The following is a 57,671-nucleotide window of genomic DNA, read 5'->3' on the forward strand; positions in this document are numbered from 1 at the left end:
AGCGGTCGCCCCTTATTTAATCGAACTAAGGTTAAGAGTAAATAGAGAAAAATATTTCCTAGTGCCACAAGTTCACGTATAGAAAGTTTTTGAATCTTCTATACGTGGTTTCACATATTAACTAATGTATATTGAAGCTACTTTTTTGCATTGTCTTTACTGGTGTTCGGGACATATACAACTTCTTCATTTACCCCCTCTTCTGCCTTAATGATCGCGGTGTAATATTGAGATGCTTGGCTATTTGTAAAGAATGTATTAGGTGACCAAACCATCATCCCATCGTACCCTTTATTAATGACCGATCTGGTAATCTTCTGCACTGCGGATACCGAATTTCTTTCAGGAGAAACACCCAGTAACAAGTTTTCTTTTTTCATCCCGAAATTGACGTACCGAGCCAGGCTATTAACATTGCCGGCATAAGTCATCTCGTAACCTGCATCCAATAAATTTGCTATGTTTGTTGGTTCCTTAAAGTAGATCGAATCTGACCACAAGGCCTTGGTTAATACTTTTTTTGCAAAATTTGGATGGCTTTTGATCGCATCCGCTACCCAATAGAAAGATTGAGGATTACCGGAACATCTTGAATATTCATCATCAATATTGACTCCATCCAACCCGTATTTAACGACATCGTCTACCATTTCGTTGGCAAGCGCCGTTGCTGTTTCCTTGCTCATATTACATGACCAACCTGCATTTTGATGATTGCCCAGATAAGACAGTTGAACTCTGATACCTTTTTTCTGCAAATTATGCACAAGGGAAATATTTTCTTTAAGTATCGAACTTATTTCATCGTTGTAAAACAGCACAGGATTCTTTGAAGCGTTGCTGTTAATGTTGGCTGCGAATAATATAACATCGGAAAAAAATGGTTTTTCAGTCCGTTTCACAACAAAATTACCGATGTCTTTGACATGTTGCGGTGAAGGATTGTTCAGAAATACAACATTACTTGCTGCAAAAGACTGATTTGTTACAAAGGCAACGATAAGTGCAACCTTCAACAGATTGATATTTTTTAATCTCATGAATAAACCTTTTATTTTATCTTCGGAACGAGTTCACCCTGCCCCTTCCTCCCGAAGAAGCTTTTTATGGTAATTATTTTATCGACAATATAAAAACCGTCTAAAATATATATAGTGCCAGTTATAGAACACAGGAACTAATGACAATAAAATAGCAGATTAAACTTAGTTTGTTTTCTTAAAAAATATTATTGATTTGCTATAAAAACCGATAAATAGAGATACTGATCCCCACCATAAATATAGAAGGGAAATATTTATGCATAATTAAGTTATGTCATTATTCCCCTCTTATCCAATCCAGGAGATGCCCGCTCGCGATAACTAATTATGCTATGGTGATCACACTCGAATTATTAGCAACAATTTCAAGTGTTAAAATTATTTCATAACACATTTATAATATTTCGTTAATAATTTAAATTTTAATAAAATAAATATCACATTATTTATTTTTCGTCTTTTAACGCCATGTATTTATAAATAAATGAAACACTAAAAAATTTAATATTTTCATTGCAATCAGATGCTAACCATATGAAAAAAATAAAATAAAAACATCAAAAAAATAATTAAATTAGATAACTTAAGGATTTAAATAATCATTTAATATCATTTAATAAACAATAATATAGATTCATTTTAAGAATATTTTTATTAATAAAGACAAATATTTCTTGCTCGTTTCCTATGTAAAGTATATTTTCACGTCAAATACTATAATACAAGTAATCGCTGTAAATGAATAATGTCAGGTAAATATATTACCATGACTTATCCAGAATCGTTCATATACTACAATGGGAGAAATACGATGCATGTTGGTATCATTGGTGCCGGGATCGGTGGTGCATGTCTGGCACACGGCTTACGCAAAAATAACATAAAAGTGACAGTCTATGAACGAAACCTTGCCGCGTCATCCGAACTTCCCGGTTATGGGATTCATCTTAATACATTCGGCCAACAGGCACTGCAAGAATGTCTTCCAGATATAAACTGGTTAACCTTTAAGAAGGTGTCAAGATATATTGGCGGGCAATCGCGGTTTTATAATGAACGTCTGCGTCTTCTTGCCGTTCAGGGCGGTATTTCTCCAATGAACGGGCTGATCATTTCCGAGCAGCGCCTGTCAATCAGTAGAACTGAACTTAGAGATATACTAATCAAGGGACTTTCAAATACAATTCAGTGGAACAAAGCATTCGTTCGTTATGAAAATATTGAAAACGGGGGAGTCAGGGTTTTTTTTGCTGATGGAAGTCACGACGATGTCGATGTTCTTATCGGTGCCGATGGCAGTAACTCAAAAGTACGTAAGCAGTACCTTCCCTCGATAGAAAGATTTAGTGTAGGTGTGAGTATGATTGTGGGTCGTTCGCGTCTTACTCCAGCTCTTGCAGCCATATTGCCACAAAATTTCCTGGATGGCTCACCCAACAGTATCATACCGAAAAGCCCAGACTGGCTGTTTATTACTATGTGGCGTGCTCCAGTTGATACTCATGTAGAAGCTACTTCGGCAGAAATCGATAATTTTATAGTATGGGTCTACGTAGCAGCAACAGATAGTTTTCCTAATAATGTGACTGATTTTTCTGCTGAATCGCTCTGCAATCTAGTCCGGTCCCGTATGACTTCATGGGATCCAAACCTGCATACTCTGGTTAAACACAGCGATATGGAAAACGTGTCTCTGATACCTTTACGCAGCATGCCCTATCTTCCACCGTGGCAATCCAGCCCTATCACATTACTTGGGGATGCTATTCATAATATGACGCCAATGGCAGGCGCAGGAGCAAACACAGCGCTGAGAGATGCACTTTTACTCACACAAACGCTTACCCGCGTAGCGTCCGGGCATGAAGAATTAGTCAAGGCAATTTCAGATTATGAGCAACAGATGCGCACATACGCTAATGAAATCGTTGGGATTTCGTTGCGCAGCGCACAAAACGCGGTAGAACATTTTGCCATTCCGCCGTTAAAACAACGGCATTTAAGCCGAAAGCACTAAGGAAGAAATAAGGGTAAATAATCCGCCACCAGTACATATATCATACTGGTGGCTTCATTTAACTAATTATGAAATTTTAATCCAGGGATAAGCATCAGATGTTTCAGCGCCATCTGGTGCAGTGCCCCTATTCCACCATTTAGCTTCCCAGTTTTGGTCCTTCCAACTGACTCTATCACCAGCCTGATATTCCTTGTTTGCATCCCATGTCGGGTAATCACCGCCCTTGCCATGATCACCCGGATCAACATTGATGCCTTTAAAATAGAATGGTGTCATATCTATTTTTTTCGTGACTAACTCACAGCCAAGACCTTCCCTGGCTGCATTGACTAATAAGCCTCGGTCTTGATCCGCAGTCCATGTAAATATTCCTCCCAGATTCTTTTCCAGTGCATATTGAGCTTTGGCTTTAACAGAACGAGGGGTATCAATAGAAATGAACAACTTGCTCTCCTTATTATAGAGATAATCAGCATCTGCTATATCATCAGTACAAAAATAAAAATTATTTCTCCCCTTTTTACCTTCCAAATCCAGATAATTATATATAGTGTCGTACCATTCTGTTGTTCCTGATTCAAATGAACCGGTTGTCGTAATTTTCGGTTCCTTTTTCGGAATATAGCCCGGATCATAACTGCCGGATAATGGCGAGTAACTATCAATAACCGCATTTCTGGCATTACGTGAGTATGCAGCATAACCAATATTAATTACAGATGCAGGAACACCGATACTCAGTAAATATTCAACCGCTTTTTCTACACTATTTTCACCTCCAGGATAATCACGAAGATTCGTGTGATGCATCAATTTTTCGGCCCACGGAGTACCAAAGAAATCATAGGTCATAACATTAATACCATATAGTCCAACCTCTAATAATTCTGGTATTTTTGATTTCTCCATTTTTTCTGGCACTGCGGAACAGGCTATACTTATTTTTACATCCGATCGCCCCGCTTCTTTAAAAGCAGCGGTTAAGTCTCGAATTAAACTAACATAATAATCGCCATCGTCTGGAGCATAAATATTACCGTCATTCCCGGCAACACCTGGGTATTCCCAGTCAATATCAATTTCGGTGAACATAGGGAAACGTCGGAATATATCAACCAGACTCGAACAGAAATAGGATTTCAGTGTTTCGTCTCTGACCATATTATAAAAGCCATTACTCATGGTCCAACCACCGACACTGAATGACATAATAAGGTCATGGCCCTGGGCTTTTGCAGCCTGTTGAATCTTAGCCAATCCACCTAATACGCCCATACTTTTAGATTGCTCGAAATCCCTTGGCATTTGGATATCCTGCCAACCAGAATAAGTGCAATTCTGATAAGACTGGCAATCACCCCAGGCATCTGTAAATGTGACTTCACCGTTATTGGTGCGGGCAAATAGTGGTGCTTGCTCTTTAATTTGCTGCTTCTTTTCACCCTCATCACCTAATATTCCACAGAAACCAATAACTAATTTATCATACGCAAAAGGATTATCTAAAAGGTGCTGTAAATCTATTCCTCTACCACGACTGACGGGATCTTGATTTCCTTGTAATCTGCCATCATATTGCGACCAATCTGTATAATAGCCAAAAACTTTAGGCTTATTTTGTGTATCATATTTATTATAAACCGGTAATAAAACTCTCCCCGATGTGTAACTGAAATTTATTGTTTCAGTTGATGGATTGAAATTGTCTATTTTATAAGATTGTTCACTAAGAGAATCTGTCTTGATTATTTTTGACATAAAATCACCTCGACTAGATATCAATTTATTTTTCGATGAACATTCAAATTATTTTACTTCGTGTGGTAACACAATTATATTCTAGCTTGTATTCTTAGGAAAACAAATAATTGCTATTTGTTTGATTGTCAATGATCAACCTAATTTTATGTCAACACATTGAACATTATCATCTCTTTATTATAATGTGGTAAAACCAAAAACAATAATATCAAATCGAAAATATATTACATCTTTATTGTTACAATCACCAATATTAATGAAGATTTGTAAATTAATTTTTACGATTAATTTATTTTGATTTTATTCTCAAGTGACTATTTTTTTATTTTATATCTATACTAACTTGTATCATTAAGGGTATTTGTTTCTTTAATTTATTATTATCACTCTTATATATGGAGATTAAAATGAAATCTAAAGATGTTCAGCCAACCATTATTATTAATAATAATAACGTTATTGCTCTGGAAGACATCTATAATATTGCTATAAAACAAAAAAAAGTAGAAATATCAAAGGATATCATTGAGCTTTTGAGCCGTGGTCGTGAAAAATTAGAGGAAAAATTAAATTCTGGCGAGGTTATATACGGGATTAATACAGGATTTGGCGGGAATGCTAACTTAGTTGTGCCATTTGATAAGATCTCAGAACATCAAAAAAATCTGCTGACTTTTCTCTCTGCCGGCACCGGGGACTTTATGTCCAAAACTTGTATTAAAGCGTCACAATTCACTATGTTACTTTCCGTTTGCAAAGGTTGGTCTGCAACCAGACCCATTGTTGCTCAAACGATAGCCGATCATATTAATCATGATATTGTTCCTCTGGTTCCTCGTTATGGTTCCGTCGGCGCAAGCGGTGATTTGATTCCATTATCTTATATTGCACGCGCATTATGTGGTATTGGTAAAGTGTATTATATGGGAGAAGAAATTAGTGCGGCTGAAGCAATTAAACATGCCGGGTTGACGCCATTATCATTACAAGCCAAAGAAGGCCTTGCCCTCATTAATGGCACCCGGGTAATGTCAGGCATCAGCGCAGTTGCTGTTATTAAACTGGAAAAACTATTTAAAGCATCAATTTCTGCTATTGCCCTGGCTGTTGAAGCATTACTTGCATCTCATGAACATTATGATGCCCGAATTCAGCAAGTAAAAAATCATCCCGGTCAGAAAGCCGTAGCGAGTACATTGCGTAATTTATTGGCAGGCTCGACTCAGGTTGATTTATTATCAGGGATTAAAGAACAAGCAAATAAAGTTTGTCGTCACCAGGAAGTCACCCAACTAAATGATACCTTACAGGAGGTTTATTCAATTCGTTGTGCACCACAAATATTAGGTGTAGTACCAGAATCTTTAGCCACAGCCCGAAAAATATTAGAGCGAGAAGTCATCTCTGCGAATGATAACCCACTGATCGATCCAGAAAATGGCGATGTTCTGCATGGCGGGAACTTTATGGGGCAATATGTCGCCCGGACAATGGATGCGTTAAAACTGGATATCGCTTTAGTCGCCAATCACCTCCATGCAATTGTGGCACTTATGATGGATAACCGTTTTTCCCGTGGGTTACCCAATTCACTTAGCCCAACTCCCGGCATGTATCAAGGTTTTAAAGGCGTCCAGCTTTCTCAAACTGCTTTAGTTGCTGCAATCCGTCATGATTGCGCTGCATCTGGTATTCATACTCTCGCTACAGAGCAATATAACCAGGATATTGTCAGTTTGGGATTACATGCGGCACAAGATGTTTTAGAAATGGAGCAGAAATTACGCAATATTGTATCAATGACAATTTTGATCGTTTGTCAGGCAATTTATCTCCGTGGCAATATTAGTCAAATTGCGCCTGAAACAGCGAAATTTTACCATGCGGTACGTGAAATCAGCCCTCCCCTGGTCACTGATCGTGCATTAGATGAGGATATAATCCGCATTGCAGATGCAATTATTAATGATCAACTCCCACTGCCAGAGATTATTCTGGAAGAGTAAAAAGAAAATGACTGAAAATTTTCAGTGATCTCTTGACTAAAAATGCAGAACCCCATTTACTGCAATAAAAATAGTATTAGTACACAAGGGGTTTTGTATGATTATCTTTGTAACAGGAGCAACATCAGGTTTTGGTGAAGCGATCACCCGAAAATTCATTCAAAATGGCGCTAAAGTTATTGGGGCTGGCCGCCGTAAGGCACGGTTAGAAAACTTAAAAGTTGAACTGGGTGATGATTTTTACGCGGTTCAACTTGATGTGACTGATCAGGCTGCTATCAGCCAGGTTATACAACAATTGCCAGAATCACTTCGTAATATTGATGTTTTAGTTAATAACGCAGGTTTGGCGCTTGGATTAGAACCCGCGTATCTGGCTAACCAAAGTGACTGGGAAATAATGATTGATACCAACGCTAAAGGCGTTGTGAATATGACCCGTGCCCTGCTGCCTGAAATGGTGGAAAAAAATCATGGGCATATTATTAATATCGGTTCTACTGCTGCGAATTGGCCATATTCAGGTGGGAATGTTTATGGCGCAACTAAAGCCTTCGTCAAACAGTTTAGTCTGGGCTTACGGGCAGATTTACAAGGGAAAAATATCCGTGTCACTGATATAGAACCCGGTTTAGTTGGCGGTACCGAGTTTTCTTTAGTCCGCTTTAAAGGTGACAATAATAAAGTGAATAAAACCTACGATGGAACTCAGGCATTAACAGCTGAAGATGTCGCAGAAGCCGTTTTTTGGGTTGCCAACTTACCTGTACATGTCAACATTAATACATTGGAAATGATGCCGGTTTGTCAGTCATTTGCCGGACTTAGTGTGCATAGAAATATATAATCACATTCTTCTTGATAATTTGTTGAATATCTTCATGCTATCTTATAATTTATCTATCTGATAATTTCCTATTGTGCCATCGAGTTTGGCTCCACTCTCTTTCAAGAGGATAAAAGATGAATTTTTGTAATTCTTTGATATTAAAAGCTATGCCCGCTATCGCGCTGGTCATTCCTTTGTTATGGCAAGCGCCGGCACTGGCGGCAACCTGCTCTTCCGGGGGAACCTGCGTCACAGTAAATGGCAACGGAGATACTGCGCTAAGTAAAGAAGCGGCCCGTCAAAGTAAAGAACAATGGGATGAAACCAAGAATCTTCGTACCAAAGTTAATAAACGTGCCGAGAAGGAATTTGATAAGTTCGATAAAGCGATTGACGCTCGCGATGCATGTATGAAAAGCACCAATATCAATGCTTATTGGGAACCCAATACCGAACGTTGCTTAGACAGCAATACTGGTATGCCTATCAGACCGTAATATAAGGTGATGATAATGAAGATGAAAAAAGCACTTTTATTCAGTGCGTTGCTCGTTACTGTATCTCCATTTGCGCTTGCTGCACAAGCTTCATGCGAAAGCGTGAAAGAGCAGATTACTCAGAAAATTATCCATAATGGTGTGCCGGAATCTAGCTTTAAATTGGAAATTATTCCTAATGACCAAACCGAACAAGCCGGTGGTAAGATCGTTGGTCATTGTGAAAATAATACCAAAAAGATTGTGTATACCCGGCAAGGGAGCCAATCCACAAACCCGTCAGTCACAGAATAAACTTTTATTGTTTTTCTGGGGGATACGCGGAATTCAGAGAAAATATTACGCAAATATTTTCCAATCTAAATAAATAGAGGTCGAGGCTATACGCCTTCGACCTCTATTGTTAAATATTTTATTTTATAAAAATCAAGTTGGTAGTTTAAAATAGGAAATATTATAAGTGATTTTATCACTAGAAAAATTATATATGTCAAAAAAATGACAAACAGGACAGCTTTCTTTTTTGATTGACGTAAAAAACATCTATTTTTAATAAAGTTTCAACTTACATCACACAAATATAATAATTTTCGTTCTAATATCTCCCCAACCAATTGATATCGATAACATTATAATGCGAGAGTGTATCATGAAGGCATTAGTATTAGAAAAAGCGGGTCAGATTTCAATTCAAGACTGGGAAACCACCGAAATATTGGGTGAAAATGATGTTGAGATAAAAATTCATTCTGTGGGGATTTGCGGCAGCGATGTGCATTATTACCAATACGGGCGTATTGGGCCATTTGTTGTCGAAAAGCCGATGATCCTCGGGCACGAAGCATCAGGTGTAATCACCGCGGTAGGTAAAAAGGTGACTCACTTAAAAATGGGTGATCGTGTCTGTATGGAGCCTGGCATTCCTAATCTGCAATCACCACAATCACGGGCAGGTATTTATAACTTAGATCCAGAAGTCCGTTTTTGGGCGACTCCCCCTATTGATGGCTGCTTACGTGAAAGCGTTATTCACCCAGCAGCATTTACGTTCAAATTACCTGACAATGTCAGTTTTGCCGAAGGTGCAATGGTTGAGCCATTAGCTATCGGTATGCAAGCCGCCACAAAAGCAGAAATTAAACCAGGAGATATCGCATTAGTTGTTGGTGCCGGCACTATCGGAATTGTGACTGCACTGGCTACATTAGCCGGTGGTTGTTCTGATGTCATTATTTGTGATGTATTTGATGAAAAACTAGAAATTGCAAAACAGTATCCAGGTCTTCACCCTGTTAATAGCAAAGTACTTGCTGAGAAAGTTAACGCATTAACCGATGGTAATGGCGTCAATATTCTATTTGAATGTAGTGGTGCAAAACCCGTCGTTGCGACTATTTCAGAGCACATTGCACTAGGTGGAACAGCTGTTCTGGTTGGTATGCCTATCGATCCGGTACCACTTGATATTGTCTCTGCTCAAGCTAAAGAGATCACATTCAAAACCATTTTCCGCTACGCAAATATGTATCCTCGTACTATCCGTTTACTTAGCTCTGGCAAGCTCAATGTAACCCCCCTATTGTCCGCAACCTATAAATTTAAAAACAGCGTTCAGGCTTACGAGCGAGCCGCTGAGGGCCGTCCGACAGATATCAAAATTATGTTGGAAATGGAGTAACACATGGCGCTCTACGCTAGTATTGATTGCGGTACATAAAGTACTAAGGTCATTATTGTCGATAGCCAAAAAGCGCATATTTTGGGTGAAGGCGGTTCACCTCACCCAATAATTAGCGATTCAAACGGCCGTCATGAACAGCTGACTCACTGGTGGACAGAAGCATTGGAAAGTGCCTTTTCCCAAGCGATTGAGCAAGCAGGATGAAAAGTGCTCATTAACTATATTTGCGAGGAGTATAATCTTGATGTTCTTACCGGATCATAACATGCTCTCAACTCTTTTCGGTCAGGCTTTTACACAATGTCACCTGTAATATTATTGCAGGAAATTATGGTCTTCATATCATTTTCGTTGAATATATCAATATGATCGGTCGCCAATATACCGTAGTATTGAGTACTCGTTGATTTTAAATAATCTAATAATTTTTTTCTCATCTCTTTGGCAATATGTTCAATTGACTCATTAGCATCATCTCTATTATGTGCATTGAGCCCATTGAAATAAAAACCAGAATAGTTAGCGGCATAAGCACTAGATGCACTATCTAATTGGTCCTTAACTAATTTCCATTTTTTAGAGACATTATTTTCACTATCAAAATCTTGCTTCCGTATATCATCCCACTGAATTCCAGCTAGCGTTTTCACATTCGAAATGATAGTGATTTTATTTCTCACCGCCCCCAAGCTAACATTAGCTCCGCTGGGATTAAAATACATTGAACTACGATATTCACCATATTTACCATCGAATATATTCATGAACTCCTGATTAGAAGCGGTAGAATGTTCTTGTTTTATCCTCATTAAAATTGTCTCTGACGGATTATCCCTCAAAAATGCAAGGCACTGGTTCATAACGTCATCGAAATTAATTTTTTCATCTATTGGGCCATGATGCATTTGGAAAGAGCCTTTCTTAACACAACATCGTATATCAAGATAACGAGCTCCCATTCTAAGTTGAGCGGCTAGATTGTATGTCTGACATTTTCCAAAGACAAAGTCCGATCTTCTAGCACATGAGTTGTGCGTCCCAAATATTGTCATATTAGCCAATGGCTGGGAATTTGGAACGGCTTTCATCCAATTATGGAACGAGAAAGTCGGTAACACTTTGATTTTTATATATCCAGGATCACCGAAGGTAGCGTGGGGACTTGTGGTGCATGAAATTGTATATTCACCAGGCACCACGAAATTTTCGGATTCGGTTTCTTTTTTGTTTGGCATATATATCCTTTGTCATATTTGCTGACGCTGGATTTCTCCAGCCTTGTACTGTTCTATATGAAATACCTAATATATCACGCGCTATATTCTTGCTACCAGTAATCAGGCTTAATTTCTGCCGAGGGTGTCGCAAAAGCTAAAAATACGCTTTCTATACCTGAACCCTACAGGACGGCAAAGTGGAATTTGAAATGTATGATTAATAATATCGTATGGCAATGGATTGATGGAAAACCTCACTTTTTTTAAAAGTGAGGTTTTCTTATTAAATTTTCAAACATCACAGTCAAAATATTTGTCTATTTTGTTCATTCAATATTTCAATTCTTTATTATTTTACAACCTGTTTTAATAAGGTGGAAATATCCAGATAGCAGGATAGATCTTTTTCTTCCGGACGTAAAATATAAGGGATTTCACCTAACTGTGGTGCATTAATGTGACGGCGTAATCTATCCATAACTTTCGCATAATGCGATATACCAGGATTAATCCTATTTGCTACCCATCCTATTAACTGCAACCCATCATTTATGATTGTCTGAGCGGTTAAAATTGAATGATTTACACAACCAGGTTGAATACCTACCACTAAAATGACTGGAATTTTTTCCTGAATCACCCAATCAAAATAAAAAGTTTCATCATTCAACAACACACGCCAACCGTCGTTGCCTTCAATAATAACGCAATCTGCTTTACTGCTAAGGTTATTTAATCCTTTTTTCATCTGATCGAAATCAACCTGATTTTCTTCACAATAACTGCTTTTCCAGATAACGGGGTTAATTTCTTCATATTTAAACTGAACGGGAGAGGATTTTTGTAAAATCAGACCATCTCGATTACGCATTCCTTCTTCTGTTTCATACCCTTCTGTGGCTATAGGCTTATAACCTACGGCTGTTGTTCCGTCACGATTAAAAGCTTGTAATAATGCACGGGTAACAACTGTTTTACCGATGTTGGTATCTGTCCCCGTAACAAATAGGCGAGTTAACATAAATTCTGTTTTCCATAATGACAGATAAAATCCGGTTAATGAGCACTTAAGTTTAGAGGGTACGGCTATAAGGGAGATTGCGTTAGCTCAATGTTTTGTTTAATTATTGCGTAAATTGAGGAAGAAAAAATTTATATAAAGCAAATATTACAACCAGAGAACGTTTATCAGGTCTATTATCCTTTCATTAAATTAACCAACAATGAGCCGTCATATAAAGCATTTTTAACTGATGACACCGCAGATAATGTTCCTGAGTTATTGAATTCGGTTGCAACCAACTGAACCTGTTTACTATAAGCAGGCAAAGCGTGTTTTTGAATGCATTCATTAATAACAGGATACAAAATTTGCTGTGAAGTATTAAGTGGAGAACCAATCAGAATTTTTTCTGGGTTAAATAAGTTCACCATAATTGCGACAATATGACCAATTTTTACCCCTATATCATGGATAATATCCATTGCCAGAGTATCTCCTTTATTCACCGCTTGACAGAATGATTCAATAGTCAGCGGTTCACAGTTAAGTAAAGAATCTGGCGCCGTTATTAACTGCTGCTTTGCTCTGGATAAAATGTGACTGATACCTGCAACTATTTCCAGACATCCCAAGTTACCGCAATAGCAACGTTCACCATCAGGTTCAGCTTGAATATGCCCTATTTCCATAACACTACCGTTGCTCGCATGTAATGTTTGTCCTGCAATGACAACGCCAATCCCAATATTTTCACCAATAACAACTTGGATAATATTCTGACAATTTTTTGCCGCACCATATAACGATTCAGCCATCGTCCAGGCTATGATTTCATGTTGGAGAAATACCGGTAATCCGATGCGACGATGCAGGTACTCACCTATTGACAATTCTTGAATCTGATAATAGGGAAAGTCGCGGATTAAACCTTTAATCGGATCAACAATCGCGTTTATAGTAATGCTAATTGCTGTCAGACGCTCAAGACGAGAGTGATATCGGCCAAAAAATGCATCAATTTCATCAGTAATACAGTCCAAAAAGGATTTTCTATTGCTGGCCGGTAATGGTAAGACATCTTCAACAATTAACTTGCCGCTTAGATCACGGAGACCCAATATTAAATTTCCCAGACTAATATTAACACACAATAAATGCCAGCTTTCAGAATCAAGTTTCAGTCCGGTCGCCGGGCGTCCTCTGAATCCCAAATCCAGAAATTCTGTTTCCATCACTAAGTGCGTATCAACCAATTCACGAACAATCTTAGTAATACTCGCTGGGGCAAGTTGTGCTTTTTTAGATAGCTCAATACGGGAAATTGGGCCATATTGATCAATTAACCGATAAACAGCACCAATATTAGTCTGTTTTATTTGATCAATATGACCTGGTTGTCCATCCATACTCACCCTTTCGCTCTTTAATTAATTTGTGCTTCAAAATAATTGTCGGCTGATTATGTCGATGTTTTAGGCAAAAAGTATCATTCTTTCAATCAATATGTGATATTAAGCACGAAATTTAGCTGATTTTTACTCATTTTTCTCATTCAGAATATTAGATATGAGTAGTCTTGTCAGTCTGTCTGCCGCGGCTGATACGGGTCGGCTTTTATGATTGACTAACCAAACCTCAGAGAAAGATTGGTTATCAGCTAATGGAATATATTGAACACCATCGACTTTCATACGGGTAAAAGATTCAGTCACAACACTGATCCCTAGCCCAGCAGAGACAAGACCAAGAATAGTCATTGCCTCACCGGCTTCCTGTGAAATCATCGGTGTCACACCCGCTTGGGCAAGTAAAGTAACGATTTCATCATACAAAGCAGTTCCAACTTCACGTTCAAAAAATACCAATGGATGGCCCGCCAACATGTCGAGCTTTATTCCCAGCTGAGCATATTCTAATAAAGGGTGTCCATCGTAAACAGCCAGCATAAAAGATTCACGAAATAATAGCCGGTGCTCCAAGTTATCCGGTAATTGCGTATTACGCATGATCCCAATATCTAACCGCCCAGTCAGCAACGGAGCAATCTGGCGTTTGGTGTTCATTTGATGCATATGAATAGATACTTCTGGGTATCGTTCGCGGAATTGCCGTAAACTCAACGTGACTTTATGCATAAACGGTGTTGTAGACGTGAAACCAATAGATATTTCACCTAATTCGCCTTTTTGCATTCTCGCTGCTTTTATCACTGCGGCATCAACCTGCGCCAGAATCTGATAAGCCTCCTCCAGAAACATGTTACCTGCCGGGGTCAGGCTTACATTCCGGTTATTACGCTCTAATAACTGTGCATTTATACTATTTTCAAGTGACTGAATTTGTTGGCTTAACGGAGGCTGTGAAATATTAAGCCGCTCTGCTGCGCGACCAAAATGTAATTCCTCTGCAACTGCAACAAAGTAACGTAAGTGCCGTAATTCGATAGCCATAATCACCTTTGAGATCTAATACATATTATTATTAATGATTAATATATTAGACAAAATATTTTGCAATTCATATGCTTGATCTGGATCAAAATGCAAGTTGCTTATTTAATTAAGGAAATCATGTGAGCACCACCCGTAGCATCAGCGAAAACCCAACTCCCGATAATAATCTTGTCCAGGATATGCAAAATAAGAGAGATTATATTCAGAAGGAAGATCCTTTGTATATCAGGGTGACGTTGTCACTCTTTACCGTAGGATTAGCAACATTTGCCCTGCTCTACTTTGTTCAACCAATTTTACCTATATTATCGGAAGATTTTGGCGTTTCTCCGGCCACCAGCAGTTTATCTTTATCGCTTTCGACTGGGATGCTGGCGCTGGGGTTATTGATAACCGGCCCTTTATCTGATGCTATTGGCCGTAAAAATGTTATGGTAACCGCGCTATCTGCCGCCGCATTTTTCACTTTACTCAGTGCATTTATGACCAGTTGGCATGGAATTCTGATTGTGCGCGCTCTGGTTGGTTTATCTCTCAGTGGCGTAGCAGCCGTTGCAATGACTTACCTTAGTGAGGAAATTCATCCTCACTTTGTTGCTTTATCAATGGGGCTTTATATCAGCGGTAATGCTATTGGCGGAATGAGTGGGCGGTTAATATCGGGGGTGATAACTGATCATTTCTCATGGCGGGTTTCTGTCATCGTATTAGGCTTATTTGCCTTAATTGCTGCAATTATGTTTTGTCGCATGTTGCCTGAATCCCGTCGTTTCCGGCCAAGTTCTCTCAAACCTAAATCTTTATTGATAAATCTGAGATTACATTTTCGTGATAAAGGGTTGCCATTATTATTTTCCGAAGCATTTTTACTCATGGGGGGGTTTATTACGATGTTTAATTATATCAGTTATCGTTTACTGGACTCACCCTATCATTTTAGTCAATCAACTGTCGGTATGTTGTCCATTGTCTATTTAGCCGGTACATACAGCGCATCTAAAGTGGGTAGATTAACAAATCAGTATGGACTCGGAAAAATACTCATAGTGATGATTAGTATGATGCTAATGGGTACTCTTATTACCATGCTGCCCTCTACTGTGATGATTATAATTGGGATGGTCATACTCACTTCCGGTTTCTTTGCCGCACACGCTGTCGCCAGCAGTTGGGTTGGACGTCGCGCTCGTCGGGCCAAAGCACAGGCATCATCTCTCTATCTCTTTTGTTATTACGCCGGCTCAAGTGTAGCGGGTACTTTTGGCGGCATATTCTGGCTACAATGGGGTTGGAACGGCGTCGTTTTATTTATTACCCTGCTCATCCTTTTAGCTCTGCTGCTGGGGATTAAGCTCGCTAAACTCCCTGAGGCAAAATAATCGAAAGTAACAATTTTATCTATAACTAATAGCGGATTACTATCCACTATGGATGGAAATCCGCTTAACCTTATTATTACCATCCGTTTACCGGAACTTTACATTACACTGCCGCCCGTCAGTCAATATCCTCACTATCTGATTTGTCAAAAATTAATTTATTTTTTTCACGAAACGCTAAAAATCATGGAAATATTATCTGATCAGAAAAATAAACCCATTCTCATTCAAAGGAAAAGTTAATATGGGAAACTCCAGATTTGAAGGTTTCACCAAAGAGGAAATAAAACTGGCATATGAATTTGATATGTTAAATAGATCAATGGTCATGGCGGGACAGAATGTATATGCACTGCAAAAGCAATTGTATCGTCTTAGCTCACCGCAAAAGCTGTTGAATAAAATGGGGCGAAATGCACTGGTGGAAATTAAAGACACGATGATACGTTCAGTTCCCGCTTCAATATGTGCAGGATTAGCTGGCGCGGCTGCGGCTCCAGGCGGTCCTGCTCTCTCTTTTCTCGCCAGTGCGGCGGCAGGAAGTATTGGTGGAGAGTTGGCAAAGCCCATTACGTCAAGAACAGGTGTTCATACCCAGTTATATCCGACCTGTGCCAACAATACGACTAAAGATATTGAACGTGAGGTAATGGAGAAATTACAGGATAAATTGAGCGGCTACCCCAAACTACATGAGCTATATCGTACCTATGTGAACAGAGAATATGCGCAAGATTTTGTGCTGGATACTGCACTAGCAAACACGCCTGATGTGATTACCAGTTCTATTACCGAAGGTGTGAGTAACTGGACCGCGGGTACTTTCAGCTCCCTGCTGCAATATGGCTCAATATCCGTTAGCTCAAAATTAGCTTTGGGTTTGACTGCGGCGGCGGGACTGGATCCCCGTGGTATTTATAACAAAGGAAAAGATACATTTCGCGCAATGGCTAACATGAAACCGGGCCCACATGCGGGGGGTAGTCTGAAAACAAAAAAATTAGAAAAACTGCTGCATACTTATCAAGAATATTTACCCTATCTGGAGCAAAATTTACTACGGGCGAGAGATTGCTTGTCCCAATTGATAGCCTCGTTGAACAACAATCTGGATAGAAAGTTAAATGTCAGCGCATTCATGAATAAGTTCCCTAATCTTGTCTTATCACATAGAAAGGCCCGCGAAGTATCTAAAGATATTATCAGTATGCTTGAATTGCTGATTATGCTGGAAAAAGAGAGAGAAAATGAGGTAGTTAAGGAAACCAGCTTATAAGGCGAATCCTCTTTTGGGTGTGTTGACTCAGGTCAGCCACCCAAGATGAGGTTCAATATAGTATGAAACTAACTAATAATAACTTTAAAATCCGTAGGAATTAAATTTACTAGAAAATTTGAACTGACTTTACTTTTCACCCGAAGGACAAGGTTTGGAAAACCAGAACTCTTATCACTATAATTCAATTCACCATTCTTTATAAGATAAAAGCAGGGATCAATGAAATTTACACTGTATTCTCCACTCCCTGTATCACTGGAATATATGCCGAAATTATCAAAACCATTCTCAATATATTCCCCATTATTAAAAAACCAATCTTGAATTGGCTGTGCCCTTGACATTTCTGCTGTAGAGCTTAGTGGAGTGAGAAACTGCGCTTTAAACGTGAATGCAAGATAAAGATTTGTAATACCTGGATAACGAAATAAGTTGCGAAACTCTGAAATGCTTTGGCCATCCAACCATACAAATCCCGGGGTCCAAATGCGAAAATCCAAATTCTCCGCATTCCATTTTTCTATTTTCTTATCAGATGCCAATGGGAGTTTCGCAACGATACTATTTGGAGCATATTTGTTTATATAAATATTAGTCATAATTGCGCCTCATTATTTATTATCTCTTTTTCACAGTATACAACCATAATGGGATTGCCGCTAATTATTTACCCAAATTGCTTCACACTTGCCACATTTCTAAAGAAATAACAGAGAAATTCGGAAATTTAATTAAGACAAGCGCAAAATATTCACCTGCCGAAAAATTATTATAAGCACCGATATCAATATTAAAATAATATACAGTAAGATTATCCCTATGTGCGAATAAAAAAGTGATGTACACAAAGTGTTGCATGTAACGTTTTTTTGGTTATATTATGAACATGGTTACATGTCACGAGGATGAAAGATGAATAAGGTTACAGATCGTGTAAAAAAACACAGACAACAGCTTAGGAAGTCAGGATTAAGGCCCGTTCAAATATGGGTGCCTGATACACGCCTTCCTCATTTCAAAGAAGAGTGCCGGCGTCAAAGCCATCTGGCTACAGCAATACAAGACAAGGAAACGGATACACTATTAGAAGGTGCGATGAATGAACTGGCTGATTCAGGAGACTGGGAGTGAAGCGGGGAGACTTAATAACTGTTGCTCTACAAGGGGCTTATGGCAAGCCCCGTCCTGCTCTGGTTATCCAATCTGACAACTTTGATGAACATCCCAGTATTACCATTTTGCCCGTGACCTCAACATTGATTGACGCACCACTCTTCCGGGTGACAATTAAACCTTTCCCTGAAACAAATCTTGAAAAATTGTCACAAGTCATGATTGATAAGGCAATGACTGTCCCGAAAGAAAAAGCCGGAGCAGTATTTGGTAAACTGGATTACGCAACGATGCAGCAAGTGGATCGCTGTCTGGCCTTGTTTTTAGGTATCGCAAAATAAGAAAATTATCATCGTAGACTGCTTGCAAAATAGCGTTAAACTCATTTCCGATTTTTCACAAAAGGCGACGTATACGTCGCCCAATAGTTGCTATTTCGTTCAGCCCGCAGAATCCTTATATCGTCAAACGCCCTCGCAACACATTACGGGTTTCAATGGACGATTCACTAAAGAGATTCCCGGTACTATTGCGGAATGCCTGGTTCACCTCAACAGCCCGAACAGCTGGATGAACATTCACGGCTTCCGGCTCCAGTTGGGTGAAACGGGATAAAGTATAGGCTTCGCTTCCTTCAGAAGTACCCGATGATGAACTCAGCTCCCAGGTTTGATTGTTTACTGAATAAACAGAACGTGCGAGGTTTATCAACCCTGTGGTTGTCGCCACAGTACCAAAACCTACCGATACCCATCCCAGGATATTAGCTGCATTCGCATTGCTGTCTGCAACAGCAGAAGCGGCTATCCCGGTAGAGAGCGACACCGCATTTGTACCCAATGATACTGCGGATAAGGCAATATCCCAGCGCTTGCTGGCACGGCTGGAAACCTGACCAAATTCAATAGGTACTGATCCAATCACACCCGCACTGGTTGCTTGAGCACCCCCCCTTGCTGATTTTGCCAGCGAAGTGGCAAATGTCGTCGCGCCGATGCCAAAACTAAAAATCCCGAACCCAAGACTTACCCAATTTAATATCCCTGACGTTTTCGGATCTTGTTCCGCTATTGCTGTTGACGCAATCCCTATCGTATCAGCAGCTAATCCAATTACGGTCGCGGTGACAGCAACTGCGCTGGTGGACGCAATAGCACCGATAATACCGCCACCGGCAATCAAACCAGCACTAATCGCCGCTCCAGCCCCCAGTGATACAATACCGACAATGATACCAATTGCTCCTAATATAATGCCTAATATCCCTCCTGCACTCATATGCCCATTCAAATCAATCCGGTTTATCGGATCACCCTGGCAATAAGTATAAGGATTAACCCCTCCCCGGCCAAAAGGACTCCAGCTATCCGGGCTATGAAATCTCATTAAAACCGGATTGAAAACACGATACCCATTACCTAAAAAATACCATCCTGTTACCGGATCGATCTGCGCACCATTTAAACCGGGTAACGAAGAAATTAAGCTCCTGAAACCGTAAGGTGTATAGGATAAAGAGGTCAATTCTCTTTCGTTCTGACTCGCCACAACGGTGTTATTGCAGTCATTACCATATTGATAGTAACTTGATTGACCTTTTATTGTGCTCTGGTGACCAAGCCGTTGTTGATCACTACTCAGCCAGGTAATCGCTTCATCACCCAATTGAGCATTAGTCACTTTACCTGAAGCATAGTGCTGACGATTAACTGTACTGTTCGCTAAAATCTGTGTTGTCAACTTATTCAGTGCATCATACTGGTAACTGCATATCAGGTTACCTTTACCGTCTTTGACTTGTGATAAGCGATTATTCTGGTCGTAAATGAGAGTCTGACCTTTTTCATCTCGTATCAGGTTACCGTTAGCATCATAACTTAGCTCTATCTGATGCTTATCGCTGGTAATACGAATAAGTTGGGTCGGATCGACCTTACTGAAATAATAATTGATTGTCTCCTTACCATCCCGGTATGTATTATCGAGCTGCTTGATATTTCCCCATTGATCATAATGATAAATTTGTTGATTTAACACACGGCCGGTATGATCAACCGGTGATTGTTCTCCCTCACATTGGTACTGGCTTAAACGCTGATTACTATCATATTGATAGCGTTCATTTTTCATCACCACCCCATCGATGGAGGTGATACGTTGGTTGATTTGATTATTCTTGGTATAACTCAGTGTAATAACTTGTATTGCAAAATCACTGACTAGCGTACGTTTTATTTCCCGACCAAAAACATCGTATTCGAGTTTTGTCACTAATTGGGATAATGATGTCGTGTCCGTTGTTGTTGTGGTCACCAGTCGCCCAACCTGATCATATTCAAATGTCGCATCCTGTGGACCTTGCTGAGTTTTGGCTAATTTCCCCTGAGCATCGTAGCTATAAACATGATCATGACCAAAACTATCTTTATGACGCTGAATCAAGCCAGACATCGTATAAAGATAATCACCTGATGAAATCGGTTTATTCCCCTGCGACAATGATTCTCGTTGTAATACACCAGACGGGAAATAACTATAATTACTCTGGGACGCAGTGTCTGACGCAGATAATAAAGCGCCCGTTTTTGTATGGTAACGAAAATTTTGCTGGCTTGTTTCTGTCGCAAATTTGGACATGACACTGCCAAGATGGTACAGATAGTCTATATTTTGCTTGGCATGTGCAGGCGTAATGGATTGAATAGGTTTATCACCTTGAGGCCCATATACATATTCTGATTTACGACCACCAACCGTATCGTTTACTACACGCCCAAGGCCATCATAGGTTATCGCGCCCAACTGTGTTCCATTGACATGCAGTGCAGAGATTAACTCTTCATGGCTAAAACCAGCAAAAGTGGATTCTAATAGGGTCCCATCCGGAAGCGTTTTTTTCACCACACGATCAAACACATCGTAAGCTATTTGTGTGGCATGGCCTTCCGCATCAGTTTCAGTCACATTGCGGCCAAATCCATCATAATGATAGGTACGAGAACTGTATACAGTGTCATCAGGATAGACAACTTTGATAGAACCTGGCTGGTCAAAGTTATTTTGCTGAATATTTAACATCCCCTGTCCTTTCACTCCCTGCGTAATCGTCCTTGCAACAGGATTATGGATTTCCAGTTCTATCCGACCATCGCTGTATTCAGTACTGTAACGGTTTCCCCAGCCATCATATTGATAGGTTTTCGTTGTGACCAAAGGCGTCGTCAGGCGGGTCAGAGGATTAGAAGCTAAATCCCATAACCAATCATTTGTGGTTTCTTTAGCCAATTGCCCCAAAGCATCATATTGTCTGGCAAGTACTTGACGATATGTACCCTGATAAATTCCCGATGTGCCCCAAGTATCGTCATCATCTTGCTCTTCAATTGTACTAATACGCCCCATACCGTCGTAATGGGTTTTACGTCTGACACCTTGAGAATCAATTTCTATCATCACTGGCCAGAAACTATTCTCATCTCCACCGGGATATTGATAAGCATAACCACGGTTAATCTCTTTTGTCGTCCCAGGGTCGATAGTTTGTTCAGTAATTCGGCCTAAAAGATCATAGGATTGGTCCGTAATGACATGATTTACATCAACCTTGCGAAGCTGCCGCTGTGTATAAATAGAGGTCACATTTTTCGATTGCATTTTTGCACCATCGAACCCCGTTACCGTGGCGGTTGTGGTAATGGTGCTTGTTGAATATTCATATTTAAATGCTGTTACCGTTGACTGATTATTCTGTACAGAAAATACTTTCTCCAACAAACCATGCGTCTTACTTGCAGGTGAATTAATATAGGTAAAAGTTCGTACTATTTTGCTATCGACTGTTTCTGAAGCTTTACAGATATATTCTTTAATATAAGCACCGGTAAAAGTTGGCAGCTTCTTGTATGTGTAGTGAGTCACTTTATCCGCTACCTTCTGCGAGGCGTCGAGCGATCCTTTTTGCGTAATTGATTTTAAAAGCCGGGAAAAACCCAATGGATCAGCAGGGCAATTATTTCCATCCCCGTTGACAGGATAATAAACGTATTCTTTCTGTATCCCACTTGTTTCAGTGACACGTAAGGTATTGCCCCAATCATCAGTGACAATATTAACCACCTCTTCCCGTGAGGTATTTGCCTGTAGGTCAGTATAATGTGTTACCACACGCGCTGGTTGCTGTAAATTTTCGGGTTGTTCAGAGAAACTTTTCGACAGATCTTCATTATATTTAATTTCCGTTGTAATTCTTTTATTGTCCTGGGTTTTGGCTTCCTTGGTCATCAAATGGAACTTATTAAACACTCTTTCCGTTGATGAAACTGTTTTTGTACCATCTAAAACACGTTCAATTGATGAATAATTATATATCCCAGTGACCAAATATAAATTATCTTGACTGGAATCAATGCTTATCCGACCAGAAGAGTATCCCAAAAAATTATGTACCGAGCTGTATTCATAGGATTTTCTAATTGCCGGTTGCCCATTGCCAGGTTGGATAGTCAATGCAGCAGCATAAGGAATATATTCGGTATCTGTTACTTTATGTCCATTTTCTTTATAACTCACCAGTTCAATATAACCGGTTGGCGTACGAAAATTATCTATAACCGGAAATATACCCTGCAACATTTTATAGGTGATTTTAAATCTTGCAGAATCAATAGGGCCTGAAGCATCATAAGGCACCGTCACGGTGATCAGATAATCATTCCGATAATCGAATGATATTCTCGCAGTGATATTATTATCATCAGGGTATTCAACTGAGGTACAATTAATTCCATCGTAATTGAGTTTAAGATAGTTTTTTCCAGTTGCACGATATTTTATTTCGGACAATGCAACCCTTGAGTTATAAATGAAATCAAATGCTTCACCGTCAGGAAATTCAATTGCGGTGGTTTTTGCAATGTCACTTGATCCAATTCGTTTAAGTATCTCTATAACACCATTCTTATTATAAACATAGAAAATATTACTATCAAATTTATGTACACGGAGATCTTTTAATTTTTTATCTTTAAAGCTGATATCATGACCATTAGGAGGAAGTGGTTTACATTTAAATTGTTCCCCATTTGCCCGGCTAAATGTTAATGTTTTTACATCCAATGTGGTTGATGAGAATCGCCAGCCAATACCGAACCCATTATTTAAAGTCGTTAATGGTGAAAATGATAGACTCAGTGCTTGCTCCAGATTACCCACATTATTTGGTCTTAACGTGATAATATTGATATTTGCACTATATTGACCTGTTCTGGGATCGACACCGGTGTTAATATAAGATCCAAAATTAAAGGCATTGGAGTATATATCGTCAACTTTCATTTTAAATTTCCTGTTTAATTAAGGTTATAGTCAGGTAAAATATTCTTATTTATCAATTTACGGACGACAACAGATACTAAATTGCTGGTAAACGCAAAAGTGATTACCAGCAATAAATAGAGTTGGAAAATTAACTTATATTCTCGTTATTCTCAGTTCACGTCCTGTATTAAAAGATGATATTTTAAATTTATGTTGGCAACCGTAATTATCAATAATTGAGACTTCGTAGCCTTGATCATGATGACTACTCGTCCATGAACACCCCGTAACCTGGAGTACTTCAGCCGCAAGCTGAGTGTCTGGAATAGTCACAGAATAAGAATGGTCAATAACACATCCTCCATTCACATTATCACGTGCATTTACAGATGAAGTTCCTCGTTTAAATACTCTTCCTCTTGTCAGGAATCGTTCATTTGATGAGTCTTTACCAAGAGCATATATGCGATTAACTGTCCTGTCATTCCCCTCAAAAATCCTCAAATTATAGGGTAATGTCCATGTGTAAAGATTGATTGTCTGATGATGGGTATCTGATTTTGTAGGATTTTCTTCTTTGTCGGATAATTTATTTATTGATTCATGCAATTGATTGGCATTGATTGCATAAGGCACGATGGCTTCTAATGAAATTTTACTGTCAAAAACATCATCACCAACTGACATATTGGTCGTTAGTGTACGTTTCCCTGTTGTATCTTCGAATGTCATTTTGGCCATCAACTGCTCTATTCCTGTTTTACCACTACTTACATAACGATAGATAATTTCAGGAACACTCTTGACATTCGCACTCTGTTCATTCTGTTGATGGTTTTCGTTTGTACAGCAATCGCCAGCATGATCTGTGACAGGCTCATCAAATGAAGCATTATAAGCACCATTCAATAACCCAAACACATATCTACCCCGAGTATCTGTTGTTGTCCATCCTGAAGGCATTTTTAATTGATCATAGCTCAGGCTATCACTTAATGCCGCCACCTGAATCGATCTTTTTTCAGCATCGCTAAGCGCTATCTTTACCCAATTATTGCCATTATATTCCTGCTTAAGTACAGAAATTTTTACCATGGATTGATGACGCCCATTAGCATAAAAACGGTTATCAGTTCTCTCAATAGTAAATGTTGTGATTTTCTTTGCCATAATACCCTCCAATCTTGCGAATTAGGCTGTAATAGAAATAATATCAAGTTCAAAGCCATAGAATGGCCCTTGTAGCTCAGGGATAATTCTAATGCGATAATGCCTTGATAATTCGTCATTAAATTCTTTCAGGGCATTCATAATAAATTCGCTGTATTTTCCTTGCGCGAAAAAGACGAATTGAGTGGTTGAGGGCGTGATAGAAACATATTTACAAAGTGCTTGACGTAACGTTTTAATAAATAGCGCACTATCTTCATCTAATTCGAACAGTTTTCTATCTGTTGTTGTCCTATCCATATAATTACCTTCACCTAAACTATAAAGGTTTATTTCTCGATGGTCACGACGAAGTAAAAACTGTTTATTTATATCCAGATCAAATACTCTAGGTTCAACGGTTGGATCAAATAAATGTTTTGGAATAACAAATTCAATCAAGAAACGACGCTTATTAACAATAATAGGCAGGTGCTCCAGACCAGCTGAGAAGTAACACAGATTCCCAACCCACGAAGAACCTTCTGTTTCTGAATATCCGGAATATAGAGCAGAAAATTTACTTTTTTCTATAATATTCATTATAACTCCTTAAATATTAGTGGTAGTAAAAAATAGTATTAAGTAAAAACTCAAACTATAACTGTGATTTTACATAATGAGTAAGTTCATTTAATGTTAAAATAGAATGATTTGAAAAAAGTTCGGCTTTAATACTAATACGATACATCTCCAATATAAACACTTGAATTTCCACATAGTCAAGACTATCAAATTTAAGCGAAACAAAAGAGGATTCTGGTGTTATTTCTGTCTCTTCTATATCTTTCATCATTAATATTCTATTTTTTACCTCAGTAAAAATGTCACTTTGTGTTGGCATTCTGTATTCCTTTTATTCCATTTTAGAGATAATTGAAATCTTTGAAACAAAAATAGGGTTTTCATTATATAAACATCGATAATGAAAAATACGGACATAGTCTTTAGGACCATTTTTAATCAATAATGGAGGGTTTAATTCAATACAAATATTCGGCGAAGACAGTAATTCTGTGCTATAAACAACCGTTTTCTTAATCTTTATCCCTTGCCCGGTATGTAAAGTCATAGATCGGCTCAGGTAATCACGTAATTGACTAAAATGGTAGTGTTCAAAATTAAGAAAGCTGGTTGAATTAATCATAAGATGAAATGCAAGCGCATCCAAAAACCACCCAACAGAAGTGACACTAGGGAAATAATGCTTAAAAACAGCATATTTCTTATAAACATCTCTCCCCGTTATCGTTAACTTTTGACAGTTATCCTGAATGACCCAATCTTCAATTGATGCCACTGTATTCTCTACATTGGTATTGCCGGACAATGTACTTTTCCTACAGGGATTTTCCAGTTTAAACGTTTTGCTTTTAGCATCAATGTTCAGTTGATGTGGTAATGCGGTATAAACATATTGACGGAATAAAGCATCAATATTCAGTACCTCAGCGGAAGAAGCTGAAAATAATTGAGCAAATTGTTGCCGTACATAAAGAAGACTCAACATGCCTTGTACCGGATGTTGCTGCATATTGTGCAAAGACTCGCTTTTCTCTGGATAATGAATGGGGTTAAAATCCCCAGAGAAATTTGACCAGTGTTTAATATCTTCTATTCCAAAAATCAACATTTCAATCACCTTACCTTAGAGATAACCAATGCCGCGTTATGCCCCCCAAAACCTGCACTGATATTAAGAGTCACTTCTGGTTGAGCCGTATAACAATGTTGATTAGGTAAATAATTAAGGTCGCAATCTGGATCAGCCCGATGTAAATTCAATGTTGCCGGTAAACAATTTTCAGCCAGGGCTTTCACACAGACAATGGTTTCAAAACTACCCGCAGCAGCAATAAGGTGACCTGTATAAGATTTTGTACTTGATATAGGTACCTGATAAGCATATCGGCCCAATGCGGCTTTAATTGATTGTGTTTCATAAAGATCATTTAAAGGTGTAGATGTGCCATGAGCATTAATGTAGTCAATATCTTCCGGCGAAATTTGTGCCTGCTCAATGGCTTTAGTTATCGCTAATATTTTAGGTTCAATATCTTCTGTTGGCCGGGTTAAATTGGCGGCATCTGAATATTGAGCGTAACCTTTAATTTCCGCCAAAATAACCGCGCCACGTGCCACTGCCGAATCATAATCTTCCAGACAAACCACAGCCGCGCCTTCCGCCAGCACAAACCCGGAGCGATCAAGACTAAATGGGCAGCATGCAAGATTCGGGTCTGTTTGCTCTTTCGATAATGCATTGAGTACATCTATGCTCCAAACATGACATTCCCGGGTAAGTGATTCAGCTGCTCCGGCAATCATACATTTTGCACGCCCTGAGCGAATAATTTCAAATGCATCTCCTATCGCCATTGTTCCCGTTGCGCATGCCGCCATAATGGTATTCTGGTAACCACGTAATCCATACATGATCGAGCATGCCGCCGTCATGGAACTTGGCATAGTGATAAGATTGCTCATGGGATGAGCTAATTTTACTTCCTTATATTGACAAGCATAATCTCCGACACTATCGATAGCACCCCAACCACTGCCAAGAATTATCCCACATTCGTATTTATCATAATATTCAACCGGAGATACATTTGCGCCAAATGCTTGCGCGAAAGCCTGATGAGTGGCTTTCAACGCTATTTTTCCACAATCAGAAAGCATATGCGTTAACTTTTTCGGCAAGAGCTGATAGCGTGATGGATTTGATTCAAGGAAAGAAAAGAAACGTGAATTAATAAATGAGTTAGGAAATTCAATTCTGTGAAATTGATGTCGTTTCTCGATAATACTTTGCCAACACGATTCAACATCTTCACCAATCGGTGTTACGGTCCCCATACCGGTAATAACAACTCTTTGGGTTCTCTGCATATTGGTTACCATTCATACATGGATTGAGAATGTCAATTTTCTAGTTATAAAAGTAGGCTAATCAAGATATATCACCATAATCATAAATAAGTATTTTCAATATTTCGGCCAATAGAATTTCTATTATGTGAATTATGCAAGATGAATTGATAAATTATTTCCTTCCAGTGATAAAAGCAATAATAAATATCCACCAATAAATATATTGTTATTTTAATATCATAAGATTATTAATCAGAATGATATTCATGCCAAAATATCATGATAAATTCTATGGATTTATTTCCTATAAATTAATTATTCTGTTTAATAAATAGTATCATTCTGCCGCATATGCTCATTTCCAATCAGCCTCACGCAGTGAGTAGCATAGTCTAACTTTATCCGTATCAAAACATATACCCCGCTCCCTTGTTTGTAATACACCACCCAATACTGTATAAATGACCAGCATCATACGTCTTTGCAGTAAGTTAATGTAATAAGACCGGAGACAACATATGGCTGAAACAGGTAAGAATAAAGGAGTGTTCAATGGTAATAAAATCAGAGGAGAACCCCGATTCGGTGACAAAGAAGCAGATCGACGCACTCACCACCGATAAAATCATGCAAAGTATCACCTTCATTTCAGTCGGCACGGTTTTTTACCGATTACAAGAGGGTGAACATGGCGGCAACGGCGTTTTCTTTAACCGCAACGGGGAACACACCCGGTACGGGTTAACGAACGGTACAGATGGCAACTTGTATCTGGCCAACTCGCCGAGAACATCAATGAAAGAGGTGTTCCAACGCCTGCCAGCCATTACAGACCGGGAACTGGACGGGTACCATATGGCTACATTAGTGACAGAGCGAGATCTGCATATTGTGGACATTACCCGGCTTGCGCCGAAAATGCACATAACGGCCCACCAGCTGACCGGTACGGATTATCGGATCACACAGCAACTCGCGGCAAAGCTGTCACCGCATGCAAATGGGCTGACTTATGTGTCCAACGTCACACTTGAGCCCTGCATAGTGCTTTGGCATAACGACCCATCGGGCGAAGGCGTGATACGTACTGTGGAACTCAAGGTGCTCAGAGAGTTTGAGTACGAAGGAGAAATTGCTGAAGACATCTTGGTGAACGACCTGGATATTCCAGTAATATGACAGATGGGGGAACCGGCAGCATGCATGTTCCCCCACTTTTTACTATGCGGCATCTTGAGTACCAAATACCCCCGCCAAACGGATTATTTCCTGAAGTTTATCATCCGAAACGCCATCTCTCAGTATATCAATAACAGTGAACTCCTGGCCTTCTGGCAGACGGTGCTCCAGTACATTGCGTTTCTGCGCGAAAAATCCGTACTGCATTACACCACTGAAATGACTAAGATGAGGCAAAATCTCCGCCACGCCCTTCAATACACCTTTTTCGCCTTTACTTTCATCATCGGTGAACTGAAAAGCCGGGTAGATAAATTCACCATCGTGTTCAAGAGCCAGTAATTTATCGGTATCTTTTTTCTTTTTAACTGTTACCTTGCTGACACCCAATAACTTCGCCACCTCAGCAGAACTTAACACACCACCATTTTCGCGCACGTTGTCAAAAAAACGCGCGCGGCTACGCACACGATTAAGCAACCTTTTCTTTTCCGGCGTCAGTTCGGCAAGTGCCTGTGCCGGCATAGCCAGAAATAACATATTCATTAGAAACTGATTGTCCGGCAATGCCAGTTGGCGCTTGATACCTGCCTTACCCTTGCTACGAATACGATCTGCCAGCTCCTTAATAATATTCTCAAGGCGATCAGCCGCTGCATCAGCATCGTCGTATTCATGATGAGGTGCCGCCATGTTGTTATCGAGTCTGGTTTTCCTATGTAGAGTTTGCATAATGCACCTCAAGTTAACGATTGATAGCATAAAGAATATACATACAATCATTAACCAATGCAAATATAACCGGCATTGTCTCCCGAAACCCCACGCCCTGCTGCTCAGAACGAAACCATCTCTGCCGGATTAAACGTGCTTATCACTCCCAAAACACCCTTAGCCAACGGAATGGCTACTGGAGAGAGATAGGAGCCCAGCGGAATACTCGCGTGGTCGATGCAGGTAAGCATGGTAAAGTCGTCGTTGCGTCCGGTAAGATCGTCGCTGATAGCTTTGCCAATGCGCACCGTCTGCGCCACGCCATGACCACTCCAGCCATGTACCATATACACGGGTACGCTGTCGCCGCTCTTGCGGGCATCGGGAGCACCGTTCAGGGTCAGATCGCTGATCCCGCCCCAGGAATATTCTAGTTCGTTTTTTTCCAGCTGCGGGAACACGGTTCTGATACGCTCAAGCAGATAGTTGTTCACATCACGCGGTGACCAGGAGTTGCCAGTACCCTGTCCACCAAACAACAGGCGGTTATTGCGCACCGCACGATAGTAGTCAACCTGTAACTGTGTATCGTAGACCGGCAGATCTGATGGGATCAGCTCTTTGACATCCACCGGCAACGGCGGCGTTACCGCTACGTAGGAGAAAAAAGGCACCGTGGTGGAAGGACCGGAGATAAACTCACCCGTGGAGCTATGCACACCCAGCACCACGGCTTTACTTGCCCTGATAGCCCCCCGCTCAGTTTCTACGACTGTGCCACCAGCATCCTGCCTGAAGCCCTTCACTTTCGTACTGTCATAGATTCGCCCACCCAGTCTGGCGAAACCATAAACCAGGCCACGCAACAGCGCCAGAGGCTGGATCTGCCCACCGATACTGTCGATATTTGCTCCATGGTAGATGCCCGAACGCACATACTCTTCCTGCAATTCGTGCGGTCCGATAACCTTCATTGCTGTATCTCCCATTTGGCGCCGGGCGTCAGCATTAGCCACCAGCGGCCCCATGTGGCCTGCGTGCACCGCAACAGTTATATGACCATATTTGCGGTCACATTCGAAACTGTAACGCTCACGGAGTTCATCCACGAGATTCATCGCTTCAACAGAGGCAAAACGCCATAGGCGTTTTGCCTCATCGGACGAAAGTTTTTCCAGCATGGTTTCAGCTTCCCAGCGTGCGAGTCCGGGGGTCATCTGTCCCCCGTTACGGCCAGAAGCGCCTGAACCAATGTTATCCTTTTCAACTAGAATCACGTCCACACCCGCTTCAGCAAGATGCAATGCCGTGGAAACACCCAGCAATCCACCGCCGATGACCACAACCTCGCAGTTCTGGTCTCCAGGCAGGCTTCCAAAAGCTGACCAGTCAGCCAGAGATGCTTCATAATAGTTGGCCGGCATGGCGTCAGCAGCAGCGTCTTTATGCCAGTTCCAGATGCGCGGATCCAGCCCCAACCGGCTGGCTCTGTGCTGCGCATCCTCCAACAGCGTCGGCCGGAGCTTATCAACATTGACGGCCCGAGCATCGGCCGCGGTTAAGGTCTGGGCGAGCAAGGATAAGTTAGGAAGTACAGATGAAAGCACTCCTGCCCCCGCTAGCGTCGCGACGGTAGAGATAAAGTCTCTTCTATTCATTGTCATTTCAGCACTCCTATCATGATCTTGAAATCACTCGCTGGCCTGGTCTGGAGAGTTTTCCTATGAGTGAGTACGGCTATCTGAGCTGTATTTATTGCTGCCAGAGCTCCCTTTCAGACCGGCGAGAATCAGCAAGGTAGCAGTGCCGATAAACGGTATGAGATGCAGCAGTAACCACCAAGCGCTACAGTTGATGTCGTGCAGGCGGCGGGCATTCACAGCTAGCGCGGGCAAAAATGTGAGCAGCAGATAGACAGCGCTGAACCAGCCCATATAAATTTCAGGATTGGCAACGGCAAAGTAGCGTTCAAGGAAAGAGATAATAAATACAGCCAGGATCTGGAACAGAACAAAATACCATAATTCCTTACGCCGGGCTCGCCCCCTGAAGCATGCATAGTTCTTTAATACATTTAAATACCAGTGCATTGTTATCCCCTCTTATGAGGCAGCAGGTTCTATCTACTGTTCAGTCAGATCGAGCAACACCGACTCCAGAATGTTGAGCGCTTCGTCAAAAACGTTATTTTGTATGGTCAGCGGCGGAAGGAAACGAATCACGTTGCCGTGTACACCGCATATCAGCAGGATCAGACCACGCTCCAGCGCTTTCTGACGTACCGCGTTGGTAAAGCCGGCATCGGGTTCCTGACTGTCCGCACGGTTAAACTCCACCGCAATCATCAGCCCGAGCCCACGCACGTCGGCGATCTGCGGGATACGCGGTCGCAGTTTATGCAGACGCTGTTTTAGCTGGTCTCCCAGCTGCGTCGCCCGCGCATTCAGCTTCTCTTCTTCGATCACATCCAGCACCGCATGGGCGGCCGCAATCGCCACCGGGTTACCACCATAGGTTCCCCCCAGACCACCAGGCACGACAGCGTCCATCAACTCGGCACGTCCCGTCACAGCCGCCAGCGGCAAACCGCCCGCCAGACCTTTCGCCATCGTGGTCAGATCGGCAGTAATCTCATGATGCTCCATGGCAAACAGTTTGCCCGTACGCGCGAAACCGGTCTGGATCTCATCGGCGATCAGTACAATGCCGTGGCAATCGGCGATCTCACGCAGAGCTTTGAGCAGCTCAGGAGGCGCAGGATAGAAACCGCCTTCGCCCTGTACCGGTTCGATGATGATGGCAGCGACGCGCGTAGGCTCAATGTCGGCTTTAAAGAGATTTTCCAGCGCATTCAGCGTTTGTTCCACACTAATGCCATGCAGCCCGATCGGAAACGGAACACGGTAAACGTCGCTAACCAGCGGGCCGAACCCCATTTTGTACGGCGCAACTTTGCCGGTTAATGACATACCGAGGAAGGTACGTCCATGGAAAGCGCCGCTGAAAGCGACCACGCCACTGCGCCCGGTAGCAGCACGCGCAATCTTCACGGCATTTTCCACCGCCTCGGCCCCGGTAGTGACAAAAACAGTCTTCTTCGCAAAATTACCAGGCACCAGGTGGTTCAAACGTTCGGCCAACGCCACATAATTTTCGTAGGGCACTACCTGATGACAGGTGTGGGTAAATTGTTCCAGTTGTTCTCTGGCTGCCGCGATGACGCGCGGATGGCGGTGGCCGGTATTCACCACGGCGATACCGGCGGCAAAATCGATATAACGTTGCCCCTGAACGTCCCAAATTTCAGCGTTTTCCGCACGCTCCGCATAAACTTGTGTAGTCACGCCCACGCCTTTTGCAATCGCCGCGCGGCGTCTTTTGGCTAACATAGATTCAGTCATAAATGAAAACTCCTCAGCAATCTGAAATAAACGGGCTTCAGCAGGCAGACGCCCGATGTGAACAGTTCCCAACTACCGCCATGCCATCCGCGCCAGGTATCGTTCAACGTTAAAAAATGCCGTGGCGATGCAGCGCTTTCGCATCCTCCGGTACCGGGGTGATAGCATCCCAAAGTTCAACCACTTCGCCATTTTCAATGCGCCATAGCTCGAAGTAACTGTGACGCGCTCCGGCGATACTCCCCTCCGAATGGGTCAGAACAAACTGCCCATCGGCTACCGTACGGTGAATTTTGGCGTAATGCAGACCCTGCCCTTCATCCCTGAGTTGCTTAAGAAACGAAATGACCGCAGCCGTACCATCGGGAATATCGGGGCTGTGCTGGCGAAACAATTCACCATTGGTGTAGTTCACAAACTCTTCGTAGTGGCCCTCGATCAGGGTACGTGTGAAAAAGTTGACCACCAGCTCGCGATTCTTCTCCCGGTCATGACCATGATCTGCTTCAGTCGGGCCGTCTAATTGAGTCCGGCCACTGGCGTTGGGTTCGGCCTGGGGTACCAGGCCGTCCCAGTGTTCTACGATTAAGCCGTCGGCAACCCGGTACAGATCGAAACCGACCAGCGGCCGGTCATCTAATCCCGTAAAACGACCGTGGATGGCGACCAGATCACCATCTTGCAGTACACGATACGTTTCGTGATGCAGTTCAGGATGTGTCCGGACCAACTCACGCAATCCGGCAAGACCCTCTTTGACCAACGGGGAATGTTCGATGAAATGCGGCGCAAAATAACGCTCAAGCGCCCCTACATCACGGTCAGTAAACAACTCATGGTGCGCACGCGACACCAAGTCGCGTGGAGATCTATTCTGAATCATGACGGATGTCCTGTGTCAGTCGTTGGAACTCATCACGTGTTTGATACGCGTATATTCATCGAAGCCATAAGCCGACAGATCTTTACCATATCCAGAACTCTTGAAGCCGCCGTGCGGCGCTTCTGCCGTAAGAGGAATATGGGTGTTAATCCAGACGGTACCGAAATCGAGTTCACGTGACAAACGCAACGCGCGGCCATGATCGCGAGTCCAGACACTGGAGGCCAGTCCGTATTTCACGTCGTTAGCTTTCTCTATGGCATCCTGTTCATCGCGGAACTTCTGCACCGTGATAACCGGGCCGAAAATCTCGGTCTGGATTGCTTCATCGTGCTGTTTCAGACCGGTAATTACCGTAGGTTCAAAGTAATAACCCGAACGTTCGGCCTGACGGCCTCCTGTTTCGATACGGGCATAAGCGGGCAGACGCGCAATGAACCCTTTGACCTGTTCCAACTGACGAGCATTATTAAGCGGCCCATACAGCGCCTCTTCATCTTCCGGATAGCCAAAACGGGTAGCTTTAGCTGCCGCCACCAGTTTGGCGACGAAGGTATCGTAAACAGATTCATGCACCAGCACACGCGAGGCTGCCGTACAATCCTGACCCGCATTGAAGTACCCCGCGGTAGCTATGGTTTCCACCGCTTTATCCATATCTGCATCGGCGAAAACAACCACCGGCGCTTTGCCGCCTAGCTCTAAATGTGCTCTGGTGAGATTAGCCGCCGCCGAAGAGGCAACCTGCAAACCTGCACGCACGGAACCCGTGATGGAAACCATAGCCGGCGTTTTGTGTGAAACGACCAGAGCACCCGCACTGGCATTACCCAACACCACGTTGAATGCACCTACAGGGAAGAACGGAGCGGCCAATTCAGCCAGCAACAGAGTACTTTCCGGTGTGGTATCGCTCGGTTTGAGTACCACAGTATTGCCCGCTGCCAGCGCAGGCGCTATCTTCCATACTGCCATCATTAGCGGGTAGTTCCATGGCGTAACTTGCCCCACCACGCCCAGTGGTTCGCGCCGGATGCTGGTCGTCATATCAGGAAGATATTCAGCCGTCGCTTTGCCTTCCAGAAAACGGGCGGCGCCAGCGAAGAAACGGATATGATCCACTGACGTCGTAACTTCCTCAGAGGCAATCAGATGCTTGAGCTGCCCCGTATTGCGGCTTTGCGCTTCGATCAGACGTTCAGCGTTTTTTTCCACCGCATCGGCTAATGCCAGCAACGCCTGCTGACGTGCTGACGGTGTGCTGCGCCCCCAGATCTTGAACGCCTCTTTAGCCGATGCATAAGCTTCATCAACATCCGCTATAATCGCGTTAGGAGAACGTGCATAGGCTTCACCCGTGACCGGGCTTACCAGGTCAAAATATTCGGAACTTTTAGATTCAACATACTGACTATTAATGAAATGCCTGAGCGTTGTTACCGCCATGGTTATCTCCTGATGGATTGGATAATATAAAATATAACCTATAACTTAATATATTCAATTGCTATATAGATGTTAATTTTTCAACTAAAAAAAAGAATAAAAGAATAATTAGATACATAGATGTAACTTTCGACATTTCTGTTCAGGAAAATATGCTGATCTGTGAGCAGGATCTAAGATTTTTTTAACCGGAAGAAAAAATTCGGGGGCTATTCCTCGGCAGGGTTATTTACAATCGAGCCAATATCAGATATTGCTCAACTTGCAACATCAATATTAAAAAACGAAGCCTTATTGGAGAAATCACGATGAAAAAGACAATAAAAAATATATTTTTATTCACAGGAATTATATTTGGAAGCTTGACATTATCTCATGCGGCAATTATTCCACCTGGTACAAAACTGGCAATTAATCAGGATATTGTTCTTCATAATGGTTCAGAACCTGCGTCTCTTGATGTCCATAAAGTTGAAAGTGATGTTGAATTTGATATTATTCACGACTTCTTTAGTGGATTAATTGACACAGGCATTGATGGTAAGTTAAATCCCGATTTAGCCGTCAGTTGGGAAACCAAAGATAATAAAGTGTGGTTATTTCATTTAAGAGAAGGAATAAAATGGTCTGATGGTTCTCCTATTACTGCCCATGATGTGGTTTTTAGTTGGCGACGTTTAATTGATCCCCAAATGGCATCTCCATATGGCAGCTATATTGAAAACATGTATATAACCAACGCCAAAGATATTCTTGCCGGAAAGAAAAAAGTCGATGCACTAGGTGTTAAAGCACTGGATGACATGACGGTAGAAGTGACATTAGAACAGCCGCTATCCTATTTCTTACAGATGGTGGCACATCCGGTAATGGTGCCTATCAGCCAAAAAGCGGTTGAAAAATATGGTGAGAAATGGACTCAACCGAATGTGTTTGTCAGTAGTGGCCCGTTTAAACTGGCTGAATGGATCGTCAATGAAAAAGTCATTGGTATCAGAAATCCACAATATTGGGATAATGCACATACCGTTATTAATAAAGTCACCTATCTTGCCGTCACGTCAGAAACAGCAGTGGTGAATCGTTATTTAGCAGGGGAAATAGATATAACGAAAAGTATCCCATCAATTTCATTTAACTCCTTAAAAACTAAGTTAGGTAGCCAGGTTCACATTTCGCCTAAATTAGGTGTTTATTATTACGAATTTAATACCCAAAAAGCACCTTTTAATGATATCAGAGTCAGACAGGCATTAAATTTGGCTTTAGATAAAACCATCATTTCAGATAAGGTATTAGGTCAAGGTCAAAAAGCCGCTTATAATAATACCCCACCGAATACCGGAGGAATGAATTTAAAACAACCAGATTATGCATCATGGACACTGGCGAAAAGAATTGAAAAAGCCAGGAAATTATTGAATGAAGCGGGTTATAACAGAAATAATCCACTAAAATTTAATCTTCTTTATAATACATCAGAAGGTCATACAAGGATTGCTATTGCCGTATCTTCAATGTGGAAGAAAAATCTGGGCGTAGATGCTGTCTTACAGAATCAAGAATGGAAAACAATGTTAGACACAATGCATCAAAGTAATTTTGATGTGGTGAGATATGCATGGACAGCTGATTATGATCATCCCGCCTCATTTTTAAATAATTTTGTAACCAACAGCTCTAATAATACATCATTATATAGTAATAATATTTACGATGATCTGATGAAAAAAGCCAAAACAACAAACGATATGAAATATTTCCAGCAAGCACAAGATATTCTTACAAGAGATGTACCGTCAATTCCTATTTATTATTATGTTAGTGCCAGACTAGTAAAACCTTATATTGGCGGATATTATATCAGCCCGCTTGGTTTTATATCATTGAAAGATCTTTATATTATTGAACATTAATAAGATAGTATTTAACTTATTGCATTACTTAAATAAATATTACGGTTTAAAACAGTTTGATTCGTTTTGAACCGTAATATTAGATATTTAATCTCAAATTTGAGTCGACTTCCTTAATCAATGAACCTGGCACACCAACTTCAACGGCAAGCTTCCTCCAGATAGAGACCTTTTCTATGGTTTCATCAATCATTCCGTTGATCATTTCTCTGGTGAACAGTGGGCTTAGTTTATGGCAAATAGATTCCATGTAATGACTATCGGTGACCACTTGGACAGCCACCGATATTCGATAATAAAACAGTTCATCACCCGTCTATCTCTATAAAATTAACGTGTTCAAACGCTACACCTCAATCGCCATAGGATTAGAGAGTAATTTCCGTAAATTCCGCATTTCTCTTCCCTGATTAATCGCGACAGCACCCACTAAAACTTCATTCTCTGTACCCAATAAAATGGCTTTATCTGATTGCAGATCACCTTGGATATGCCACTCCTCAGCCTGCATTTTGCCAACCATCTGAATGTTAATGCCCCATTGATCTGTCCAAAACCACGGAACACTTGGCTGTGGAGGCTTCAGTCCCATCATTGCATGTGCGGCGATAGTTGCCTGACGGTTAGCATTTTCCCAGGTTTCACGACGTTGGAGATCCCCAGTTATTGGCTCTTTCTGAAGGCAAACATCCCCGGCAGCAAAAATATCCGGTTCAGACGTCTGGCAACAGCTGTCAATGACTATGCCACCATTAGTAACCAATCCGGCATCAGCAGCGAGCTTGTCCCTGAATTCCGCACCGATACCATAAATAATAATATCTCCGATCACCTCTTCTCCGGTGTTCAGTATAAGCACTAATTCATTCTCCTGCCTTTGTGCGGAAACAATATTGATATCAAGGAAGAATTGCACCCCTTTTTCCTGATGGCGATTTAAAAGATAATCCTGCAACAACGGAGGTGCACAACGCCCCATGATGTTATCCGCCTGTTCGATAACCGTCACATTCGCGCCCATTTCACAGGAGGTTGCCGCCAGTTCCAGACCAATAACACCTCCACCGACAATCAAAACCCGTTTACCTTCTTTCACCGCCTGGCGTAAGCGTTGCGCATCATCCAGTGTTCTCAGGGTATAAACATTCTCACCGAGTTGATCAAGTAACGGAAACCGCTTGGCTCTTGCCCCCATCGCGAGCAGGAGTTTGTCATACCTGAGCTTGTCGCCATCTTCCAAAACGACGCAATGTTCCGCGGGAATAATACGACTGACCGGCTGACCCATGCGTAAATCTATCCGATTTTTCAGATAGAAATCTTCGGAGAACAAATATTTCGGTTCTTCCTCCGGGTTCATTAAATACTCTTTTGATAAAATAGGCCGCTCATAAGGTGCATGATATTCTTTACCAATTAAAATAATATCGCCATCAAACTGTTGCTGCCTTAAGGTTGCGGCGGCCATCGCCCCCGCTTGCCCTGCTCCGACAATAATAAAAGTCTGATCTCGCATATTATGCCCCCATTTAATTCACAGGTTGAGCACTGACCATTGCCATTCCAGCCAGCCATTCCTTAATAGGTTGGTAATAATGACGTTGGGCTTTATATTCGCCATAAACAGAAAGTGCTGCAAAAGCGGCAATCCAACAGCGGATTTCCTGTCCTCCCTTACCGCCCTGAATAGCGATCCCGCCATTCGTTAATGAAGCAAGGCGCCGTATATCGCCACTGCAAAAAATACTCAACAGTTCTTCATCCCACTGAGGATTCAACGGCGCAACAACATTTTCACCACGCGCCAACGATTCTCCAACCGCAATCACCCGGCCTTGCCGTCTTTGACGCGCTTCTTTTGTCGGATTTCTCCCGGCAATCAAGCCCTCTTCAACTTCCGGCGGTACCTGTCCAATCTGCGATATTGGTGGATCATGTGATAAACCACCAGAGCCCAACAACAATACCCGCTGATCTGTTTTAAACAAGAATTGTCCAATCGCACGACCAAGCGCAACGGTACGGCGGCATGTCGGTAATGGACTGGCGGCACAGTTAATAAAGACTGGGAGAGTCGGATAGCACTGTAAATCCTGGCAAAGCAACATCAATGGTTGAACAAAACCATGATCAGCCTGCATACGCCAGGATTGTGCAACATCAATACCGGTATCGTATAAAGCAGAAATGAGATCCTTCGCGGTGTTTTCAGGCACATTGAGTGGACCTTTGCCAATATCCCAGTCCCCCACAGCATTCGCTCTGACCCCAACACAAAATGCCGGCATCAGGTCATAAAAAAAACCATTGAAATGGTCAGGGGCAAAAATCACTATCAATTCTGGATCATATGCTTTCACCTGTTCAGCCAATTGTTGAAAAACCTGCCGAACATGCTTTTCTGTCGTTCCAGGTGGAGAACAAAAATCCATCAAAGGTGTGTGTGAAGTACAGATCAATTTAATGGTCATCTGAATTCCCCTTTTTATCCGGTGACATGATCCCCGCAGTGATCCGGCGAACCCCGCGAATACTTAACCCGGCATCAGCCGTTATCATGACACCGGTTAAGGTACGGTTGTTTGCACGAGAAGCGAGCATGACATATGGGCCGGTGAAGTCTTCCGGCTGAGGCGTGAATTGCAAAGGTAATGCTGCACCAATACTTTCCAGCGGCAGACTGTCTGTGATGCATTTATCCTGCTGGGATAATGTAGCCGGGCCACGGAGATCACTTGGCATGCCACACGGCGCGACACCATTAACTCTGATAACCGGTGCCAGTTCATACGCTAACTGGCGGATCATCCCGACTGCGCCATGCTTGCTGGCGGTATACAACACACCGCCACCACCAGAAAACCATGATGAACTCGACAACGTAAAAATCATACTACCTTCTGATGCTGTTAGCGCAGGTAATGCCGCTTTGGCCCCCAGAATGTACCCTTTCAGGTTAACCCCCATCAGTTCATCAAATCCTTTGTCAATCTGTTCTGCTGACGCATCAAGCAGGCTGGTTTTGTGATCCCAGAGCCCGGCATTACCGATAAAGCAATCCAACTTACCAAAACATCGAACAGTTTCTGCAACTGCCCGTTCATTGTCTGCAAAAGAGGTGACATTCCCCTGAATAACACAGATATCTTTGCCAAAACAGTGCACCAGCGCTGTCGCTTTTTCCGCAGATAACTCCAATACGCCAACTTTGGCACCTTCCGCAATAAAACGTTCCACTAAAGCCAAACCTAAACCGGATCCACCACCTGTTAATAAAATGACTTGATCTTTCATCCAACTCATTATTGCTCCTCCGAAACAGTGATGTAAATTTTTCCACCTTCGACAACAACAGGGTACGTCTTCAATGGATCTGTCGCAGGAAGACAAAGCGCCCTCCCGGTTCTAAGACAAAAACTGGCCGTATGCAGTGGGCACTCAACTGTCGCATTGTCTTCCAGATACCCTTCGGATATAGAGGCATTACCGTGGCTGCACCGGTCATCAACAGCAAAGAATTCGCCGTTATAGTGAAACAGCGCAATATCCGGTGTGTATTCCACCTTACGCGCTTCCCCATCGGGCAATTCTTCAACAGTACATGCAAATAACTGGCTCATCAGAATAAGACACTCAGGTTATGGAAAGTTAAGACGGCTTGATCCAGAGTAATTTCACGTCTGCAAACCAGCCAGCTACCTGTATTCAGATTGCGGCGAACACAATCCAGCCGCTTACCGACATAAAAAGCTTCATCTTTCTCTTTTTGTGAGCGGTACAGCAGATAATTGGACCGAACATGAAACTGGTCTGGCAAACCTGTCTCAGTAATCACCAAGTTTGTCAGTAGATGACGAGTACGGGATGGCGGCTCCTCTGCCCATGCCATACCCGTTTCTAACCGGGCAATCCGGCGTTCAAGCTGAAATTTATTATCATTGAATAACCAAGTGGTTGGAGGCTGGATACTTTTGCGGCGGTCGCGGGTTTGGGCGTTAACAATGGTGCGCATGGTATAACTAAGATCTTCTGATAACAACTCAAGCCAGTCGCGAAATTTCCACTCATCCAGTAACGCTATTTCGTAATACAAAAACTGACTTATTTCATAATGCAGCTCTACCGATACCCGTTTTTCTTGATTGACGATTAACTCTTTCATTTGACCAACTCCTGCTGATAAGCCCGGCTTTTTTCCTCTATCTCATCCCAGGTTTCACTGGTCAGTAAATCAGCCCAGCGTTGATACATGCCACGGGCGACAGTTTCGGAAAAAACATAGTTGGTCACGCCTGGAATACCATCGTCCCGCACTCTTTCTTGTCCCAGCCTCATTTCCATACACAACGGGCTGTTACGGGCTTTGTAGCCTCTGAGTACCTTCTGGATTTCCACCCAATTTTCTGAATCATCCTGTTCGAGAAAACCTGCCGGACCAAATGCACGGGTTGCACTATTTTCAAAAGCCTCTTTTACCTCTGGAGAAGCCGCTTTGTCTGCAATGCAAAATGCCCATACTTCCACCTGGTCTGGTCCGCGTGGATGCCATACCCGCATCGTCGCTGTACCGTTAAGCCAGGAGAGTGTTGGAAAAATATTGTTGTGGCCCGCAAGACGCAGTGCCCTGACTTTCCCCAGGCGCTGTTCTGCTTCGGCGTAGGTTTCACGGTAGTAACGGGCGACGGCACCATCAACCCAAACGTTGGCATCAGGTTTTTCAGTCAGGAAAAATCCACTACCGTGACCGTTCTGAGCAAATTGCACTGCATCTTTTGCTGTTTCCCAGACCGGCCGGGAAGTCTGACCAGCGCCTAACGCTTTTTCATTATCGCCCTCTTTTACAGCTAAAACCTGTACAGCAGAGGCATGACTAAATAAAGCGTGGTATTGATCGCCGGCAAACTGTTCAGCAGGTAATTTCCAGTTACAGTTGATGACCCACTTTTGCACACCGCCGATAACTTCTGTTCCTCCCTCGCGACGGTCAAGCACACCATCAAGATACCAGGCCATATCACCAAGATAATCAATCAAGGAGGGAGCTGTCGTATCCCAATTACCGAAAATCAAACCCTTATAACTCTCCACACACGGAACTTCCTGAAGTCCCCATTTCTCTTTGCAAAGCCCATGTGGATAGGCGCACGATTCCAATGGAACGTCAACTAATCGCCCATCAACACCGTATGACCAACCGTGATAAGGACAAGTAAACGCACGGGTATTACCACTATCCGCGTAACAAACCCGCATTGAGCGGTGACGACATTGATTTAGAAAGGCTTTAACGGAACCCTCTTTCTGCCGGACAACAACAACACTGTCCTCTCCCATATAAGTATTAAAAAAATCTCCCGGACGCGGGATTTGACTGTGATGAGCCAAAAAGAGCCAACAACGGCCAAATATTCTTTCGAGCTCTAATTGATAAAGCCCAGGGTCAATATAAATCTGAGGAGTTACACGACCGGCTCGGGCATCAATCAGGCGGTAAATCTCTGAGTTTTTGCTCAATGTCATATTATTGATCCTCATGTAAATGAAAAGTTGACTTTTTGCCAACATGCAAAATGAATGCTATTAATAGATTAATAATTTGTGAAATACATTGTTTGTTTAAATTGAGACTTTTTTTCGATATGTAGAGGAAACGGCAATGGAATTAAGACACTTACGATACTTTATTGCAGTAGCAGAAGAATTAAACTTTACTAGAGCCGCAAAAAAATTGCATACCGCACAACCTTCATTAAGCCAGCAAATAAAAGATTTAGAAGACTATATTGGATCTACATTATTAGAAAGAAATAAACGCAGAGTTTCTTTAACCAAAGCCGGGGAAGTTTTTCTCCAACAGGCCAGGATTATTCTTGACAATGCAGAGAAAGCAAAAAAAATGGCACGCAGAGCAGCACAAGAACAAATTGTGCTTACCATTGGATTTGTCCCATCAGCAGAAGTTAAGGTATTACCTGAAGTTATTCCAGTGTTTCGTCTTTCTCATCCTGAAGCAAAAATAGAACTTATTAGTTTATTTAATCCAAGACAAGAAGAGAAATTACTGCAAGGTGACATTGATGTCGCTTTTATGCGGCCGCCAATAAAGAGTGATTCCATTGATTTTAAAGTTATTCTTAATGAACCACTGGTAGTACTGATGCCGGCTAATCATAGGCTAAGATACTGTGAGAAAATTTCAGTCGATGACTTACATGGTGAGAACTTTATTATTCCTGATCCAACACAATCCGGTATATTACAACAGATTATAGAAAATTATTTTGCTGAACATAATGTCTCACCGAATATTATTCAAACAGCTAACAATATGTTATTAATTTTAAACATGGTCAGCCTGAATTTAGGATGTGCAATAGTACCATTCTATATTACCAGTATCATGACCGACGCTGTTGTTTGCCGGCCATTATCTGGATATTCACCGACAATAGAGTTAATAATGGCATGGCGAAAAGACAACACATCAGAATTATTATCACATTTAATAGATATTGTTGAAAATAAATATCTATAGAAATTAAGTATAATCGTTTTTACATTTCAGATTAGACATATTAAGTATTAGTTAATATTGCTTGATGTCGTTATATTAACATTAAATTAACCTGAAAAAAATAAGGGAAATATTGTTATGTCAACGACAAACCGTCAACATAAACCTGTACAACCTGAGTTACGATCGCTTTGGTCAGCCATTGCTGGTGGTGAAGTTCATTTGCACCATATTAATGTAAAAGGGATAAAAACCCGCGTACTTGAAGCTGGCAGCGGCCCTGAAACCCTGATTTTCTTGCACGGTATTGGTGGTCATCTGGAAGCCTATATGCGTAATGTTCTGCCTCATGCTGCACATTTTCGCGTACTGGCAATTGATATGTTAGGACATGGTTTCACTGATAAACCTATCCGCTCTTATGAAATTATCGATTATGTAGAACACTTGCGGGATTTTGTCGAAACATTAAATCTGAAAAAAATTCACCTTTCCGGTGAATCTTTAGGTGGATGGGTCGCCGCCCGCTTTGCGGCAAAATATCCACGATATATTCGCCGTCTGGTGCTGAATACCGCAGGAGGGATGATTGCCGATCCAAATGTGATGGAACGCTTGCGCACTCTGAGCCTGAATGCAGTGAAAAACCCAGATCGGGAAACCACCCGCAAGCGTCTTGAATTCCTGATGGAAGATCCTGCTATGGTGACAGAAGACCTGGTTGAATCCCGTTTTGCGATTTATCGTCAGCCGGATATGTTATCTGCAATGGAAAACATTATGTGCCTGCAAGACATGGATACCCGCCTGCGTAATCTTCTGACCGAAGATGAGCTGGCAAAAATTCAGGCCGAAACTCTGGTGCTATGGACAACTCACGATCCAACTGCCGCGGTTTCCGTGGGCCAGAAACTTGCCGGACTTATCAAAAACAGCCGTTTTGTCGTGATGGAAAAATGTGGTCACTGGCCTCAATATGAGGATCCAGACACGTTCAATCGAATTCATATCGATTTTCTGCTAAACGGCAACAAATAATGTCGCTTACAGACGAGTGATATTCCTCCTGGAATATCACTTTTGTCGCCTGATCAGGAGCAACAACCAATGAATAACGTGATAAACTATCTTGGCGAAAAATTGTTTCAATCATGGCGGAATAATCAGGCCATCACCCCGATTTCTGATGAATATCCAAAACTGACATTACACGATGCTTATCTCATCCAACAAAGAGTCATTTCCCACCGTCTGGAAACAACTAATGAACGAATTGTCGGTAAGAAAATTGGTATCACTAGCCAGGCAGTGATGGATATATTGGACGTAGATCAGCCAGACTTTGGCATTCTCACCTCAGATATGTATTACGAAAATAATGCCACTGTGCCCATTGAACAGTTAATTGCGCCGAAGGCTGAAGGTGAAATTGGCTTTATCCTGAAACGCAATTTGCGTGGTCCAGGTATTACCGCGGAAGATGTACTGCAAGCAACAGCTTATGTTGTACCCTGTATCGAAATCGTCGATTCCCGTATCCGTGATTGGAAAATAAAAATCACGGATACGGTTGCTGATAATGCCTCATCAGGTTTATTTGTTATTGGTAACGGCACCCGTCTGCCATCAGAAATTGATTTGGCTGCCATTACTATGACACTGAAAAAGAACGGTAAACTGATTGATACCGGCATAGGTGCAGCCGCATTTGGGCACCCTGCCAACGCCGTTGCCTGGTTGGCGAATATGCTGGGAATGCTGGATACGACGCTACGCCAGGGAGAAATTATTCTCTCAGGTTCCCTTGCCACAATGGTATCGGTTAATGCCGGTGATCAGTTGAAAATCAACTTACTGGGCCTGGGATCTGCCGGGATAAATTTTGTCTGAAAATTTATGAATGGCGTGGGCCACCGCCAACTTTCCAGCAACATTTGCTGTATTAACTAATACAGCCATATTAGCTTTCGCCGAGATCCCATTGGTTTCTCGGTCAATCATTCTCATCAGATACTTTGTCAACGAATTACCAACAATATTATTCCTCTTAGCCTCTAATACCGCACCTTGTATAATCATATCAATCTTTTGACTATCTATCGCATCCTCTGTCTTGGTTGGTGTCGTAATTAATATCCCTTTCCCTCCCGGCAACATCCAATTTATTTCAATCGCTTTGGCAATTACGGCGGGATCATCAAGACGTTGTGGACTTTTGAATCCGCTGGAACGACAGTAGAATGCAGGAAAATCATCCGACTGATAGGATATGATTGGCACATTCCATGTCTCCAGAAATTCCAATGTTAATCCAATATCGAGGATATTTTTTGCGCCAGCACAGACCACAGCAACACGGGAACGCGTTAACTGAGTCAAGTCTGCTGATATATCCATACTCGTCTCTGCACCTCGATGTACTCCACCAATCCCCGCAGAACAGAAGAATTTAATACCCGCTATTTCTGCTGCAAGTATTGACGATGCCACTGTTGTCGCCCCCATCCCGCCACTCGCTAACACGACCGGAATATCCCGACTCGTGACCTTTGGAACATGAGATGCGGTAGCAAATTTCTCAATTTGTTCATCTGACATCCCAATCAGAAATTCACCATTATCTATTCCTATCGTTGCGGGAACTGCCCCACTTTCACGAACAGCCTGCTCAACATGCTTAGCTGTTATGACATTATCAGGGTAATCCAAGCCATGTGTAATCACATTGGATTCCAGAGCAACAACAGGTTTTCCTGATTCAAGCGCGTCTTTTACTTCACAGCTGAATTTAAGTGGAACGCTATGACTGATATTCATGTTATATACCTTTTAATTCTCTTGATATTATCTACTAAATATAACATTAGAGATAATATATCTATTAATATCTACTTATTGAATCTTACGGATTGTATTTATTACTGGTAATTTAAAAGCGAGATTATTTTCTCAATCTCAGTCACACCTTCATTTTCCAACAGTTGATAGTGATCCGATATCAATTCAATTATTTTAGGTGGTGTTGATGAAAACACGCCAGATTTTTCGATAAATGAATCATTATCTTTATTCGCCTTGAGAATAGTTATAGGTGCCTTTAGATATCTGTGATAAAGCTCATCAATACTGTACTTGAAATCATAAGTCAAAGTCACAATCCTAACGATACGTTTTACTAATGATGGCTCCAAGTTTTTAAAACGACTACATATAAAGTTAATAAATGTCGCTTCACTATTCACCTGTTCTAAGCAAGTTTTAACCATTGGGCTACTGATTGAACGAGCAAATACAGAAAAAAGTATTTGAACAAAAGCCGGATTAGTAAATTCAGCGCCTTTATCATGATATTTCTCTTGCTTCATGTGAAGATGAGGCGATCCCGGTGCTAACAAATTCAATGCCTTAACTTCTTCTCCGGCTTGTTCAAGCTGGTACGCAGCCTCAAATGCTACCCGGGCACCAAATGAATATCCCCATAATGTATAGGGCCCTTCTGGCTGTATTTTCTTTATCTCTTTAATATCTTCCTCTGCCATTCTCTGGATAGAAGAAAACGGTATTTCACTCTCGTTTATCCCATATGCCTGTATTCCATAAAATGCCCTGTCGGGAACCACTTTATTAGCCAGCAACCTCAAACTCATAGGATATCCGCCCAAACCCGGCCAACAGTAAATTGGGTCCTTGCTTGCCTGATTCAATAAAATTAATCTTGATATTGTTTTTGCATCGGCTTGCTCAATCCATTTAGCCAATTCTTCTATATTGGGAGATTGAAAAAGTATTTGTAGCGGAAAACGAATATTAAAGGCCTCATTGATCTTATTAACCATAGCAACAGCCATCAAAGAATTACCTCCACTCTCGAAAAAATCATCGTGTGCAGATACTGAATCCCATTTCATCACTTCCATCCAAATTTTTCCAAGCCTCAATTCAGTCTCTGTCCGTAATGGCACTAATGGTCTCTGTGTTGAGATATCCTCCACTGCTTTAGATTTTGACAAAGACGGGTAATCTACTTTTCCATTGGCCGTCAAAGGTAATTTATCAAAAACTAATACCTTATTTGGGATCATATATTGAGGGAGTTGCTGATGAAGATCATCTTTAATGATCTCAACTGGCCCTTTCATATGAACAACATCTTCTTTCATACCTTCACAAGTGTATTGCTCTTGGCTAACACTCCCGCCTATACAGAAATAAAATGCCGCCATAGGTTTATCAAGCGCATTCAGAATAGATCGCATCCTTTTCGCCGAAGGTAAATCGTTATTGCTCTCTGAGCTGTAACCAGATGACATTAATCCAATACACAATTGATTACTTTGCAACGCATGTAATCGACGACCCAATGTAATATAATAATGCCATTCAGGGACACAACGTGGAATAATTGACACACCAAAACTGGAACGATCATAAACTTGCTGATTAATCGCGATAACATCCTTTTTCCGAACAATATCATCACTTACTCGCACAAATTCCCCGTTAGAAAAGTGATATAAACCACATGGCATCTCAGGTATTTTATTAGCATGTGTTTGCAAATAAAGATCGGTATCAAATGGTGGTAATCTATTTTCATAGCGACATATTTCAAATGCACCAAGGTAATAATCCTGAATATTACCATCATACCAATCAGGACAGGCAGCTTGATATTCACTTTCACCAATACCCAAGCCGATTTCCGGTAATATATCGTCAAAGAGCCCCATCATATGACCCGCTTCCATTTTCAGAACTTCTTGTATGTTGTTCTTATAAACGGGCTCAATAGCTTCACGCTTTCCAATAAAATGTACTTTTATCATTGGCTTTTGCCGACGACTCAATGTTGAAATTTTTATTAACTCATGAGTCACAGGATGATAATAGTAAATCCCCGCATCCAAACCGAGAACATGATGCAATTCAAAATACATTTGAGTCGCATAGAGAGCACCCGGTGAAGCATAGGCATATTTTGGCAATAAACGTTGATGACTGGTAAACTGACCAAAATAACGCAACACATAGCCGAAATCTTTAAGTGTTAAATGATTCAGTGGCAAAGAGCAAATTTCACGCTGCTGAGTGGTTGTCAGCAATGTTTTTAGTTTCTCTACCGTTATTTCTGTCCCCTCAAAATAGCGATATGTCTTGCGCCCAAAGACATATTCTCTTTGTTTTATCTCTCCTTCTTTATAAGGCAGTAAGATTACAGGACGATTCTCACACAATTCTTCACTCCGACAACCAGAATTAGAAAGTTGAGCTTTCACCTGGAGTTTATTGGTTTTTGATTTGTGATGTGAGCTACTATTACCTTGATCCATCAGCGCGGCTTCTTTTTCATCCAATTCCACACATGCTATGAGATTTTGGAAACCCGTTCTGGCATCTTTCTTAATTAACATTGCCGCTGTTTTTATCCAGCTATGTTCTTCAATCGCATGACGTATTTCATCAAGCTCAATACGATAACCTCGTAACTTGACCTGGCTATCAACCCGACCAACAAAATAAGTATTACCATCGGCCCCTCTGGTCACGAGATCTCCCGTTCGATATAACCACGGGTATTTAGTTTCGGATGCAAGATGATTATAAATAAATTTATCTTTTGTCATTTCTGGCTTATGCAAATAGCCACGTGCTAACTGAACACCCGAAATATAAAGCTCGCCAATTTCACCCACCACCACAGGTAATCTATTCTCATCAAGAACGTAGTATTCTGTATTATCTACAGGTATACCAATTGAAATAGATGTTTGATAATTTGGCAAAGTTTCATTTGTCACCCGGAAATACGATGAATTAATCGTACATTCTGTTGGACCATATAAATTGATTAATTCACAGTGAGTAAAACTATTCAAAAATTGAGCGGCTAATTTGGTTGTCAGCGCCTCTCCTCCACTGAATACTTGAGTCAGTGATAAGCAATCCAAAAAATTGGGATTATCTAGTAACGCTTGCAGTAAAGTAGGAACACATTGCAAAGTTGTCACTTGATGTTGAAGAATTGTTTTAATAATCGCATCCGGATCGCGATAGCATCCTACAGGGCCAATAATCACTTGGACACCTATTGCAGGCGCTAAAATTTCCCATTGAGCAGCATCAAAACTCATTGGCGTTTTCTGCAAAATTCGAGAGTGCTTGCCTAAGCTGAACGCTTTTGCAAGAAATCTCATTTGATTCACAATACTGTGATGCTCAATCATAACTCCCTTTGGTTTACCCGTACTACCAGAAGTATAAATAATATAAGCCAGGCTGGTTGGGTTGGGAACTCGAGCCGTATTGAGAATATCTTCTATTGTTCGTGTTTTTATCGTCAGAGCGACATCTTCCGGTGTGATAATTAATACTGATTTTGGTGCAATGTCCTGCAACTGTTCTTTTAAATGCGATTGGGTAAAAATCACATCAATGCCAGAATCTTCTATCATATATTTGAGGCGCTCAGCTGGATAGTCAGGCGATAAAGGCAAATAGGCTTTATTCGCTGATAAAATACCCCACGCACCACAAATTAAATCTATAGAAGGATCACAAAAAAGCCCAATACTCACTGAATTTTTTGAGCTCATTTCTGATAGACAATATCCAATCTCTTTCACTTTCAAATAGAAATCAGCGTAATTAAGCGATTGTTCTTTATCAATAACAACATATCCATCTGCCTGGTACTTTAGTTGACTTTCAAGCATATCCATCAATGTTATTGCGTCTTCTTTAAGGCAAACATCAGTGATTAAATCACATTGTTTAATATTATTTTCTAACATTTTCAGTTACTTTATATAATAATGAAGTAAATATCGCCGTAGTTAAAAATGACATTTTATCTACGAAATTATAAGTGTCTTTTTGATCATGATTGATGACTTATATTTTATTAAAATCATTCAATTAATTAAATTCAACAAAGACACACTCTTCGAGGCAAATAAATATCCTTGCCAATTACTATAAGTAATCTGGCATTCGTATAAGACAATACCTTAAAGATTATCTAAAAAATTAATTTATTAGATGATGAATTCAAAAAATTTAAATTATGATTATTCAATACTCTCCGCAAATAAAACGGTTATTATTATCCCCGGTAATTCCGGATCATTTATTTGTGATTTCGTGATAAGATACATCTATCAAAATGCACCTCATCACGATACGGAATTATCAATTAATTAATTCATTGTTCTTTAAATATTCCAATATTAATTGAGAGACAAGAGAACACCTTTCCTTATCGTCATAGTTCATCCATACTATTTTCTCAATCTCCGATGACGCTCTTATCTCTCTAAAGCGTTTTTATCTTCTTCCCCAACGTCCCTTTTACCCCCCTGGAATATAATATTTTAATAAAACAATAGAGCCAGTTTATTATTCAATCGGTGCTTCTTCGAAAGAAGGAGGAAGCAAAGGTGTGTTTGTAAATTGATTTGCGGCTGCCCTATAAAGGGTTAAACCATATTTTTTCCACAATTGATTCATGACATAAACCAGTTTCGGGTTATGTTCTTCTTCTTCCTCTAATGCCCTGGCAATAATATGCGACCACTCCTGTTCCCAGACAGAATAAGTCATTTCGTCTTGCCTGAATGAATAAGCCTGATTAAGCGCAGAAAATTTAGCGGGCTTCGATAAATCAGTTGTTGAAAACAGAATGCACAACATACCAACCCAGTAACATTTAATAATATTTTTACTTTCTTCAACAGGTAAACGTGAAGCGATATTTTTCATTGCAAACAATGAGGTAACCAAATGAAGAAACAGAAAATCACCGGGTTTAGCGAGATAAATCAATGTGATGACATAGAATAACTGAGCCCAACTTTCTTCTACATCTTGTGTCTCAATCCAAACCGGCAAACGATATATTTCTGGGTGGCCTTGCATTAAGATACGCGCAATACGATATTGAAGTCCCGATCTCTTTAATTCAGGATGTATTAAATCGGTATCGGCCAGATTTTCATTATTAACCAACGAATTCACCCAATCGGTCAATTCTACTTTCCTTTCCTCCCACAGCGTTGACATTCTCAATATAGAATCAAAAGCATTCTTGTCGTTTAGAGAATTATCAATAAACGCTCTCTCTGAATGACAAGGAACAGAGGAGAATGCCATGTAAGCAAGCCCTTCAATAATCATCCAAGGATGATCGACATCCAATGCCCAACCTAAATGAATGGTACCGTGAGTTAATGCACCAGCCCATCCAGACAAAAGCGTCGGCATATATTCTTGCAATACCTGTTCAATCCCTTTCTTTTTAATTTCCTCTTCAAAATAATCACAGTAAGAAGAATAACTTGTTCTTTTGCCTAAGAAATATTTCCAATTCGCACTGTCTATCACATGCTTTAATGTTTTAGGGGGTTCAAGCCCCATACCATAGGGCGTCAATTTAGCATAATTATCATAATAGTCTTTAATTCTATCCGCACTGATGCCCAAGCCATGCAGCGCTATAACAGCATGTTTAACGTGGTTAGTCAGGTGACCGTTAAATTCAATATGATATGAACGATCATTAAGTAGTTTGTTAATCATTTTTTTACCTTATTGTTGATGCTATTCTTATTTTGACTCAGTTGTTTTTCTAGTTAAGTAAATTCCTACTAACACAAACAATACTCCAACAATCTTCACTAACCCAGGAGTAATCCCCTGATATAACCAATCAAGCAGTACCGCTGATAACATTTGCCCGGCAATAACAAGGATGGCGGCATTCATCGCCCCTAGTTTAGGGAAAATATAGCTACTGACTGCTACAAACAGAGCGCCAAACACCCCACCCATATAAGCCGCTGCTGGAATAGAGTCAAAATCCCATTCATTCCATTGCCAACTCGATAAAAGCGTTAATACCACTGTTAAGAGAAAAAAACCACCGATATGATTCCAAAGTGAAGCACCAAAAGAACCTATCGAGACACTTAATTGCCCATTAATCGTCCTTGTTGCCGCTATAAATATGCCATTTAAAAAGGCAACAAAAATCAAACTCAACATTAGTTGCTTCCCCCAAACAGAATTAACATACTGCCAAATAGAACAAAGAAAATAACATATAAATCTTGTATCACTATCTTTCTTTTTTTTGTTCTTAAAAACCCGAAATGATCAGCAACCAGACCAAAAAGTATTTGCCCAACTAACCCTAATGAAATTGTACTAGATAATGGTAGCCCACCATTAATAGCAACAGCCGCTAACACAACGGTAAGCGCACCAGGAATACCACCAAGATAAAACCATATAGGAATATTCGATTTCTTATGTTTCTTTTCGTCTGTTTCTTTTTTAGAAAAGCACTTAGCCACAATAATAAATAATATCAAAGCAACAATCGTACCAATACCATGAGCTACCCATGATGCAAAAAAGGGTGTTGTACTTTCCGACAATATACTATTGGTGTAAATCATCAATGTCAGTAGACTTCCACCAATAATTGCCAATAAGATATTTCTTATCGTATTAATCACTTAAGTATATTCTCCTCAATAATATGGCATACGTCATAAAAACAATTAGCAATCCAAGTTGGCCTGGCTTCTTCCAACATACCGACACTATGTATACCATATGTCACTGCTATTGATCGCATGCCAGCTGCCCTTGCCATATAAATATCGTGAGTGGTATCACCTACCATAACAGCCATCTCTGGTACAGCACCGTAATATTCCAAAATTTTCCTTCCTGATTCTGGATCAGGTTTAGGTTTTGAAACGTGATCAGCACCAATTATCCGGTCAAACACAGCGTCTATTCCCGCAGCCTCAAGTAATGCTGTCGCACTTGCGGTAAATTTGCTGGTCGCTACCGATAGTTTTATATCTTTTTTATTTAAAGCGATTAATCCATCTTCAACACCAGGAAATAACAATTCCTTTGCTTTTGGCAGAATACACCGACGATACTGCAATTGATATTGTTCAACAGCTTTAGAGATTAACGCCTTTTCAACAGATATATTTAAGAGCGTTGCAAATGCTTTCTCTAAAGGCAGACCAATTGTAGCGCGAATGTTTTCATCTCCTACTAATGGAATGTTAAATACCTTAAAAACAGCATTGAACGTTTCTATTATTGCTCGAGAAGTATCAAACAATGTACCGTCTAAATCGAAAATGAGTATTTTATTCATTAAAAATATCTTTAAAAGATCCTCAGTTATAAAAATAAATTAATAATTTGGCAATTTAATCAACAAGGTTTCTTTGAGTTTAATTTCAGGGAAATAAACCTCTTCATTCCATTTTTCTTGTTCGATCGGCTCTAATGAAATGGAAATAACCTCTTCTCTACAACCAAACATCTTTGTTACCACCTTTGTCAATTCTAAAGATAAGATATCTTTATCTTCTTGTGAGAGGTGAGCAGGAAAATGTTTTATATTAATATGTGGCATATGTCCTCCTTTCAATTCTAAAAGAGAATTACTCTAATTTTGTTATATCGCATTCAAGATGGTTTATAAGTTCCGAAATATCGATCACCAAAATCACCAATGCCTGGATTCATAAAAGCATCTTCATTAAGTCCATTTTCAATTGAAGAAGTAACCAGTTGAATTTTAGGATATGATGTCATGATTCTATGAAGACCAACAGGAGAAGAAAGAAAATTAACAACAATAATATTCTCTTCAGGTACGCCTTTTTCTTTTAATAAATCGATAGCCTTAGCTAATGATCCGCCCGTCGCCAACATAGGCTCAAAAAGTAAAATAGCTCTCTCTGCAATATCATCAGGTAAGTTCGAATAATAATAATGAGGCAGTTTTGTCAATTTATCTCTTTGAATAAGAATTTTTCCCGCTGGGGAATCAGGATACATTTTTCTATATTCGCCTTCTATGCTTTCTCCGGCACGTATTATCGAAACACCACAAAGTTTAGTATTTAAAACAGTTCCATTATAAATATCCCCAATGGGGGTTTGAATATGATGAGAGGTATAGGGTAGCAATTCAGATGCTGCCTCTAATAATAATCGAATAATACGATCAGAGTAAAACACAAACTCCGATTGTTCGGCATTACGATTACGCGCTTTTGTATGCAAAGAAGTCAAATACTGACTTTTCGGTAAAACATGTACGTTATTATAATTATCCATTATAACTCCAACTAATATTTATAGATAAATGTTATTCAGTTGTGTTTGATCTAAAATAAACTGGTGATAATCAATGTGTCTATTGAGATCATCCACATATCGATTAAAAGATAAACTCTCATATCCATTCTCTTAATGCAATAGGCCGAATCTACAGAATATTTTATATACTACTACTTTATTATTTAAATAGTTGTATTTAGCAATAAAATCAAAAATAGGCTCTTAAATTCAAGCCTTATTTTCAGACTTGTCTTATTTCTCTATAAACCTTTATATGGAACCATAATCTGACTTGTCAGAAAAATAAAAAATGGATAGATTTTAAAAGATAATTGCTATGGAGAACGGAAAAATAGAGCTTGGCATAGGTGGATAAAGCGAGAACCCCTTTGCCAGATTCAATTCAAGCCGCTGATATTGAATACAGTCTTGCTATGGCAATGACCGAACATCAACTTTACGCAATGTAATAATTTCTTATAGTCAATATATTAAGATAGTACATTTTCCCGAATAAATCGCAGAAAACTATTATAGCTCTTACCAGAATCATCAACAGATGCTAAAGTTGAACTATATCAATATTCCTAATTTCTAATGAGCATGCCATATGATCCAGGAAAAACGTGTTATTCGTCGAATCCAGTCTGGTGGTTGTGCGATCCACTGCCAGGATTGCAGCATTAACCAGCTGTGCATCCCTTTCACCCTGAATGAACACGAGCTTGACCAGCTCGATAATATCATTGAGCGTAAGAAACCTATCCAGAAAGGGCAAACTTTGTTTAAAGCAGGAGATGAGTTGAAATCTCTTTATGCTATCCGTTCTGGCACGATTAAAAGCTACACCATCACCGAAGAAGGTGATGAACAGATCACAGGTTTCCATCTCGCAGGGGATTTAGTGGGTTTTGACGCCATCCTTAATACTCAGCATCCAAGTTTTGCTCAAGCCTTGGAAACATCGATGGTTTGTGAAATTCCGTTTGAAACACTGGATGACCTGTCCGGTAAAATGCCTAATCTTCGCCAGCAAATGATGCGTTTGATGAGTGGGGAAATTAAAGGCGACCAAGAAATGATATTGTTGTTATCCAAGAAAAACGCGGAAGAGCGATTAGCCGCATTTATTTATAACCTCTCCCGTCGTTTCGCTCAACGGGGTTTCTCACCAAGAGAATTCCGTTTAACCATGACTCGTAGTGATATTGGTAATTACCTTGGTCTGACTGTTGAAACCATTAGTCGTCTGCTTGGACGCTTCCAGAAAAACAATACTCTCGGCGTAAAAGGTAAATACATCACTATTGAAGATATGGATAAACTGGCCGACTTAGTCGGGAAAAAATCTGTTTCAATTACCTGATGTTAAAACCAGATTATCCGTCAATCTCCTTTCTACCTCGTCTTGAGGAGGATGGAAAGGAGGCAGTTTTCCCGCTCAGCGGCGGACAACATTGAATGGCGTGGCATATGACCTGCTTGTTCTTGAAACAATATTCTCAAAATACTACACTATCAATAAATTTTAATAATGAGGAACGGTCATGATAACGACACCGTCTGTACCTGTTGGCACGATAAAAAGCTTTGGTGCGTTTGGGCCAAAATATGAAGTAGGGAAGCTGCTCCGTCCATTAGAGGATGGTGACTGGATGATAGAAGTCGTCTTGGTAGAAACGGGTGAGAAAACCGAATACCGTCTGGCCCACGTTAACAATGACCCCAAGGCCGCTTGAATGTACGGTTTTAGACACGTTCAGGGCAGTCGGTATGTCAGCGAAGACGAAAACATGGCCCAGCTTTTTGTAGCGATCCAATCCCTCAAAGCCCAATCGTGGTTTCCTCCCTCAGTGCGTGACATTCGCGCTTTCAGAATTGAACAATGGTCTGTTCACAGAATAAAGGCGGCAAGTTCATCTTGTTAATCCGGGATGATTTATGCCTGAAGAGGCAAATAACACGCCCTTGCGTTTCATACAGCCTGCACCAGGAGGAGTTTCATGGCATCGTTAACAAAAAAACAAACCGCACAGCTTTCAGAGATGAGTCATGACGTGTTGCTCAATACCATTCATGACCTGATACAGGATAATAAACAGGCCAAGACCACACTGGTGAATGGGTATCTGTTATCGGCATCGGAGGTGCTCAAAGCCGTTGAGAAGGAGTACGCCCGCCGCGCCAAAAGCAAACGTTTTTATGATTACTACGACGCAGATGCCTTTTTTGACGAGCTGACACGCAGTATGGCTAACCCCCTTATGGGGGTCGCCCACTTGCTCCCCGAGCAAGCGGAAAGTCTGAGCGTAAAAATGATGCTTGAGTTCGAAAAGTTCACCGGGAACGTAGACACCTCCAGCGGGAGTTGGATGGACTACTACACCGTTCTGCTGGATGCGTGGATGAAATCACTGGAAGCACAAAAAAACAGCGACCCCGTCTTCATTGCCAAAAAGATATTCACCGTTGTTGAAAGGGAATTATATTTTGGAATAGAAATCTTTAAAAGATACCGCGCCTTACTCGGTACGGATATTTTACGTGCAATCCGGGATATGTATTATCAAAAAAAACGCCCCCGAGAAGCCCTGGGTCTCAGTGTGATAATAAAAGACCTCGATTTTCTGACGATGGCGTTTAAAAATGATGAGTTTTGCCACTCCACACATTATTTTGATTATGCCAGATTACTCATGGAAGACCTGCGGGCTGATGAAGCACTTGCCGTATTAAACAGTCAACGGGATGACGATGAGGAGATCACAGATAATATCATAT

Annotated in this window: 52 protein-coding genes (1 of these 52 running past the window's edge); 19 read left to right on the top strand and 33 right to left on the bottom strand. The window is 41.1% G+C overall.

Going from position 1 to position 57,671, the window contains the following annotated elements; translation table 11 throughout:
• Positions 1-137: 137 nt before the first annotated feature.
• Positions 138-1,040, bottom strand: coding sequence for a hypothetical protein (locus tag ACGF63_RS16075; RefSeq protein ID WP_387632011.1), 903 nt, complete (start codon positions 1,038-1,040; stop codon positions 138-140).
• Between the two features lie 814 nt (positions 1,041-1,854).
• Here ACGF63_RS16075 and ACGF63_RS16080 point away from each other — a divergent pair.
• Positions 1,855-3,060, top strand: coding sequence for a stiblene epoxidase (locus ACGF63_RS16080; RefSeq protein ID WP_387632014.1), 1,206 nt, complete (start codon positions 1,855-1,857; stop codon positions 3,058-3,060).
• Positions 3,061-3,126: 66 nt separating this feature from the next.
• On the opposite strand, the gene ACGF63_RS16085 is transcribed toward ACGF63_RS16080, so the two are convergent.
• Positions 3,127-4,821, bottom strand: a complete 1,695-nt coding sequence (locus ACGF63_RS16085; protein ID WP_387632016.1) for a glycosyl hydrolase family 18 protein — start codon at positions 4,819-4,821, stop codon at positions 3,127-3,129.
• A gap of 410 nt (positions 4,822-5,231) precedes the next feature.
• On the opposite strand from ACGF63_RS16085, the gene stlA reads away from it, so the two are divergent.
• The 5 genes from stlA (at position 5,232) to ACGF63_RS16110 (ending at position 9,834) form a co-directional block, all read left to right on the top strand.
• The gene (gene stlA, locus ACGF63_RS16090) at positions 5,232-6,830 is read left to right on the top strand and encodes a phenylalanine ammonia-lyase StlA (protein WP_051477402.1); all 1,599 of its coding nucleotides are present in this window, start codon (positions 5,232-5,234) and stop codon (positions 6,828-6,830) included.
• Positions 6,831-6,927: 97 nt separating this feature from the next.
• On the top strand, positions 6,928-7,677 hold the full coding sequence (gene ydfG, locus ACGF63_RS16095; RefSeq protein ID WP_036847253.1) for a bifunctional NADP-dependent 3-hydroxy acid dehydrogenase/3-hydroxypropionate dehydrogenase YdfG: 750 nt from the start codon (positions 6,928-6,930) through the stop codon (positions 7,675-7,677).
• A gap of 116 nt (positions 7,678-7,793) precedes the next feature.
• Positions 7,794-8,156 (top strand): DUF1283 family protein, encoded by a 363-nt coding sequence (locus ACGF63_RS16100; protein ID WP_036847256.1) that lies wholly within the window; start codon positions 7,794-7,796, stop codon positions 8,154-8,156.
• 21 nt (positions 8,157-8,177) lie between these two features.
• On the top strand, positions 8,178-8,450 hold the full coding sequence (locus ACGF63_RS16105; RefSeq protein WP_152962293.1) for a DUF1161 domain-containing protein: 273 nt from the start codon (positions 8,178-8,180) through the stop codon (positions 8,448-8,450).
• A gap of 355 nt (positions 8,451-8,805) precedes the next feature.
• Positions 8,806-9,834: an NAD(P)-dependent alcohol dehydrogenase gene (locus ACGF63_RS16110; protein WP_387632020.1), complete on the top strand. Its 1,029-nt coding sequence runs from the start codon at positions 8,806-8,808 to the stop codon at positions 9,832-9,834.
• A gap of 296 nt (positions 9,835-10,130) precedes the next feature.
• Here ACGF63_RS16110 and ACGF63_RS16115 read toward each other — a convergent pair whose 3' ends face one another.
• From ACGF63_RS16115 to ACGF63_RS16130, 4 genes are all read right to left on the bottom strand, one after another.
• The gene (locus ACGF63_RS16115) at positions 10,131-11,072 is read right to left on the bottom strand and encodes a phosphatidylinositol-specific phospholipase C domain-containing protein (protein ID WP_387632022.1); all 942 of its coding nucleotides are present in this window, start codon (positions 11,070-11,072) and stop codon (positions 10,131-10,133) included.
• 331 nt (positions 11,073-11,403) lie between these two features.
• Positions 11,404-12,075, bottom strand: coding sequence for a dethiobiotin synthase (bioD, locus tag ACGF63_RS16120; protein WP_152962098.1), 672 nt, complete (start codon positions 12,073-12,075; stop codon positions 11,404-11,406).
• Between the two features lie 176 nt (positions 12,076-12,251).
• Complete coding sequence (locus tag ACGF63_RS16125; RefSeq protein ID WP_387632025.1) at positions 12,252-13,469, bottom strand: ROK family protein; 1,218 nt, start codon at positions 13,467-13,469, stop codon at positions 12,252-12,254.
• A 123-nt stretch (positions 13,470-13,592) separates the two neighbouring features.
• Entirely contained in the window at positions 13,593-14,507 is a 915-nt protein-coding gene (locus ACGF63_RS16130) for a LysR family transcriptional regulator (RefSeq protein ID WP_036847269.1), read from the bottom strand.
• A 182-nt stretch (positions 14,508-14,689) separates the two neighbouring features.
• Here ACGF63_RS16130 and ACGF63_RS16135 point away from each other — a divergent pair, with 182 nt between their 5' ends.
• A complete protein-coding gene (locus ACGF63_RS16135) occupies positions 14,690-15,889 on the top strand; it encodes an MFS transporter (protein WP_081738244.1) in 1,200 nt (399 codons plus the stop codon).
• Positions 15,890-16,133: 244 nt separating this feature from the next.
• Positions 16,134-17,165, top strand: coding sequence for a hypothetical protein (locus ACGF63_RS16140; protein ID WP_152962101.1), 1,032 nt, complete (start codon positions 16,134-16,136; stop codon positions 17,163-17,165).
• 68 nt (positions 17,166-17,233) lie between these two features.
• On the opposite strand, the gene ACGF63_RS16145 is transcribed toward ACGF63_RS16140, so the two are convergent.
• The gene (locus ACGF63_RS16145) at positions 17,234-17,767 is read right to left on the bottom strand and encodes a hypothetical protein (RefSeq protein WP_152962102.1); all 534 of its coding nucleotides are present in this window, start codon (positions 17,765-17,767) and stop codon (positions 17,234-17,236) included.
• Between the two features lie 313 nt (positions 17,768-18,080).
• On the opposite strand from ACGF63_RS16145, the gene ACGF63_RS16150 reads away from it, so the two are divergent.
• Positions 18,081-18,299, top strand: a complete 219-nt coding sequence (locus ACGF63_RS16150) for an antitoxin MazE family protein (RefSeq protein ID WP_152962103.1) — start codon at positions 18,081-18,083, stop codon at positions 18,297-18,299.
• Positions 18,296-18,622 carry a type II toxin-antitoxin system PemK/MazF family toxin gene (locus ACGF63_RS16155; protein ID WP_162524081.1) on the top strand — a complete coding sequence of 109 codons (327 nt, stop codon included), beginning with the start codon at positions 18,296-18,298 and terminating at the stop codon, positions 18,620-18,622. Before ACGF63_RS16150 ends, ACGF63_RS16155 begins: the two co-directional genes overlap by 4 nt.
• 115 nt (positions 18,623-18,737) lie before the next feature.
• On the opposite strand, the gene ACGF63_RS16160 is transcribed toward ACGF63_RS16155, so the two are convergent.
• The 6 genes from ACGF63_RS16160 to ACGF63_RS16185 all read right to left on the bottom strand — a co-directional run bounded on the left by ACGF63_RS16160 (position 18,738) and on the right by ACGF63_RS16185 (position 27,698).
• Positions 18,738-23,615: an RHS repeat domain-containing protein gene (locus ACGF63_RS16160; protein ID WP_387632030.1), complete on the bottom strand. Its 4,878-nt coding sequence runs from the start codon at positions 23,613-23,615 to the stop codon at positions 18,738-18,740.
• 135 nt (positions 23,616-23,750) lie between these two features.
• Positions 23,751-24,767: a hypothetical protein gene (locus tag ACGF63_RS16165; protein ID WP_036847285.1), complete on the bottom strand. Its 1,017-nt coding sequence runs from the start codon at positions 24,765-24,767 to the stop codon at positions 23,751-23,753.
• 21 nt (positions 24,768-24,788) lie between these two features.
• Complete coding sequence (locus ACGF63_RS16170; protein ID WP_036847287.1) at positions 24,789-25,349, bottom strand: hypothetical protein; 561 nt, start codon at positions 25,347-25,349, stop codon at positions 24,789-24,791.
• Between the two features lie 55 nt (positions 25,350-25,404).
• The gene (locus tag ACGF63_RS16175) at positions 25,405-25,650 is read right to left on the bottom strand and encodes an acyl carrier protein (RefSeq protein ID WP_152962106.1); all 246 of its coding nucleotides are present in this window, start codon (positions 25,648-25,650) and stop codon (positions 25,405-25,407) included.
• A 12-nt stretch (positions 25,651-25,662) separates the two neighbouring features.
• Positions 25,663-26,448, bottom strand: coding sequence for a hypothetical protein (locus tag ACGF63_RS16180; RefSeq protein ID WP_387632035.1), 786 nt, complete (start codon positions 26,446-26,448; stop codon positions 25,663-25,665).
• Positions 26,445-27,698 (bottom strand): beta-ketoacyl-[acyl-carrier-protein] synthase family protein, encoded by a 1,254-nt coding sequence (locus ACGF63_RS16185; RefSeq protein ID WP_239002295.1) that lies wholly within the window; start codon positions 27,696-27,698, stop codon positions 26,445-26,447. The genes ACGF63_RS16180 and ACGF63_RS16185 overlap by 4 nt, the downstream gene beginning before the upstream one ends.
• A 534-nt stretch (positions 27,699-28,232) precedes the next feature.
• Here ACGF63_RS16185 and ACGF63_RS16190 point away from each other — a divergent pair.
• On the top strand, positions 28,233-28,859 hold the full coding sequence (locus ACGF63_RS16190; RefSeq protein ID WP_132354883.1) for an RES family NAD+ phosphorylase: 627 nt from the start codon (positions 28,233-28,235) through the stop codon (positions 28,857-28,859).
• Positions 28,860-28,901: 42 nt separating this feature from the next.
• Here ACGF63_RS16190 and ACGF63_RS16195 read toward each other — a convergent pair whose 3' ends face one another.
• From ACGF63_RS16195 to ACGF63_RS16220, 6 genes are all read right to left on the bottom strand, one after another.
• Positions 28,902-29,591: a hypothetical protein gene (locus ACGF63_RS16195; protein WP_239002296.1), complete on the bottom strand. Its 690-nt coding sequence runs from the start codon at positions 29,589-29,591 to the stop codon at positions 28,902-28,904.
• Between the two features lie 104 nt (positions 29,592-29,695).
• Positions 29,696-31,237, bottom strand: coding sequence for an FAD-binding oxidoreductase (locus tag ACGF63_RS16200; RefSeq protein ID WP_152962109.1), 1,542 nt, complete (start codon positions 31,235-31,237; stop codon positions 29,696-29,698).
• 57 nt (positions 31,238-31,294) lie between these two features.
• Complete coding sequence (locus tag ACGF63_RS16205) at positions 31,295-31,663, bottom strand: DUF805 domain-containing protein (protein WP_387632041.1); 369 nt, start codon at positions 31,661-31,663, stop codon at positions 31,295-31,297.
• Positions 31,664-31,696: 33 nt separating this feature from the next.
• Positions 31,697-32,974 (bottom strand): 4-aminobutyrate--2-oxoglutarate transaminase, encoded by a 1,278-nt coding sequence (locus ACGF63_RS16210; RefSeq protein WP_152962110.1) that lies wholly within the window; start codon positions 32,972-32,974, stop codon positions 31,697-31,699.
• A gap of 109 nt (positions 32,975-33,083) precedes the next feature.
• Positions 33,084-33,857 (bottom strand): nuclear transport factor 2 family protein, encoded by a 774-nt coding sequence (locus tag ACGF63_RS16215; protein ID WP_152962111.1) that lies wholly within the window; start codon positions 33,855-33,857, stop codon positions 33,084-33,086.
• 15 nt (positions 33,858-33,872) lie between these two features.
• Positions 33,873-35,303, bottom strand: a complete 1,431-nt coding sequence (locus ACGF63_RS16220) for a gamma-aminobutyraldehyde dehydrogenase (protein ID WP_387632046.1) — start codon at positions 35,301-35,303, stop codon at positions 33,873-33,875.
• A 308-nt stretch (positions 35,304-35,611) separates the two neighbouring features.
• On the opposite strand from ACGF63_RS16220, the gene ACGF63_RS16225 reads away from it, so the two are divergent.
• Positions 35,612-37,219, top strand: a complete 1,608-nt coding sequence (locus ACGF63_RS16225) for an ABC transporter substrate-binding protein (RefSeq protein ID WP_152962113.1) — start codon at positions 35,612-35,614, stop codon at positions 37,217-37,219.
• Positions 37,220-37,565: 346 nt separating this feature from the next.
• On the opposite strand, the gene hcaD is transcribed toward ACGF63_RS16225, so the two are convergent.
• The 6 genes from hcaD to hcaE are packed head-to-tail and all read right to left on the bottom strand — an operon-like array spanning position 37,566 to position 42,739.
• Positions 37,566-38,735: a phenylpropionate dioxygenase ferredoxin reductase subunit gene (gene hcaD, locus ACGF63_RS16230; protein WP_152962114.1), complete on the bottom strand. Its 1,170-nt coding sequence runs from the start codon at positions 38,733-38,735 to the stop codon at positions 37,566-37,568.
• A 13-nt stretch (positions 38,736-38,748) separates the two neighbouring features.
• Positions 38,749-39,690 carry a 3-carboxyethylcatechol 2,3-dioxygenase gene (locus ACGF63_RS16235; RefSeq protein ID WP_152962115.1) on the bottom strand — a complete coding sequence of 314 codons (942 nt, stop codon included), beginning with the start codon at positions 39,688-39,690 and terminating at the stop codon, positions 38,749-38,751.
• On the bottom strand, positions 39,680-40,522 hold the full coding sequence (gene hcaB / locus ACGF63_RS16240; protein ID WP_152962116.1) for a 3-phenylpropionate-dihydrodiol/cinnamic acid-dihydrodiol dehydrogenase: 843 nt from the start codon (positions 40,520-40,522) through the stop codon (positions 39,680-39,682). Before hcaB ends, ACGF63_RS16235 begins: the two co-directional genes overlap by 11 nt.
• The gene (gene hcaC / locus ACGF63_RS16245; RefSeq protein ID WP_036847320.1) at positions 40,522-40,839 is read right to left on the bottom strand and encodes a 3-phenylpropionate/cinnamic acid dioxygenase ferredoxin subunit; all 318 of its coding nucleotides are present in this window, start codon (positions 40,837-40,839) and stop codon (positions 40,522-40,524) included. The genes hcaB and hcaC overlap by 1 nt, the downstream gene beginning before the upstream one ends.
• Complete coding sequence (hcaF, locus tag ACGF63_RS16250; RefSeq protein WP_387632052.1) at positions 40,839-41,381, bottom strand: 3-phenylpropionate/cinnamic acid dioxygenase subunit beta; 543 nt, start codon at positions 41,379-41,381, stop codon at positions 40,839-40,841. The genes hcaC and hcaF overlap by 1 nt, the downstream gene beginning before the upstream one ends.
• Positions 41,378-42,739 carry a 3-phenylpropionate/cinnamic acid dioxygenase subunit alpha gene (gene hcaE, locus ACGF63_RS16255; RefSeq protein WP_152962118.1) on the bottom strand — a complete coding sequence of 454 codons (1,362 nt, stop codon included), beginning with the start codon at positions 42,737-42,739 and terminating at the stop codon, positions 41,378-41,380. Before hcaE ends, hcaF begins: the two co-directional genes overlap by 4 nt.
• Before the next feature lie 136 nt (positions 42,740-42,875).
• Here hcaE and hcaR point away from each other — a divergent pair, with 136 nt between their 5' ends.
• From hcaR to ACGF63_RS16270, 3 genes are all read left to right on the top strand, one after another.
• Positions 42,876-43,754 carry a DNA-binding transcriptional regulator HcaR gene (hcaR, locus tag ACGF63_RS16260; RefSeq protein ID WP_036837382.1) on the top strand — a complete coding sequence of 293 codons (879 nt, stop codon included), beginning with the start codon at positions 42,876-42,878 and terminating at the stop codon, positions 43,752-43,754.
• A 117-nt stretch (positions 43,755-43,871) separates the two neighbouring features.
• Positions 43,872-44,771: an alpha/beta fold hydrolase gene (locus ACGF63_RS16265; protein WP_036837381.1), complete on the top strand. Its 900-nt coding sequence runs from the start codon at positions 43,872-43,874 to the stop codon at positions 44,769-44,771.
• Between the two features lie 69 nt (positions 44,772-44,840).
• Positions 44,841-45,623 carry a fumarylacetoacetate hydrolase family protein gene (locus tag ACGF63_RS16270; RefSeq protein WP_152962119.1) on the top strand — a complete coding sequence of 261 codons (783 nt, stop codon included), beginning with the start codon at positions 44,841-44,843 and terminating at the stop codon, positions 45,621-45,623.
• Here the strand turns inward: ACGF63_RS16270 and ACGF63_RS16275 are convergent.
• From ACGF63_RS16275 to upp, 8 genes are all read right to left on the bottom strand, one after another.
• A complete protein-coding gene (locus ACGF63_RS16275; RefSeq protein WP_152962120.1) occupies positions 45,585-46,550 on the bottom strand; it encodes a pseudouridine-5'-phosphate glycosidase in 966 nt (321 codons plus the stop codon). The genes ACGF63_RS16270 and ACGF63_RS16275 overlap by 39 nt on opposite strands.
• A 101-nt stretch (positions 46,551-46,651) precedes the next feature.
• The gene (locus ACGF63_RS16280; protein ID WP_152962121.1) at positions 46,652-50,524 is read right to left on the bottom strand and encodes an amino acid adenylation domain-containing protein; all 3,873 of its coding nucleotides are present in this window, start codon (positions 50,522-50,524) and stop codon (positions 46,652-46,654) included.
• Positions 50,525-51,128: 604 nt separating this feature from the next.
• A complete protein-coding gene (locus ACGF63_RS16285; protein ID WP_036847344.1) occupies positions 51,129-52,307 on the bottom strand; it encodes a questin oxidase family protein in 1,179 nt (392 codons plus the stop codon).
• A 27-nt stretch (positions 52,308-52,334) separates the two neighbouring features.
• Positions 52,335-52,772: a DMT family transporter gene (locus ACGF63_RS16290; protein WP_036847347.1), complete on the bottom strand. Its 438-nt coding sequence runs from the start codon at positions 52,770-52,772 to the stop codon at positions 52,335-52,337.
• Positions 52,772-53,248: a DMT family transporter gene (locus ACGF63_RS16295; protein ID WP_036847350.1), complete on the bottom strand. Its 477-nt coding sequence runs from the start codon at positions 53,246-53,248 to the stop codon at positions 52,772-52,774. Before ACGF63_RS16295 ends, ACGF63_RS16290 begins: the two co-directional genes overlap by 1 nt.
• On the bottom strand, positions 53,245-53,913 hold the full coding sequence (locus ACGF63_RS16300) for an HAD family hydrolase (RefSeq protein WP_036847354.1): 669 nt from the start codon (positions 53,911-53,913) through the stop codon (positions 53,245-53,247). Before ACGF63_RS16300 ends, ACGF63_RS16295 begins: the two co-directional genes overlap by 4 nt.
• Before the next feature lie 39 nt (positions 53,914-53,952).
• Positions 53,953-54,177 (bottom strand): tautomerase PptA, encoded by a 225-nt coding sequence (gene pptA, locus ACGF63_RS16305; protein ID WP_036847357.1) that lies wholly within the window; start codon positions 54,175-54,177, stop codon positions 53,953-53,955.
• A 53-nt stretch (positions 54,178-54,230) separates the two neighbouring features.
• A complete protein-coding gene (gene upp, locus ACGF63_RS16310; protein ID WP_036847360.1) occupies positions 54,231-54,887 on the bottom strand; it encodes a uracil phosphoribosyltransferase in 657 nt (218 codons plus the stop codon).
• Between the two features lie 613 nt (positions 54,888-55,500).
• On the opposite strand from upp, the gene ACGF63_RS16315 reads away from it, so the two are divergent.
• From ACGF63_RS16315 to ACGF63_RS16330, 4 genes are all read left to right on the top strand, one after another.
• Complete coding sequence (locus ACGF63_RS16315) at positions 55,501-56,256, top strand: FNR family transcription factor (RefSeq protein WP_132354857.1); 756 nt, start codon at positions 55,501-55,503, stop codon at positions 56,254-56,256.
• Between the two features lie 181 nt (positions 56,257-56,437).
• Entirely contained in the window at positions 56,438-56,629 is a 192-nt protein-coding gene (locus ACGF63_RS16320; RefSeq protein ID WP_132354856.1) for a DUF5397 family protein, read from the top strand.
• A complete protein-coding gene (locus ACGF63_RS16325; RefSeq protein WP_240042326.1) occupies positions 56,630-56,818 on the top strand; it encodes a hypothetical protein in 189 nt (62 codons plus the stop codon).
• A gap of 75 nt (positions 56,819-56,893) precedes the next feature.
• Positions 56,894-57,671: the 5' portion of a DUF6880 family protein gene (locus ACGF63_RS16330; RefSeq protein WP_387632062.1), read on the top strand. Its footprint extends 617 nt past the window's final position; 778 of the gene's 1,395 nt are visible here — the first part of the coding sequence; it begins with the start codon at positions 56,894-56,896; the stop codon falls past the right edge of the window.

Source organism: Photorhabdus sp. RM322S, assembly GCF_042879395.1.
In the GTDB taxonomy this organism is placed as follows: domain Bacteria; phylum Pseudomonadota; class Gammaproteobacteria; order Enterobacterales; family Enterobacteriaceae; genus Photorhabdus; species Photorhabdus khanii.

Coding starts and splice junctions, on each gene's coding strand:
- hcaD (WP_152962114.1), bottom strand. CDS start 38,735: ATGCGAGATCAGACTTTTATTATTGTCGGAGCAGGGCAAGCGGGGGCG.
- ACGF63_RS16190 (WP_132354883.1), top strand. CDS start 28,233: ATGGTAATAAAATCAGAGGAGAACCCCGATTCGGTGACAAAGAAGCAG.
- ACGF63_RS16145 (WP_152962102.1), bottom strand. CDS start 17,767: ATGACTAATATTTATATAAACAAATATGCTCCAAATAGTATCGTTGCG.
- ACGF63_RS16130 (WP_036847269.1), bottom strand. CDS start 14,507: ATGGCTATCGAATTACGGCACTTACGTTACTTTGTTGCAGTTGCAGAG.
- ACGF63_RS16100 (WP_036847256.1), top strand. CDS start 7,794: ATGAATTTTTGTAATTCTTTGATATTAAAAGCTATGCCCGCTATCGCG.
- ACGF63_RS16115 (WP_387632022.1), bottom strand. CDS start 11,072: ATGCCAAACAAAAAAGAAACCGAATCCGAAAATTTCGTGGTGCCTGGT.
- hcaF (WP_387632052.1), bottom strand. CDS start 41,381: ATGAAAGAGTTAATCGTCAATCAAGAAAAACGGGTATCGGTAGAGCTG.
- ACGF63_RS16200 (WP_152962109.1), bottom strand. CDS start 31,237: ATGACAATGAATAGAAGAGACTTTATCTCTACCGTCGCGACGCTAGCG.
- ACGF63_RS16285 (WP_036847344.1), bottom strand. CDS start 52,307: ATGATTAACAAACTACTTAATGATCGTTCATATCATATTGAATTTAAC.
- ACGF63_RS16110 (WP_387632020.1), top strand. CDS start 8,806: ATGAAGGCATTAGTATTAGAAAAAGCGGGTCAGATTTCAATTCAAGAC.
- hcaR (WP_036837382.1), top strand. CDS start 42,876: ATGGAATTAAGACACTTACGATACTTTATTGCAGTAGCAGAAGAATTA.
- ACGF63_RS16325 (WP_240042326.1), top strand. CDS start 56,630: ATGTACGGTTTTAGACACGTTCAGGGCAGTCGGTATGTCAGCGAAGAC.
- upp (WP_036847360.1), bottom strand. CDS start 54,887: ATGGATAATTATAATAACGTACATGTTTTACCGAAAAGTCAGTATTTG.
- ACGF63_RS16160 (WP_387632030.1), bottom strand. CDS start 23,615: ATGAAAGTTGACGATATATACTCCAATGCCTTTAATTTTGGATCTTAT.
- ACGF63_RS16265 (WP_036837381.1), top strand. CDS start 43,872: ATGTCAACGACAAACCGTCAACATAAACCTGTACAACCTGAGTTACGA.
- bioD (WP_152962098.1), bottom strand. CDS start 12,075: ATGTTAACTCGCCTATTTGTTACGGGGACAGATACCAACATCGGTAAA.
- ACGF63_RS16300 (WP_036847354.1), bottom strand. CDS start 53,913: ATGAATAAAATACTCATTTTCGATTTAGACGGTACATTGTTTGATACT.
- ACGF63_RS16210 (WP_152962110.1), bottom strand. CDS start 32,974: ATGACTGAATCTATGTTAGCCAAAAGACGCCGCGCGGCGATTGCAAAA.
- ACGF63_RS16235 (WP_152962115.1), bottom strand. CDS start 39,690: ATGACCATTAAATTGATCTGTACTTCACACACACCTTTGATGGATTTT.
- ACGF63_RS16280 (WP_152962121.1), bottom strand. CDS start 50,524: ATGTTAGAAAATAATATTAAACAATGTGATTTAATCACTGATGTTTGC.
- stlA (WP_051477402.1), top strand. CDS start 5,232: ATGAAATCTAAAGATGTTCAGCCAACCATTATTATTAATAATAATAAC.
- pptA (WP_036847357.1), bottom strand. CDS start 54,177: ATGCCACATATTAATATAAAACATTTTCCTGCTCACCTCTCACAAGAA.
- ACGF63_RS16165 (WP_036847285.1), bottom strand. CDS start 24,767: ATGGCAAAGAAAATCACAACATTTACTATTGAGAGAACTGATAACCGT.
- ACGF63_RS16215 (WP_152962111.1), bottom strand. CDS start 33,857: ATGATTCAGAATAGATCTCCACGCGACTTGGTGTCGCGTGCGCACCAT.
- ACGF63_RS16275 (WP_152962120.1), bottom strand. CDS start 46,550: ATGAATATCAGTCATAGCGTTCCACTTAAATTCAGCTGTGAAGTAAAA.
- ACGF63_RS16105 (WP_152962293.1), top strand. CDS start 8,178: ATGAAAAAAGCACTTTTATTCAGTGCGTTGCTCGTTACTGTATCTCCA.
- ACGF63_RS16290 (WP_036847347.1), bottom strand. CDS start 52,772: ATGTTGAGTTTGATTTTTGTTGCCTTTTTAAATGGCATATTTATAGCG.
- ACGF63_RS16185 (WP_239002295.1), bottom strand. CDS start 27,698: ATGCAGAGAACCCAAAGAGTTGTTATTACCGGTATGGGGACCGTAACA.
- ACGF63_RS16175 (WP_152962106.1), bottom strand. CDS start 25,650: ATGCCAACACAAAGTGACATTTTTACTGAGGTAAAAAATAGAATATTA.
- ACGF63_RS16195 (WP_239002296.1), bottom strand. CDS start 29,591: ATGCAAACTCTACATAGGAAAACCAGACTCGATAACAACATGGCGGCA.
- hcaB (WP_152962116.1), bottom strand. CDS start 40,522: ATGAGTTGGATGAAAGATCAAGTCATTTTATTAACAGGTGGTGGATCC.
- ACGF63_RS16080 (WP_387632014.1), top strand. CDS start 1,855: ATGCATGTTGGTATCATTGGTGCCGGGATCGGTGGTGCATGTCTGGCA.
- ACGF63_RS16170 (WP_036847287.1), bottom strand. CDS start 25,349: ATGAATATTATAGAAAAAAGTAAATTTTCTGCTCTATATTCCGGATAT.
- ACGF63_RS16205 (WP_387632041.1), bottom strand. CDS start 31,663: ATGCACTGGTATTTAAATGTATTAAAGAACTATGCATGCTTCAGGGGG.
- ACGF63_RS16270 (WP_152962119.1), top strand. CDS start 44,841: ATGAATAACGTGATAAACTATCTTGGCGAAAAATTGTTTCAATCATGG.
- ACGF63_RS16315 (WP_132354857.1), top strand. CDS start 55,501: ATGATCCAGGAAAAACGTGTTATTCGTCGAATCCAGTCTGGTGGTTGT.
- hcaE (WP_152962118.1), bottom strand. CDS start 42,739: ATGACATTGAGCAAAAACTCAGAGATTTACCGCCTGATTGATGCCCGA.
- ACGF63_RS16220 (WP_387632046.1), bottom strand. CDS start 35,303: ATGGCGGTAACAACGCTCAGGCATTTCATTAATAGTCAGTATGTTGAA.
- ydfG (WP_036847253.1), top strand. CDS start 6,928: ATGATTATCTTTGTAACAGGAGCAACATCAGGTTTTGGTGAAGCGATC.
- ACGF63_RS16075 (WP_387632011.1), bottom strand. CDS start 1,040: ATGAGATTAAAAAATATCAATCTGTTGAAGGTTGCACTTATCGTTGCC.
- ACGF63_RS16225 (WP_152962113.1), top strand. CDS start 35,612: ATGAAAAAGACAATAAAAAATATATTTTTATTCACAGGAATTATATTT.
- ACGF63_RS16150 (WP_152962103.1), top strand. CDS start 18,081: ATGAATAAGGTTACAGATCGTGTAAAAAAACACAGACAACAGCTTAGG.
- ACGF63_RS16135 (WP_081738244.1), top strand. CDS start 14,690: ATGCAAAATAAGAGAGATTATATTCAGAAGGAAGATCCTTTGTATATC.
- ACGF63_RS16320 (WP_132354856.1), top strand. CDS start 56,438: ATGATAACGACACCGTCTGTACCTGTTGGCACGATAAAAAGCTTTGGT.
- hcaC (WP_036847320.1), bottom strand. CDS start 40,839: ATGAGCCAGTTATTTGCATGTACTGTTGAAGAATTGCCCGATGGGGAA.
- ACGF63_RS16140 (WP_152962101.1), top strand. CDS start 16,134: ATGGGAAACTCCAGATTTGAAGGTTTCACCAAAGAGGAAATAAAACTG.
- ACGF63_RS16085 (WP_387632016.1), bottom strand. CDS start 4,821: ATGTCAAAAATAATCAAGACAGATTCTCTTAGTGAACAATCTTATAAA.